The 43,081-nt window shown below is 69.2% G+C and carries 44 protein-coding genes, 1 pseudogene and 2 riboswitches (1 of these 47 cut by a window edge); of the genes and pseudogenes, 20 read left to right on the top strand and 25 right to left on the bottom strand.

Going from position 1 to position 43,081, the window contains the following annotated elements:
• Nucleotides 1-132: 132 nt before the first annotated feature.
• Nucleotides 133-1,068, bottom strand: a complete 936-nt coding sequence (locus H5T77_RS05000; RefSeq protein WP_292645846.1) for a TerC family protein — start codon at nucleotides 1,066-1,068, stop codon at nucleotides 133-135.
• A gap of 188 nt (nucleotides 1,069-1,256) precedes the next feature.
• Here H5T77_RS05000 and H5T77_RS04995 point away from each other — a divergent pair, with 188 nt between their 5' ends.
• Both H5T77_RS04995 and H5T77_RS04990 read left to right on the top strand, forming a co-directional pair.
• Nucleotides 1,257-2,639, top strand: a complete 1,383-nt coding sequence (locus tag H5T77_RS04995; RefSeq protein WP_292645844.1) for an FAD-binding oxidoreductase — start codon at nucleotides 1,257-1,259, stop codon at nucleotides 2,637-2,639.
• Between the two features lie 52 nt (nucleotides 2,640-2,691).
• A complete protein-coding gene (locus H5T77_RS04990) occupies nucleotides 2,692-3,546 on the top strand; it encodes a hypothetical protein (RefSeq protein ID WP_292645841.1) in 855 nt (284 codons plus the stop codon).
• A gap of 1 nt (nucleotide 3,547) precedes the next feature.
• On the opposite strand, the gene H5T77_RS04985 is transcribed toward H5T77_RS04990, so the two are convergent.
• From H5T77_RS04985 to H5T77_RS04965, 5 genes are all read right to left on the bottom strand, one after another.
• Nucleotides 3,548-5,260 (bottom strand): copper resistance CopC/CopD family protein, encoded by a 1,713-nt coding sequence (locus tag H5T77_RS04985; protein WP_292645840.1) that lies wholly within the window; start codon nucleotides 5,258-5,260, stop codon nucleotides 3,548-3,550.
• Nucleotides 5,257-5,961 (bottom strand): YcnI family copper-binding membrane protein, encoded by a 705-nt coding sequence (locus H5T77_RS04980; RefSeq protein WP_292645837.1) that lies wholly within the window; start codon nucleotides 5,959-5,961, stop codon nucleotides 5,257-5,259. The genes H5T77_RS04985 and H5T77_RS04980 overlap by 4 nt, the downstream gene beginning before the upstream one ends.
• A gap of 63 nt (nucleotides 5,962-6,024) precedes the next feature.
• Nucleotides 6,025-6,546, bottom strand: a complete 522-nt coding sequence (locus H5T77_RS04975) for a cell division protein FtsQ (protein WP_292645835.1) — start codon at nucleotides 6,544-6,546, stop codon at nucleotides 6,025-6,027.
• An 82-nt stretch (nucleotides 6,547-6,628) separates the two neighbouring features.
• Nucleotides 6,629-7,258: a 3-oxoacid CoA-transferase subunit B gene (locus tag H5T77_RS04970; protein WP_292645832.1), complete on the bottom strand. Its 630-nt coding sequence runs from the start codon at nucleotides 7,256-7,258 to the stop codon at nucleotides 6,629-6,631.
• A 1-nt stretch (nucleotide 7,259) separates the two neighbouring features.
• A complete protein-coding gene (locus H5T77_RS04965; protein WP_292645830.1) occupies nucleotides 7,260-8,024 on the bottom strand; it encodes a CoA transferase subunit A in 765 nt (254 codons plus the stop codon).
• A gap of 127 nt (nucleotides 8,025-8,151) precedes the next feature.
• Here H5T77_RS04965 and H5T77_RS04960 point away from each other — a divergent pair, with 127 nt between their 5' ends.
• Complete coding sequence (locus H5T77_RS04960; RefSeq protein WP_292645828.1) at nucleotides 8,152-8,925, top strand: IclR family transcriptional regulator; 774 nt, start codon at nucleotides 8,152-8,154, stop codon at nucleotides 8,923-8,925.
• On the opposite strand, the gene H5T77_RS04955 is transcribed toward H5T77_RS04960, so the two are convergent.
• The 9 genes from H5T77_RS04955 to H5T77_RS04915 form a co-directional block, all read right to left on the bottom strand.
• Entirely contained in the window at nucleotides 8,915-10,417 is a 1,503-nt protein-coding gene (locus tag H5T77_RS04955) for an FGGY-family carbohydrate kinase (RefSeq protein ID WP_292645826.1), read from the bottom strand. The genes H5T77_RS04960 and H5T77_RS04955 overlap by 11 nt on opposite strands.
• An 80-nt stretch (nucleotides 10,418-10,497) precedes the next feature.
• Nucleotides 10,498-11,013, bottom strand: coding sequence for a ribose-5-phosphate isomerase (locus H5T77_RS04950; RefSeq protein WP_292645823.1), 516 nt, complete (start codon nucleotides 11,011-11,013; stop codon nucleotides 10,498-10,500).
• Nucleotides 11,010-12,761 (bottom strand): dihydroxyacetone kinase family protein, encoded by a 1,752-nt coding sequence (locus tag H5T77_RS04945; RefSeq protein ID WP_292645821.1) that lies wholly within the window; start codon nucleotides 12,759-12,761, stop codon nucleotides 11,010-11,012. The genes H5T77_RS04950 and H5T77_RS04945 overlap by 4 nt, the downstream gene beginning before the upstream one ends.
• A 4-nt stretch (nucleotides 12,762-12,765) precedes the next feature.
• Nucleotides 12,766-13,731, bottom strand: a complete 966-nt coding sequence (locus H5T77_RS04940; RefSeq protein ID WP_292645819.1) for a D-ribose ABC transporter substrate-binding protein — start codon at nucleotides 13,729-13,731, stop codon at nucleotides 12,766-12,768.
• 61 nt (nucleotides 13,732-13,792) lie between these two features.
• Complete coding sequence (locus H5T77_RS04935; protein ID WP_292645816.1) at nucleotides 13,793-14,929, bottom strand: ABC transporter permease; 1,137 nt, start codon at nucleotides 14,927-14,929, stop codon at nucleotides 13,793-13,795.
• Complete coding sequence (locus H5T77_RS04930; protein ID WP_292645814.1) at nucleotides 14,926-16,527, bottom strand: sugar ABC transporter ATP-binding protein; 1,602 nt, start codon at nucleotides 16,525-16,527, stop codon at nucleotides 14,926-14,928. The genes H5T77_RS04935 and H5T77_RS04930 overlap by 4 nt, the downstream gene beginning before the upstream one ends.
• Nucleotides 16,524-17,183, bottom strand: coding sequence for a DUF2291 family protein (locus H5T77_RS04925; protein WP_292645812.1), 660 nt, complete (start codon nucleotides 17,181-17,183; stop codon nucleotides 16,524-16,526). The genes H5T77_RS04930 and H5T77_RS04925 overlap by 4 nt, the downstream gene beginning before the upstream one ends.
• On the bottom strand, nucleotides 17,180-18,022 hold the full coding sequence (gene tpiA / locus H5T77_RS04920) for a triose-phosphate isomerase (RefSeq protein ID WP_292645809.1): 843 nt from the start codon (nucleotides 18,020-18,022) through the stop codon (nucleotides 17,180-17,182). Before tpiA ends, H5T77_RS04925 begins: the two co-directional genes overlap by 4 nt.
• Entirely contained in the window at nucleotides 18,019-19,080 is a 1,062-nt protein-coding gene (locus H5T77_RS04915; RefSeq protein ID WP_292645852.1) for an alcohol dehydrogenase catalytic domain-containing protein, read from the bottom strand. Before H5T77_RS04915 ends, tpiA begins: the two co-directional genes overlap by 4 nt.
• Nucleotides 19,081-19,243: 163 nt before the next feature.
• Between H5T77_RS04915 and H5T77_RS04910 the strand changes: the two genes are divergently transcribed.
• Nucleotides 19,244-20,233 carry a sugar-binding transcriptional regulator gene (locus tag H5T77_RS04910; RefSeq protein WP_292645806.1) on the top strand — a complete coding sequence of 330 codons (990 nt, stop codon included), beginning with the start codon at nucleotides 19,244-19,246 and terminating at the stop codon, nucleotides 20,231-20,233.
• Nucleotides 20,234-20,237: 4 nt separating this feature from the next.
• Here the strand turns inward: H5T77_RS04910 and H5T77_RS04905 are convergent, their stop codons facing one another.
• Nucleotides 20,238-21,218 carry an LLM class flavin-dependent oxidoreductase gene (locus tag H5T77_RS04905; protein WP_292645803.1) on the bottom strand — a complete coding sequence of 327 codons (981 nt, stop codon included), beginning with the start codon at nucleotides 21,216-21,218 and terminating at the stop codon, nucleotides 20,238-20,240.
• 162 nt (nucleotides 21,219-21,380) lie between these two features.
• On the opposite strand from H5T77_RS04905, the gene H5T77_RS04900 reads away from it, so the two are divergent.
• Entirely contained in the window at nucleotides 21,381-22,061 is a 681-nt protein-coding gene (locus tag H5T77_RS04900) for a Crp/Fnr family transcriptional regulator (protein ID WP_292645800.1), read from the top strand.
• A gap of 23 nt (nucleotides 22,062-22,084) precedes the next feature.
• On the opposite strand, the gene H5T77_RS04895 is transcribed toward H5T77_RS04900, so the two are convergent.
• Nucleotides 22,085-23,134, bottom strand: a complete 1,050-nt coding sequence (locus H5T77_RS04895; RefSeq protein WP_292645798.1) for a CobW family GTP-binding protein — start codon at nucleotides 23,132-23,134, stop codon at nucleotides 22,085-22,087.
• A gap of 106 nt (nucleotides 23,135-23,240) precedes the next feature.
• A riboswitch (glycine riboswitch) is annotated at nucleotides 23,241-23,337 on the top strand.
• Nucleotide 23,338: 1 nt separating this feature from the next.
• Nucleotides 23,339-23,439: riboswitch (glycine riboswitch) on the top strand.
• Nucleotides 23,440-23,496: 57 nt separating this feature from the next.
• On the opposite strand from H5T77_RS04895, the gene gcvT reads away from it, so the two are divergent.
• The 9 genes from gcvT (at nucleotide 23,497) to H5T77_RS04850 (ending at nucleotide 31,480) form a co-directional block, all read left to right on the top strand.
• Complete coding sequence (gcvT, locus tag H5T77_RS04890) at nucleotides 23,497-24,600, top strand: glycine cleavage system aminomethyltransferase GcvT (RefSeq protein ID WP_292645794.1); 1,104 nt, start codon at nucleotides 23,497-23,499, stop codon at nucleotides 24,598-24,600.
• A gap of 32 nt (nucleotides 24,601-24,632) precedes the next feature.
• The gene (gcvH, locus tag H5T77_RS04885; RefSeq protein WP_292645791.1) at nucleotides 24,633-25,004 is read left to right on the top strand and encodes a glycine cleavage system protein GcvH; all 372 of its coding nucleotides are present in this window, start codon (nucleotides 24,633-24,635) and stop codon (nucleotides 25,002-25,004) included.
• A gap of 42 nt (nucleotides 25,005-25,046) precedes the next feature.
• A complete protein-coding gene (locus H5T77_RS04880) occupies nucleotides 25,047-26,459 on the top strand; it encodes an L-serine ammonia-lyase (RefSeq protein WP_292645850.1) in 1,413 nt (470 codons plus the stop codon).
• Nucleotides 26,460-26,523: 64 nt separating this feature from the next.
• A complete protein-coding gene (locus H5T77_RS04875; RefSeq protein WP_292645789.1) occupies nucleotides 26,524-27,051 on the top strand; it encodes a helix-turn-helix domain-containing protein in 528 nt (175 codons plus the stop codon).
• A 62-nt stretch (nucleotides 27,052-27,113) separates the two neighbouring features.
• Complete coding sequence (locus H5T77_RS04870; protein ID WP_366816609.1) at nucleotides 27,114-27,611, top strand: DUF6036 family nucleotidyltransferase; 498 nt, start codon at nucleotides 27,114-27,116, stop codon at nucleotides 27,609-27,611.
• A 182-nt stretch (nucleotides 27,612-27,793) separates the two neighbouring features.
• Nucleotides 27,794-28,762 carry an SDR family NAD(P)-dependent oxidoreductase gene (locus tag H5T77_RS04865; protein ID WP_292645848.1) on the top strand — a complete coding sequence of 323 codons (969 nt, stop codon included), beginning with the start codon at nucleotides 27,794-27,796 and terminating at the stop codon, nucleotides 28,760-28,762.
• 98 nt (nucleotides 28,763-28,860) lie between these two features.
• Nucleotides 28,861-29,193 (top strand): SRPBCC family protein, encoded by a 333-nt coding sequence (locus H5T77_RS04860; RefSeq protein ID WP_472850334.1) that lies wholly within the window; start codon nucleotides 28,861-28,863, stop codon nucleotides 29,191-29,193.
• Entirely contained in the window at nucleotides 29,190-30,794 is a 1,605-nt protein-coding gene (locus H5T77_RS04855) for a phytoene desaturase family protein (protein WP_292645780.1), read from the top strand. Before H5T77_RS04860 ends, H5T77_RS04855 begins: the two co-directional genes overlap by 4 nt.
• Nucleotides 30,791-31,480 (top strand): hypothetical protein, encoded by a 690-nt coding sequence (locus H5T77_RS04850; RefSeq protein WP_292645778.1) that lies wholly within the window; start codon nucleotides 30,791-30,793, stop codon nucleotides 31,478-31,480. Before H5T77_RS04855 ends, H5T77_RS04850 begins: the two co-directional genes overlap by 4 nt.
• Here the strand turns inward: H5T77_RS04850 and H5T77_RS04845 are convergent.
• Nucleotides 31,448-31,933 carry an FBP domain-containing protein gene (locus tag H5T77_RS04845; RefSeq protein WP_292645776.1) on the bottom strand — a complete coding sequence of 162 codons (486 nt, stop codon included), beginning with the start codon at nucleotides 31,931-31,933 and terminating at the stop codon, nucleotides 31,448-31,450. The genes H5T77_RS04850 and H5T77_RS04845 overlap by 33 nt on opposite strands.
• Nucleotides 31,934-31,992: 59 nt before the next feature.
• On the opposite strand from H5T77_RS04845, the gene H5T77_RS04840 reads away from it, so the two are divergent.
• Entirely contained in the window at nucleotides 31,993-32,604 is a 612-nt protein-coding gene (locus H5T77_RS04840) for a TetR/AcrR family transcriptional regulator (RefSeq protein ID WP_292645773.1), read from the top strand.
• 269 nt (nucleotides 32,605-32,873) lie between these two features.
• On the opposite strand, the gene H5T77_RS04835 is transcribed toward H5T77_RS04840, so the two are convergent.
• Nucleotides 32,874-33,083 (bottom strand): DUF397 domain-containing protein, encoded by a 210-nt coding sequence (locus H5T77_RS04835; RefSeq protein WP_292645770.1) that lies wholly within the window; start codon nucleotides 33,081-33,083, stop codon nucleotides 32,874-32,876.
• Nucleotides 33,084-33,534: 451 nt separating this feature from the next.
• Here H5T77_RS04835 and H5T77_RS04830 point away from each other — a divergent pair, with 451 nt between their 5' ends.
• Entirely contained in the window at nucleotides 33,535-34,770 is a 1,236-nt protein-coding gene (locus tag H5T77_RS04830; RefSeq protein WP_292645767.1) for a helix-turn-helix domain-containing protein, read from the top strand.
• A 107-nt stretch (nucleotides 34,771-34,877) separates the two neighbouring features.
• Here the strand turns inward: H5T77_RS04830 and H5T77_RS04825 are convergent, their stop codons facing one another.
• The 4 genes from H5T77_RS04825 to H5T77_RS04810 form a co-directional block, all read right to left on the bottom strand.
• Nucleotides 34,878-35,450, bottom strand: a complete 573-nt coding sequence (locus H5T77_RS04825) for an NUDIX hydrolase (protein WP_292645765.1) — start codon at nucleotides 35,448-35,450, stop codon at nucleotides 34,878-34,880.
• 10 nt (nucleotides 35,451-35,460) lie between these two features.
• Nucleotides 35,461-36,210: an HAD family hydrolase gene (locus tag H5T77_RS04820; RefSeq protein ID WP_292645763.1), complete on the bottom strand. Its 750-nt coding sequence runs from the start codon at nucleotides 36,208-36,210 to the stop codon at nucleotides 35,461-35,463.
• A 24-nt stretch (nucleotides 36,211-36,234) separates the two neighbouring features.
• Entirely contained in the window at nucleotides 36,235-36,789 is a 555-nt protein-coding gene (locus tag H5T77_RS04815; protein ID WP_292645761.1) for a GNAT family N-acetyltransferase, read from the bottom strand.
• Between the two features lie 90 nt (nucleotides 36,790-36,879).
• Nucleotides 36,880-37,773, bottom strand: coding sequence for a phosphotransferase enzyme family protein (locus H5T77_RS04810; protein ID WP_292645759.1), 894 nt, complete (start codon nucleotides 37,771-37,773; stop codon nucleotides 36,880-36,882).
• A gap of 44 nt (nucleotides 37,774-37,817) precedes the next feature.
• Between H5T77_RS04810 and H5T77_RS04805 the strand changes: the two genes are divergently transcribed.
• Together H5T77_RS04805 and H5T77_RS04800 are read left to right on the top strand one after the other, a co-directional pair.
• Nucleotides 37,818-38,300: a helix-turn-helix domain-containing protein gene (locus H5T77_RS04805; RefSeq protein WP_292645756.1), complete on the top strand. Its 483-nt coding sequence runs from the start codon at nucleotides 37,818-37,820 to the stop codon at nucleotides 38,298-38,300.
• A gap of 222 nt (nucleotides 38,301-38,522) precedes the next feature.
• Nucleotides 38,523-39,383 (top strand): alpha/beta fold hydrolase, encoded by an 861-nt coding sequence (locus tag H5T77_RS04800; RefSeq protein WP_292645753.1) that lies wholly within the window; start codon nucleotides 38,523-38,525, stop codon nucleotides 39,381-39,383.
• Between the two features lie 57 nt (nucleotides 39,384-39,440).
• Here H5T77_RS04800 and H5T77_RS04795 read toward each other — a convergent pair.
• Nucleotides 39,441-40,379 (bottom strand): annotated as a pseudogene (locus H5T77_RS04795) (NAD(P)-dependent oxidoreductase); the annotation flags it as partial.
• Between the two features lie 72 nt (nucleotides 40,380-40,451).
• Here H5T77_RS04795 and H5T77_RS04790 point away from each other — a divergent pair.
• Complete coding sequence (locus H5T77_RS04790; protein ID WP_292645751.1) at nucleotides 40,452-40,835, top strand: winged helix-turn-helix transcriptional regulator; 384 nt, start codon at nucleotides 40,452-40,454, stop codon at nucleotides 40,833-40,835.
• Nucleotides 40,836-40,883: 48 nt separating this feature from the next.
• Here H5T77_RS04790 and H5T77_RS04785 read toward each other — a convergent pair whose 3' ends face one another.
• On the bottom strand, nucleotides 40,884-42,476 hold the full coding sequence (locus tag H5T77_RS04785; RefSeq protein WP_292645749.1) for an MFS transporter: 1,593 nt from the start codon (nucleotides 42,474-42,476) through the stop codon (nucleotides 40,884-40,886).
• Nucleotides 42,477-42,629: 153 nt separating this feature from the next.
• On the opposite strand from H5T77_RS04785, the gene H5T77_RS04780 reads away from it, so the two are divergent.
• On the top strand, nucleotides 42,630-43,081 hold the 5' portion of the coding sequence (locus H5T77_RS04780) for a helix-turn-helix domain-containing protein (protein WP_292645746.1). Its footprint extends 145 nt past the window's final position; the window shows 452 of its 597 coding nt (coding positions 1-452); the start codon lies at nucleotides 42,630-42,632; its stop codon lies off the right edge, out of view.

Here is a 43,081-nt window from a genome sequence, read left to right as displayed (position 1 = left end):
ATGTGTTGGTCTCGACACGGACTCGTTCGTTCCTACGAGTCCGGCTCGACCGACGGGGGTCACCCGTCGGTCGAGCGCCGGTCGAGCCGCCGGAGCCGCTAGGCGGAGGCATGTCGAGACCAACACGGTCGCCTAGGCGTTCGTCTCCTCCAAGGCTTCGCTCTCCTCCCGAGTCTGCGTACGCGCGGAGGCGATCAGGCTGGTGGTGACGGTGACGGCGAGGATGCCGACGATGATGACGAGGGACAGCCAGGTCGGCACGACCGGGACACTGTCCCAGTGGCCGTGGGCCCAGTGCAGGCCGAGCTTGACGCCGATGAAGGCGAGGATGGCGGCCAGACCGTAGGAGAGGTGGACCAGCTTGGACAGTGCACCCTCGAGCACGAAGTAGAGGGCTCGCAGACCGAGCAGCGCGAACGCGTTGGTGGCGAAGACGAGGTACGGGTCGCCGGTGATGCCGTAGACCGCGGGCACCGAGTCGACGGCGAAGATGATGTCGGTGGCGAAGATGGCGAGCACCACGATGGCCATCGGCTTGAGCCCGATCTTGCGGCCGAGGCGTACGGCCAGCATCTCCTCGGGGTCGATCTTCTGGTCGTGGCCTTGGAGCGCCTCGACGAAGAGCTTCGCGGCGGTGGCCAGGAGGATCGCACCGAAGATCAGGAAGACGATGTCCCACTGGGAGAGCGCCGCGGCGCCCAGGGCGATGAAGATGCCGCGCAGCACCAGCGCGCCGACGATGCCGAAGAGCAGCACCTTCTGCTGCAGGTGGCGTGGCACCGCGAAGGCCGCGAGCAGCAGCATGAAGACGAACAGGTTGTCGACGCTGAGCGACTTCTCGACGATGTAGCCGGTGTAGTACTCGAAGCCGGTCTGGCTGCCGTGGGCGTTCCAGACCCAGACGCCGAAGGCGAGCGGAAGCGCGACGTAGAAGGCCGACCAGCCGATGGCCTCCTTCATGGAGACCTCGTGTGGACGCCGGGTCAGGATGAAGTCGAGGGCGATCAGCACCACGACGGCGGCGATGGTCACGGTCCACAGAGTGGGCGTGGCAATAGTATCGAGCATGCGGGTTCCTCAGGCGTGTCGATGAACGTCTGAGGTCTCCCTCACCCCGGATCGGGGCGCCATCCCGGGACGGTGTCGGCACCGACGTACTGACCGGAATGAGCTTGGTGAGGTACTCCCCTCGAGGTGAAGCCTAACTGTTGGGCAGAAGAGGTTCGCAATCGCCTGTCTCACGACACAATGGATGGATGACGACGGCGGCACAGCTCTCTTTGGTCAACGACCTCGCCTCCCAGGTCTCGGAGGTGGCGACCGACGACATCTCGCTGCTGGCGGCCTCGACCGACCGGTCCGGGTCGGTCGCCGCCGGCCTTCCGCTGGCAGTGGTACGGGCCCACAGCAACGCGGACGTCCAGGCGGCGATGCGGGTCGCCTCTGCCCACCGGGTGCCGGTCGTCCCGCGGGGCACGGGCACCGGTCTCGCCGGGGGAGCGGTGGCCGGCACCGGACACCTCGTCGTCGACCTCTCCGCGATGGACCGGATCCTCGAGCTGGACCCGATCGACGAGATCGCGGTGGTGGAGCCGGGCGTGCTCAACGCGCGCCTGGACGCCGCGGCCGCCGAGGTGGGGCTGCGCTACGCGCCCGACCCGGCCTCGGCGGCGATCTGCTCGATCGGCGGCAACGTCGCCACCAACGCCGGCGGGTTGCGGTGCGTGAAGTACGGCGTGACCCGGGAGGCGGTCCTGGGTCTCGACGTCGTCCTCGCCGACGGCACCCTGATCCACACCGGCCGCCGCACCATGAAGGGCGTCGCGGGACTCGACCTCACCGCGCTCTTCGTCGGCTCCGAGGGCACCCTGGGCATCGTCGTCGGCGCGACCCTGCGCCTCAAGCCCCGCCCGGTCGCCACGCTGACGGCCTCGGCTGCGTACGCCTCGGTGGCGGCAGCCGCCCGAGCCTGCGCCGAGATCGCCGCCGCCCGTCGGCTGCCGTCGATGCTGGAGTTCATCGACCGGCGCTGCCTCGAGGCGGTCGACCGGTTCGCGGGCACGACGTACGCCGAGCGCGGTGACGCGCTGGTGATCGCCCAGGCCGACGGTCCGGCGGCCGCGACGGAGATCGAGGCGATCGCGGCGATCCTCGGCAAGGAGGCGACCTGGATCGAGCAGGGCGTCGACGAGGAGTCCTCCGACCGGCTGGTCGAGGCGCGTCGCCAGATCCTGCCCGCGATCGAGGCGGACGGCTCCTGGTTCATCGAGGACATCTGTGTGCCCCGGTCCCGGCTCGCCGATGCGGTCGACCGGATCTCCGAGATCTCCGATCGGCACGGCGTACGCACCTACACGCTCGCCCACGCCGGCGACGGCAACCTGCATCCGGTCATCGGCTGGGACCCGTCGCCGGACGACGTCCCGGGGGTGATGCCGCCGGCCGAGACCGCCGCGGGCGACGAGATCTTCGCCCTCGCGATCGAGCTGGGGGGCACCACGACCGGCGAGCACGGTGTCGGCCGGCTCAAGCAGAAGTGGCTCGAGCCCGAGATCGGCGCCGACTCGATCAACCTGCAGCGCCGGATCAAGGCGGCACTGGACCCGCTCGGGATTCTCAATCCGGGTGTCGGGTTCTGATCCCGTCGGTGGTCGAGCTTGTCGAGACCACCCCATGTGACACCCTTTGTCCGTGCGTGCCGGAATAGCTGCTGTCGTCCTGACCCTCGGCCTCGCGGTCACCCTGATCGCCTGCGGCGGTGAGCCCGAGGTCGCCGACTCGTCCTCGGCCCCCGGCGCGGCGCCCAGCGTCGCGACGGTCGTGACCGAGATCAAGGGCGCCGACGGCACCTCCGCGACCGCCGGTGGCTACACGCTCGGTGACGTCAGCCTGCCCCCCGAGGCGGGCACCCCGGGCAAGGTGAGCTTCACGATCACCAAGGATGCCGGCGATCAAGGGCACAGTCCGGTCACCGACTACATCGAGGAGCAGACCAAGGACCTCCACCTCTATGTCGTCCGTGACGACCTCGAGGTCTTCCGCCATCTGCACCCGACCCAGGACGAGTCCGGTACGTGGTCCGGCGACCTGACGCTGCCCGCGGGCGGCACCTACCGGGTGGTCGTCGAGTTCGCCGCCCGGACCCCGGACGACAAGGGGGAGCAGGCGATGCTCGGTGCGACCGCGAAGGTCTCCGGACCGACCGAGGTGGAGGTGCCCGGCTCCGACGACGGCGTCGTGATCGCCGCGCTCGAGGAGACCCCGAAGCCCGGGGTCGACCAGGAGATCGGCCTCCTGGTGTCCGACCCGGCCGGCAACCCGGTCAACCTGGGGACCTACCTCGGGGTCTACGCGCACGTGACCGCCTTCAGCCGCGAGACCGGCGAGGTGATCCACCTGCACCCGCTCGGCGGCCCCGAGAACCAGGACGACGGCACCCGCCTCGGCATCCATGTGAAGCCGCCGAAGGCGGGTGACTACGTCTTCTTCGCGCAGGTGCGCGTGGACGGGATGATCCACACGCTCCGGCTCCCGGTCACTGTCTGAGTCACTGTCTGACGGGGAACTCCAGCAGCGCCAGCGGGCTCTCGAACTCACCGAGCCGCAGCCCGACGGTCGCCTCCCAGGTCCCACCCTTGGGCAGTACGACGTCGGCCTCCCAGGTGCCGGCGCCGACCGTCGTCAGGGCCAGGCTGCCCAGGTCGACACTGTTCTGGTCGCGGTTGGCAGAGCTGAGCTTCGCGCTCGGGACCGCCGAGGCCTCGACGGGCTCGCCGGCCGCGTCCTGGATCTGCAGCCGGAGCACGTTCGGGCCAGGACCTGAGGGCGTCAACGTGGCGTACACCCGATGGTCGTCCCCGAGCTTCGCGGCCTGGGTGCTGGTCTGCGCGACCGTGGCCGAGCCGGTCCCGGCCGAGCCGGTGTCCGCCTGCGGCGGCTGGTCGACCAGGAAGCCGGTGACACCGAGGACCACCACGAGCACGCCCGCCTCCATCAGCACCGCACGGCGCAGCATCGAGCCGGCCTCGACGGTGTCGTCGTGACCGACCGCCCGCCGGACGCGGGGGAGGACCAGCAGCCGGTTGCCGGCCGCCATCACCGCGACCGCGACGACCAGAGCGACCTTGGTCATCAGCAGGGTGCCGTACGTGCTGTTGAGCAGGTTCTCCCACGAGCCGAGGATCCGCCATCCCATGAGCACGCCGGAGACCGCGAGAACGGCCAGGGAGGCGGCTGCGAGGGTGGAGAAACGGGTCACGATCTCGGCCGCGACCGTCCCGCGCCGGGTGATCAGCGGCAGGGTCAGCGCCAGACCGACCAGGCCGCCGAGCCAGAGCGCCCCGGCGATGAGGTGGATGATGTCGGTCGCGGTGACCAGCCAGGCGGGTACGACCGCGCGGGAGTGGCCGACCAGCGCCGGTGACATGATCGCGATCAGCCCCGCGGCCGCGGCCAGGCGGGGACGAGGCCGCAGGGCGAGCATGGCCGCGATGCCCAGGATCCCGACCAGCGCGCTGAGCCACTCCTTGCCGACCGACGCCGGTGACCAGGCGTCGAAGGTGAGGATGGCCCCCGGTCCGCTCTCGCTCTGCAGCGCACCGCTCGCCGGAGCCAGGAAGACCAGCGCGAGGACAGCGACCATGCCGGCGACGATCTGCAGACGCTGGACCCGGGCCGTGGCGCGGTCGGGGACACGGTGGTCACCGATGATCACTGCACGGAACCAGACCAGGCCCACGATCAGCAGCAGCGCGGCGTACTGGATGAACTGGAGGACCCCGTGGATCACCGCCGTCGCCCTCGACGGCTCCGACGAAGGCGGTGGGGCGACGCTGAGGCTCGGTGCTCCGACCGCGAAGGTCAGCGAGCCGGAGATCGGATGACCGTCGGCCGACACCGCACGCCAGGCGACGACGTAGGTGCCGTCGCCGAGGCTGCTCGGGTTCGCGAGCGCGACCTCCATCGAGGTGCCGCTCGCGGTCGCCTCGGAGGTCACCTCCTCGCCCTTCGCGTCGTAGACGGTCACGCCGCCCGGCGGCAGGCTCACCGCCTCGTCGAAGTCGAAGGTGATCGTCTCCGGCGCCACCTCCAGCACCGCACCCTCCTCGGGGTCGGTGCCGATCAGCGTCGCGTGCGCCTGGGCGGGGGAGATGCTGAGCAGGACGGCGTACGCCGCGGCAGCAAGCGCCACGAGCAGCCGCCCCAGGGCGCGCCGGCCCCGACGGTCGAGCCCCGGCCGGCGCGTCAGGGGAGCACTCACGCCTTACGACGCCCCAGCGCGAGGGCGGTGACGCCGGCGACCAGTCCGAGGATCCCGGCGCCGGCACCGACGCCGGCCCACAGGTTGCTGTCGCCGCCCTCTTCGACGTCCGCGGCGACCGGCTCGGCCTCGGTGGCCTCGTCGGAGCTGTGGCCGTGACCGTCCTCGGTCGCCTCGGTGACCTCGAAGGCCGGTGCCGGGTTCTCGGGCTCCTCGGTGGCGCCCTCGGGGGTCTCCTCGATCCAGGCGGTCTCGCCCTTCACGCAGGTCTGGATGACCGGGAAGGCGAGCGTGCCCTCCTCCTCGGGGAGCTGGAGGGAGACCTCGAAGGCGTCGCGCTGGCCGTCGGGCAGCGGGGTCTTCGCGGTGTAGACGATGGTCGCGTCGCGCTCGGTCAGCTCGTTGCCGTGGGCGTCCTTGATCGGCTCGGCGAGCTTCTCGGAGGTGACCTTGACGTCGTAGAACGGCTGACGGGTCGGGGTGACCGTGTTGATCCCCTCCGGCACCTGGATGGTGATCTGCTTGGTCGGGGAGCCTTCGCAGCCGTGACCGTTGCTGAAGGTCAGCACGGTGTAGGCGCCGGCCGCGGTCTCGGTCGGGGTGACCGTGACGTGCGGGGAGGCCGGAGCGGCAACGAGGAGGGTGACAGCCGCGGCAGCGGCGGCGGGCGCGCCGAGGCGCGCGAGGGTACGTCGAGACATGGGTGTTGCTTTCTGTGGAGTGTTCTGCGGTCGGGCGTGTGCCCAGTGGTCGGGGTCGAGTCCTCAGGCGAGGACCGGTGGACCCCGGCCGGCAGCGACGTACGTCCACAGTCCGGTGCGCGGCACGATCGGCTGCGCCTGGACCGGCAGGCGAAACGGAACCAGAACCTGGGGCGTCGCCAGCGCGCGTGAGATGACCCGCCAGGCCCGGCGGTGCAGCAGCCACACGACCACGGTCAGCGCCGCGGCCGCGGTGTGCGCGAGCAGCATCGAGGTCTCGCCCGCGGCGCCGGTGTGCGCGTGCGCTGCAGGCGCGGCGTACGCCTCGAAGGCCTCGTGCATCCCCAGCTGCGCGGCCCCGGCCAGCACAGCTCCCAGAGCGATCCCGACCCGGCGCTGCAGCACCACGACGCCGACGCCGAAGGCGGCGAACCCGGTCGCCACCAGCCACAACGCATCCGGCAGCTCTCCGCCGCCGGCCAGGTGGGCCAGGCTGGACCCGGTGGTGATCTCGACTGCGGCGAGCAGCGCCAGCAACACGCTCCCGCGCGTCGGCCGCACCACCCTCAATTCCACGCCGGTCATTCTCGCAGACGAACCGAGGCGTCACCCACGTCGGCCGAGAAGTCACACGACGGCCTCGGCATCATTTTCGACCTCTCGGCGGTCAGCGGAGGATGCTCGGCTCGGTCTTCTCTGCCACCTCTTCGTACGTCACATCCGGGGCGAGCTCGACCAGGCGGACGCCGTCGGGGGTGATGTCGAGGACACACAGGTCGGTGATGATGCGCTGCACGACGCCGAGGCCGGTGTAGGGGAGCGAGCACTCCTCGACGATCTTGTAGGAGCCGTCGCGGGCGACGTGCTCCATCAGCACGACGACCTTCTTCGCGCCGTGGACGAGGTCCATCGCGCCGCCCATGCCCTTGACCATCTTGCCGGGGATCATCCAGTTCGCCAGGTCGCCCGAAGACGAGACCTGCATGGCGCCGAGGATGGCGGCGTCGATCTTGCCGGATCGGATCATCCCGAAGCTGGTGGCGGAGTCGAAGAAGCTCGCCCCCTTGCGTACGGTGACGGTCTCCTTGCCCGCGTTGATCAGGTCCGGGTCGACGGCGTCCTCGGTCGGGTAGGCGCCGGTGCCGAGGATGCCGTTCTCGCTCTGCAGGACGAGCTCGACGTCGTCGGGGACGTAGTTGGGCACCAGGGTCGGCAGCCCGATGCCGAGGTTGACGTAGTCGCCGTCGGAGAGCTCCGCGGCGGCGCGGGCGGCCATCTCTTCACGTGTCCATGACATGTCAGCGGACCGTCCTCTTCTCGATGCGCTTGTCGGCGGCCTGCTCAGGGGTCAGGGGCACGACGCGGTGGACATAGACGCCGGGGAGGTGGACGTCGTTGGGCGGGATCTCGCCGGGCTCGACGAGCTCCTCGACCTCGGCGATCGTGATCTGCCCGGCCATCGCGGCAAGCGGGTTGAAGTTGCGCGCGGAGTCCTTGAAGAGCAGGTTGCCGTGGCGGTCGCCCTTCCACGCGCGGACGATGCCGAAGTCGGCGACGATGGCCTCCTCGAGGACGAACTCCCGCTCGCCCTCAGGCGTCTCGAAGGTCATCACCGGCTTCTCGGGCGAGGTCTTGATGACGTTGCCGGCGTCGTCGTACTTCCACGGCAGCCCGCCCTGCGCCACCTGAGTGCCGACGCCGGTGCGGGTGTAGAACGCGGCGATGCCGGAGCCGCCCGCGCGCATCCGCTCGGCCAGCGTGCCCTGCGGGGTCAGCTCGACCTCGAGGTCGCCGGAGAGGTATTGCCGCGCGAACTCCTTGTTCTCCCCGACGTACGACGCGACGACCCGCCGCAGCCGCCCGGCACCGAGCAGCAGGCCCAGGCCCCAGTCGTCGACGCCGGCGTTGTTGGAGACCACCTCGAGGTCGGACACGCCGGCCTCGAGGAGCGCATTGATGAGCACCGAGGGGATGCCGCACAGCCCGAAACCGCCGACCGTGAGGGTCGCTCCGTTCGGGATGTCCGCGACCGCCTCGGCGGCTGAGGAGATGACCTTGTCCATGATGATCAGTCAAGGCCGGGCGGGCCGATCGGTCAATAGACGAGCGCGAGTTCCCGCTCAGTCTTTCGATGAGCGGCCCCGCTGACGCAGCGGCGTTCACTGAATGGACACGCCTATCGTACGTCTCATGGAACCCGGTCCGAGCGCACCTCAGCCCAGCGTGATCCGCCGAAGCGCGCACCTGCTGCGGCTGCTCGCCGCGCGCGAGCCCGAGGGCGCGACGACCACCCAGCTCGCGACGGCCGCCACGATCCCGCGCCCGACCGCCCACCGGCTGCTCAGCGCGCTCCAGGACGAGGGCCTGGTCGAGCGAGACAACGCCACCGGCGCCTGGCACCTCGGCCCGGAGTGCTTCCTGCTCGGCGCCGCCGCGACCACCCGCCACGACATCACCCCGGCGGCCCGGGCGGCGGTGCTGCGCATCGCCCGGGAGACGGGGGAGAGCGCGTTCTTCTCGATCCGGCGCGGCGACGAGACGGTCTGCGTCCTGCGCGAGGACGGCAGCTTCCCGATCCGCTCGCACGTGCTCCACGAGGGGATCCGGTTCCCGCTCGGTGTCGCCTCGGCGGGCCTGGCGATCCTCGCCTTCCTGCCGGAGCCGCGGCGCGAGGCCTACCTCGCCCGGACCGACCTCGTCGCGGCCTACGGCGAGCAACACTCGGCGTCCGCTCTCCGGAAGCGCGTCGCCGCGACCCGTGAGCGCGGCTTCGCGGTCAACCCGGGCCTGCTCGTGGTCGGCAGCTGGGGTCTGGGTGCCGCGGTCTTCGACGCCCACGGGCAGCCCTACGGAGCGTTGAGCATCACCGGCATCGAGGCCCGCCTCGCGCCACCGCGTCAGGCCGAGCTGGGCCGCCTCCTCCTGGAGGCCGCCCACACCCTGACCACGAAGGCTAGGTCCTGACCTGAGTCAGGGCTTCCTGCATGAGGGCGAGGCGGTGCACCTGCTCACGGGTGGCGGGGTACAGCTCGGTGAAGCCGCTGTAGAGCTCGTCGTAGACGGCCCGGTTCTCGGGGTTGGGCACGACGTCTCCGACGATCCGGGTCCAGTCGGTGTCCGGTGGCACGAGCCCGGAGCCGATGGCCGCCAGGAGGGCATCCCCGTAGGACGCTCCGATGGTCTGCTCAGGCACGAGCTGCCGGATCCCGGCGACGTCGCTGACGATCTGGGTCCACGGTCCGCTCCGGGTGCCGCCCCCGACCGCGACCACGCGGGAGGCCGGTCCGCCGGCCTCCTCGAGGAGCTCGAGGATCTGGCGCACGCCGTAGGCGATTCCCTCGTAGACGGCCCGGTACAGGTGTCCGCGGCCGTGGCGCAGGGACAGCCCGGCGATGACGCCGCGGGCGTGCGGGTCGAAGAGCGGGGTGCGCTCGCCGGCGAAGTAGGGCAGCACGATGAGCCCTTCCGCGCCGGCCGGAACGAGGTCGGCCTCTTGGGCGAGCGTGGCGATGTCGCGGTTCCCGGTGAGGTCCTGAACCCAAGACAGCAGGCTCCCGGAGGTGGCCATGCCGCCCGCGAGCGTCATCACCTCCGGTTGCACGCTCATCGCGGTCCACAGCGGAGGACAGGCAGTGAGACCGTGGCCGATCTGGATGAAGAACATCGTGGAGCCGTACATCAGCATCAGGTCGCCCGGCTGCCGCACCCCGCAGCTGAAGGCCTCGGCCCACGCATCCACCGTCCCCGCCATGACCGGGGTGCCGACGGGCAGTCCCGTCGCCGCGGCGGCGTCGGCGTGCAACGTGCCGACCACCTCACTTGACCAGGCGAGACGGGGCATCGGAAGGTCGCCGAGGATCTCCTCGGCCCAGTCGGACGCCCACTCCTCGGCCGCGATGTCGTAGAGCGGGGCGGACTGGCTGGCGGTGTGGTGGTCCATGACGTACTCGCCGGTCAGCCGGGCCACGACATAGGAGCTCGAACCGAACCAGCGGCGGGTCCGCGCCCACACGTCGGGCTCGTGACGGCGGAGCCAGAGCAGCTTGGGGCCGACCGCCTGGGAGCTGAGCGCGCTGCCGGCCCGCTCGAGGATGGCGTCCGCGCCGAACCGCTCGGTGAGCTCCTCGATCTCGGCCGAGGCCCGGCTGTCGATGCCGTAGAGGATGCCCGGCTGGAGCGGGGTCAGGTCGTCGTCGGTGACCAGTACGCACGGGCCGATGCCGCTGACGCAGAGCCCAGCGATCGTGTGACCCCGAGCGTGCAGCGCGAGTTCCCGGCAGATCGAGGCGACCTCGCCCCACCAGATGGTCTCGGCGTCCATCTCCGCGTGTCCGGCCCGTGGCAGCGACATCTGGTGGTGCCGCATCGTCTTGGCGATCACTTCACCTTCGGCGGTGGCCAGCACGCCCTTGCTGCTTCCGGTGCCGACATCGACCCCCACGACCAAGGCAGCCATATACCCTCCCAGTCGCGCCGGACCGCCGGGCCCGACGGACTCGACGGCATGATCGGTCGATCCTAGTCACCGTCGGGCACTCAGCAGCTGGAGGGCTGTTCCTGGTCTGTGGCGCCTTGCTCGTACTCGCCGATCGCTGCGACCTTGGCTGCCGAGGCCGACTCGGGGTCGAACTCGTAGCCCAGCCATTCCTTGGCGAGGCGTCGGGCGAGCTCGATCCCGACGACGCGCTGACCCATGCACAGGACCTGGGCGTTGTTGCTGAGCACGGCTCGTTCGACGGAGAAGCTGTCGTGCGCCGTCACCGCGCGTACGCCGGGCACCTTGTTGGCGCTGATGGCGACGCCCAGCCCGGTGCCGCACACGAGCAACGCCCGGTCGACGCTGCCGTTGGCCACCAGCTGTGCCGCGGAGGCGGCGACGTGGGGATAGGCGGTGTGCTCGTCGGTCGTGACCCCCACGTCGACCACCTCGGCGACCCGCGGGTCGGCCTCGAGGTCGGCTTTCAGGATGTCGCGGTAGGAGACGCCGGCGTCGTCGCAGCCGACGGCGATCCGCAGTCCGGGTGTCGGCTCGGTCCGTGCTGGCTCGGTCATGAGGACTCCTCGAGATGGGTCTGGCAGGTCTGGTCGAGCTGCTCCCCGATCGCGGTGACGATCAGGGCCAGCGAGACGGCACCGGGGTCGGGGGTGCCGACGCTGCGATCGGCGAGGGGACGGGCTCGACCGACCTTCGGCGCCATCGGCGCGGTCGCCTCGGCGGCCTTGGTGCAGGTATCCGCGGCGATGCGCCAGGCGTGGGCGAGGGGGAGCGCGGCGTCGGCGCCCTGTTCGAGTGCGTCGGCGAAGGGACAGAACGCATCGAGCATGGTCTTGTCGCCGAGCTCGGCGTGGCCGAATGTCTGCACCCGGGTCGCCCCCGCCCGTACGGCCCTGGCGAGTCCGTCGAGGGTGACCGGCTCCTGGTTGCCGAGGCCTTCGCCGACGGTCTCCAGGAGCAGGCCCCACAGGATGCCGCTCGTGCCGCCGGCACGGTCGCCGAACGCGGCCCCGGCCGCGGCGAGCACCGAGCGGACGCCGCCGCCGGCGGAGACGGCCGCCTCGGCCGCCTCGACGGCGGCCCGGGATCCGCGGCTCATGCCGATGCCGTGGTCGCCGTCGCCGGCGACCGCGTCGATCTCACCGAGCCGTTCCTTGTGCTCCTCGACCGTCGCCGCGAGCGTGGCGATGATGCTCTGCGCGATCGTCGCGTGCTTGCGGGACGCTGGGCTCGCGGTCTCCTGCGTGCCCTCCACCGCGGCATCGGCGGATACCGCACGCTCGGTGAACCGTCCGTCGGCGACGGCCTGGCCCCGGCGGTAGGCAGGGGTGTCGGCCGGGGCTCGCCACAGCGGCTCGAGCTCGTCGTCGAGCCAGGTCACGGTGAGTGAGCAGCCCGCCATGTCGAGGCTGGTGACCAGCTCGCCGACCTCGGGGTCGATCAGGTCGACTCCCGCGGCTCGTAGCCTGGGCTCGACCTCGCTCCAGAGCACATAGAGCTCCTCGTACTTGGTCGCGCCGAGGCCGTTGAGCAGCACGGCCGCCCGCCCGTCGGCCGCGGCCGGCCGCTCCGCGAGCACTCGGTCGACCAGCTGGTCGGCCAGCCGCGAGGCCGGGATCCAGTCGGTGGTGCTGATGCCGGGTTCGCCATGGATCCCCAGCCCGAAGTCCACCTGGCCGGCCTTCACATGGAAGAGAGCGTCGCTCGCCCCCGGCAGCGTGCAGCCGTCGAACGCCACCCCGAAGGAGTACGTCGCCGCGTTGGCCCGCCGCATGAGCCGCTCGACCTCGTCGAGCTCGCTGCCCGCCTCGGCCGCGGCGCCGGCCATCTTGTAGACCGTGAAGGTCCCGGCGATGCCGCGCCGATCCTCCTCCGCCCCAACACGTGCGGAGGCCACGTCGTCGGTCACCCACACGACACGAACGTCCACGCCCTCCGCGCGCAGACGGTCGGCCGCGACGCCGAAGTTGAGCCGGTCACCGGCGTAGTTGCCGAAGGCGAGCACCACCCCCGCCCCGCCGTGGGCGGCGCGGGCGATGCGGTAGACCTGCTCGGCGGACGGAGAGGCGAAGATGTCGCCGAGCACGGCGCCGTCGGCGAAGCCCGGGCCGACGACCCCGTTGTAGGAGGGATAGTGGCCCGACCCGCCGCCGATGACGAGCGAGACCTTGCCGGCAAGGGGCCCGCCGGCCCGGATGAATCCGGAGGCATCGCGAACCCGTTCGACGTAGCGGGGATGGGCGGCGGCGAAGCCGGTGAGGACGTCGCTCTTGAAGGTGTCGGGATCGTTGTAGATGTGGGTCATCGGATCACTCGCTGATGACGAAGTTCTCGACGGTGTCGACGTTGTCCTTGGTGACCAGGACGCAGTCGAGAGCCTGCTTCTCGTCCGAGACGCCCGTCTCTCCGGTCCGGATCACGCTGTCGAGCTGCTCGATCGCGCGGTTGGTGCCTTCGACGATCGGCTGGACCACCGTGGCCACCAGCTCGCCGGACCGCACCGCTTCGACGGCGTCCTGGCTGCCGTCGAAGCCGAGCACCGTCACCTGGTCGAGCTTGCCCTTGGCCTTGAGCGCGTTCACCGCGCCGAGCGCCATCTCGTCGTTGCCGGAGATGACCCCGTTGATGTCGGGGTTCTTGGCGAGCAGGGCCTCCATCTTCTCCTGGCCCTCCTGACGGTCCCAGTTGGCGATCTCCTCACCGACCTTCTTCAGGTCCGGGTACTGGCTGAGGACCTGCTCATACCCGTCGGAGCGGACCTGGGCGTTGTTGTCGCTGGGGTTGCCGAACAGCTCGACGTACGTCCCCTTGTAGTTCATCGATGCGGCCCAGGCCTCGGCGCCGACGGTGGCACCCTGGGCGTTGTTGGAGACGATCTGGGACGACGCGAGTCCGGTCTCGGAGATCTCGGCGTTGATCAGCACGACCGGGATGTCGGCGTCGACGACCTTCTGCACGGCGGCGATCGACTCGTCGGCGCCGGCGGGGTCGAGCAGGATCCCGTCGACCTCGTCATTGACGGCGGTCTCGATCAGGGTGTTCTGCTCGTCCGGGTCGTTTCCGTGTGCCGCGGTGTAGGACTTGTAGCCCAGGTCGGTGGCGGCCTTCTTGGCCGTGTCGACCTCGGCCTTCCAGTAGGGGTTGGAGGGGTCGACGGTGATGATGGCGATGGTGCCGCCGCCCTTGCTGTCCGCGTCGTCGGTGGCCTCCGAGCCGCAGGCGGCCAGGCTCAGGGCGAGCCCGGTGGCGGCGAAGCCGGCGAGAATTCGCTTCATGGTGTCTTTCCTCTCGATGTGTCGCGGACGAGCCGCGGCAGGTGGTGGGGACGGTGGGTGCTCATGCGCTCGTGCTAGCGGCGGTACGAACCTCCGCGGCCGCGCGTCGCGCGGCCCCGCGGTTCTGGGCGATCTGCTGGATCCGGTCGACGGCGACCGCGAGGATGATCACCGCGCCGGTGATGACCTGCTGCCAGAACGGGGAGACGCCGACGATGACCAGCCCGTTGGCGAGGAACCCGATCACGAAGGCGCCGATGATGGTGCCCCGGACCGTGCCGCGACCACCCGAGAGAGCGGCGCCGCCGATGACGACCGCGGCGATCGCGTTGAGCTCGTAGAACTGGCCGAGGTCGGCGGTCGCGGAGCTGATGTTGGCGATCTGGAGCAGACCGACGATGCCGGCGCAGGTGCCGGCGATCACGTAGATCCGCGTCTTGACCCGGGTGACGGGCACGCCGGAGAGCTCGGCGGCCCGCTCGTTGCTGCCGCTGGCGTAGAGCCACCGGCCGAACGGCGAGCGAACCAGCAGGATCGAGGCCAGGACGGCGAGCGCGATCATCACCCATGCGGAGATCGGCAGCCCGAGGGGGCGGCTGGCGAAGACCTCGAAGAAGCCGGTGTTGCCCAGGCCCTCCTGGCCGCGGAGCTCGTTGGTGATGTTCTGCCCGTTGAGCAGCACCTCGGTCAGGCCGCGCCCGACGTAGAGCATGCCCAGGGTGACGATGAACGGGGCGAGGCGTAGTCGCGAGATCAGCAGGCCGTTGGCATAGCCGACCAGAGCGCCGACCCCGACCGAGATGACCACGATCACCCAGACCTGCGGGAACATGATCGCCTGGGTCAGCGGGAGGTCGAGGCCTCGGAAGAGGTTGCCGGCCACGGCGCCGGTCAGCCCCACGGTGGAGCCGACCGAGAGGTCGATCCCGCCGTTGAGGATGACCATCAGCATGCCGAGCGCCAAGATCGCGTTGAAGGCGACCTGTTTGGTGATGGTGACCAGGTTTCCGGGGTCGAGGTAGTTGTCGCTGAGCAGCGCGAACACCGTGATGATGAGGATCAGGGCGAGCAGGGCCCGGCCCTCCACAAGAGCGCTGCTGAGCGTGATCGAGCGGAGCCGGGAGGTGACGCCCCCGGTCGGGCTCTGGGGGCTCTGCGGGCGGGGTGTCGCCTCGGCCGATGTGTTGGTTGCGGTCATGGCGTGCCTCCGATGGCTTCGTCGGTGGTCGTGGTGCTGGTCGTCGGGTTGGCTGACTCGCCGGATGCGGCCATGACCTCGGCCCGGGTGCTCGTACGCGGGTCGAACTCGCGCACGACGCGGCCCTTGTTCATCACGACGATGCGATGCGAGGCCGTCATCGCCTCACCGATCTCCGATGTGACGTACAGGACCCCGAGGCCCTTCTGTGCCTCCTGGAAGAGCAGGGCGAAGATCTCGCCCTTGGCCCCGACGTCGATGCCACGGGTGGGCTCGTCGAGGAGCAGCACGCTCGGATCGGTCATCAGCAGCTTGCCGATCACGACCTTCTGCTGGTTGCCGCCGGACAGGGAGGTGATCGGGGTGCCCGGGCCGGCGGCCTTGACGGTGACCTCGGCCATGCCACGCCTGATCCGATCGGACTCCGCGCCTCGCGAGATCAGGCCGCGGCGTACCACCGAACGCAGCCCGGCGAGGGAGAGGTTGCTGCCGACGCTGAGCAGCTGGACGACGCCGTCGCGCTGCCGGTCCTCGGGCACGAGCCCGAGGCCACGCGAGATGCGGTCGCTGACGCTGAGGTCGGCGACGTTCTCGCCGTTCAGGAGCACCTCGCCGGCGGTCATGGGATCGCGGCCGGCGAGGGTCTCCATCAGCTCGGTACGCCCGGCGCCCATCAGGCCGTAGAGGCAGACGATCTCGCCGGTGCGTACGTCGAGGGAGACGTCGTCGACCACGACTCGTCCGGTGCCGAGGTCAGCGACGGTGAGGTTCCGGACGGAGAGCGCGACCTCGCCGAAGTCCCGGGGCTCCTCGCGGAAGTCGTACTCCGCCTGCCGGCCGGTCATCCGGTGCACCACCCAGGGCAGGTCGATCTCGCTCGCCGGCTCGTGCGCCACCAGCTCGCCGTCGCGGAGCACGACCGCGTGGTCGGCGATGCTGATCGCCTCCTCGAGGTGGTGGGAGATGTAGACGATCGCGACGCCGTTGGCGGTCAGCTCCCCGATGACCCGGAACAGCACCTCGACCTCGCTTGCGCTGAGGGCCGAGGTGGGCTCGTCCATGATCAGGATCCGGGTCTCGGCGGCCAGCGCCCGCGCGATCTCGACGATCTGCTGCTGGCCCATCCGGAGGTCCGCGACCGGGGTCTGCGGCGCGATCTCCTCCTCGAGCTGGCGCATCAGCCGTGAGGTGATGTCGGCCTCGCGGGCGTAGTCGATCCCGCCCATCCGGGTGTGCAGCTCGCGGCCGAGGAAGATGTTGTCCCGCACGTTGAGGTTGGGGCAGAGGTTCGTCTCCTGGTGGATGATCGAGATCCCTCGCTCCACCGCATCGACGGTGTTCTCCAGGGTGATCGGCTCCTCATGCAGGACCAGCTGTCCGCCGGTGGGCTGCTCGACGCCGGAGAGGATCTTCATGAGTGTCGACTTCCCGGCGCCGTTCTCCCCGAAGAGCACGGTGACCTGGCCGGCGCGGACCTCGAAGTCGACGCCCTTGAGCGCCTTGGTGACGCCGTACGTCTTGGAGATCCCGACCGCGCGGAGCACCACCTCACCGATCTCGGTGTCGGTGGGGGCGGTCGCGGTGGCTGGTGCACTCATGGTGCGACCTCCAGCGTCAGCGGCTGGATCTGCACGGGCTTGGCCGCGGGCTGCGGCATCCCCGTGTCGGTGACGCTCACGATTCCGGTAAAGGCGAGCTTCGAGCCCGGAGCGACCTTTCCGCCCGTGCCCTGGTCGATCTGCTCGCGGACGAGGGCCTTCAGCTCGTCGCCGACCTGCTGGTAGGTGGTCTGGTTGGAGGCATCTCCGAACTTGAAGCCGACGGCGTCACGCAGGACCGTGCCGTTGGTGGCCGGTCCGGAGGCGAAGGTGAGCGGGGTGGTCTCGGGGACACCCTCGACGGTGATCTCGACAGCCTGATCCTGGGTGGCGACGACGGTCGCGGTGCCGCGTACGGGGAACAGGTAGGTGGTGTCGTTCGGCCTGGAGGCCTCGAGGTCGTCGGCGGTCTTGGCGACATCCTTCTGGAGTCCGGTGAGGAGCTCGGGAAGTGGCGTCGCCGCATCGGGGATGGTCTCGTTCGCCTGGGCGAAGAGGTCCTCGGCGGTCTGCGCCGGGTCGAACTTCTCCGGGCCGATCGAGGCGAGCTCGTCGGGGGTGACGAAGCGGGTGCTGAGCGTCATCGCGACGAGGAGCGCAGCGAGGGCCACCGCTCCGCCGATGCGGAAGGGGGTGAGGCGGCGGTGTCGTGTCATCTTGGGTCCTTTCGAACGATCGCGGACACGAGGTCGGGGGTTGGTTGGCGGCGCCTTCGTTGACGAAGCGCGTCGGCGCAACGGTGAGCGAGGTCGAGGAGGCCCGGCGCGGTCCATGCGGCGCGCCCGACGAAGAGGCCGTCCACGTCGAGGCCGGTCATCAGGTCGGCGGCGTTGCCCGCGTGGACGCTGCCTCCGTAGAGGACGGAGGTCGGCGTGCCTGCCAGGTCCTCGTCCAGGGCCCGGCGTACGACGGCGAGTCCTTCGGCGACGTCCGCCGGCCTGGCGGGACGGCCCTCGGAGCCGATCGCCCAGTGGGGCTCGTAGGCCACCAGCAGCTCGCTGGGTCGCGATCCCCCGAGACGGCTGAGCGCAGCGCGTACCTGGCTGGCCAGGACATCGGAGGTCTCGCCATGGGTGCGCTCGGCGGCGGTCTCGCCGACACACACTAGGGGCGTCAGCCCGGTCGAGACCGCGGCGGCGACCTTGTCGGCCACCATGTCGTCGGTCTCGCCGAGCAGGGTGCGGCGCTCCGCGTGCCCGATCTCGACGAGGCTCGCGCCGGCGTCGCGCACCATGCTCATGGACACCTCGCCGGTGACGGCGCCGTCCGGCCCCGGGTGGGCGTTCTGCGCCCCGAGAGCCACCCCGGTGCCGTCCAGCCGGTCGCGGACGGTGGCCAGGGAGGTCGCGGCGGGCAGGACGAAGAGCCGCAGCTCGGGCGGCACGCTCCCCGCCTCGACCGCCGCACGCAGGTCGTCTGCGTACGCCTCGGCCTCGCCCAGGGTCTTCGTCATCTTCCAGCTCGTGCCGAGCCAGAAGGAGGCTGGCGCGGTCACGGGATCAGCGAGACCTTGATCGACTCGGTGCCGCGAGCCACCATGTCGAGGCCGTCCTGGAACCGGGCCAGGGGCAGCTGGTGGGTGCAGATCTCGTCGAGCGGGAGCACGCCGGACTCCAGCATCCGGATCGCGGCCGGCCAACAGTGCGGGCCGAGATGGGCGCCGCGTACGTCGAGCTCCTTGTCGTCGCTGATGATGCTCCAGTCGACGGTCACCTCGGAGCCGAAGACGCCGTACTCCACATAGGTGCCGAGCTTGCGCAGCACGTTGAGACCCTGCAGCACCGCGGAGGGGTGCCCGGTTCCTTCGAGGTAGACGTCGGCGCCGTAGCCGTCGGTGATCGAGCGGACGAACTCGACGGGGTCCTGCTCGGCGATGTTGACGATGTCGGTGGCACCGCACTTCGTGGCCAGGTCGAGCTTCTCGGGTGCCATGTCGAGGGCGACGACCCGGGCCGGCGACTTGGCCGCGGCCCCGGCGATCATGCCGAGGCCGATCGGCCCACAGCCGGCGACCACCACGACGTCGTCGAAGGTGATCTGGGCCCGCTCCACGGCGTGCAGGGAGCAGGACAACGGCTCGGCGAACGCGGCGTGCGCCGGCGGGAGGTCCTTGCTGATCCGGTGCACCAGGGAGGCGGGGGAGAAGACCATGTACTCGGCCATCGCGCCCGGGGTGCTGCGCTTGAAGCCGAACATGTCGTGGGGTCCGCACATCCAGTACTCCCCGCGCCGGCAGTAGCGACACTCTCCGCACGGCACGATCTGCTCGGCGACGACCCGGTCGCCGACCTCGACCCCCCACCGCGTACTTGCCTCCTCATCGAGGGCGACCACCTCGCCGGTGAATTCGTGGCCGGGGATGACCTCGGTCTCGGCCCAGGCCGGCCGGTTCTCATCACCCCAGAACTTCGCGGCTCCGTGGTAGCACTTCAGGTCGCTCGCGCATATCCCGACGGCCTCGACCCGGATCAGCGCCTCGCCGGCGCCCGGGACGGGGATCGGGACCTCCTCGAAGCGGTAGTCCTCGGGCCCGTGGCAGACGACCGCCTGCATGGTGCGCCGGTCGAGCTCTGATGTTGCCTGCGTCATGGGGACCTCCTGCTAGTGATCTGGATCACTCGAACTCGTCCACCGTCGCATAGGTCGCGAACAAATGTCCAGAACAGATTTTCAGGTTTGGACGGATCGGTGGGCGCAGCTGTGGAAGAGTGGTGCCGTGGAGAACACAGGCGAAGCGCACGGCCAGCAGCCGATCCTGGAGGCCGTGGGGACGGCGGCCAGCACCCGCTTTACCCCTGAGGTCATGCATGCTGCGGCGACGCTCTACTACCTCAAGGAAGCGACTCAGGCGCAGGTCGCGCAGCAGCTCGGCATCAGCCGCGCGACGGTCAGCAGGGTGCTCTCCGAGGCGCGTCGTACGGGCATCGTCCGGATCGAGGTGATCGACCCGGCGACCCGGCGTGCCTCCGAGATGGAGGAACGGCTCTGCGAAGCCCTCGGCCTCGCCCGGGTGTTCCTCGCCGGCGGGTTCCACCGCTCGCTCACCGGAGCGGCGCTCGCCGCCCGGCTCGGCGAGGCGTTGACCGAGATCGGGCTGAAGGCCGGCGACGTGCTGCTGGTCTCCTCGGGCCGCACCGTCTGGGAGGTGAGCCAGGAGGTGCTGCCGTCCTTCCCCGGCGTCGTGGTGACGCCGACCGTCGGTGGGCAGGACGAGCCCGAGGCCTGGTACCAGACCAACGAGATCACCAGGATGTTCGCCGAGCAGCTCGACGGCCGTCCGGTCTTCCTCTACGCACCGGCCCAGCCGGGAGCGGATCTGCACCGGCTGCTGCTCCAGGACCCGAGCACCCGTCGAGTGCTCGACCTGTGGAGCCAGGCGCGAGTGGCCGTGCTCGGCATCGGCGCGCCCCCGCTGACCCGCGAGTCGTTGCCCGGCTACGTGCCGCGCGACGCGCCCTGGCTCCGTGAGGCCGTCGGCGACATCTGCACCAGGTTCTTCGACGAGGAGGGACGGGCGTTGCCCTATCCCGAGGAGTCCCTCATCGCCACGACCTACGAGGAGCTCCGCGCGATCCCGCACACGATCGCGATGGCGGTGGGCCCGACGAAGGTGCCCAGCATCATCGCGGGCGCTCGGGCCGGCTGGTTCGACACCCTGATCACCGACGAGGACACCGCGGTCCGGATGCTCGAGAAGCTGGGGTGAGCTCCTACACCCGGGCGGTCATGATCTCGGCGAGCGCGGCATCCGAGGCGAGCTGGGCGTCGCGGTCGTAGGTTGAGGTGAAGGCGAGGAGCTCGTCGGCGCCGGTGGATTCGGCGAGCCGGTCGAGGCGGCGACGCACGGTATCGGGCGAGCCCGCGGTCGTGCGCGCGAGATGCGCCTCGACCCGCTCGCGCAGCTGGTTCGTCCACGTCTGCTCCCGGATCGCCGAGACCGGCTCGAGTGCTCCGAACTGCCCGGTCTGCCGCGACCTGGCCATCGCCCACGCCTCCGGCAGCGCGAGCTCGGCGGCCTCGGCGTCGGTGTCGGCGACGAGCACGTCGGCGGAGACCGTCACCGACGGCACCGAAGCCTGAGCGGAGGGCCGGAAGTCGTTCCGGTACGCCCCGAGCAGCTCGCCCACCCGCGGGCTGTACAGCGCCGGACCGCCCACGACGACCGGCAGCCCGAGCTTCGCCGCGAGGGCCAGACCGCGTCCGGTCGCGAGCACGAAGATCGGGATCTGGTGCGCAGCGGCCGGGCGGGCGGTGACCGCCGCGGTGCGGTCGAGATAGCCACGGAGCTCCTCGATGTCCTCGGCGAACGTGTCCGGGTCGTCGAGATCCTGGCGCAGCGCGCGGCGTACGGGGGCGGTGAACCCCAGAGTGCGCCCCACTCCCAGGTCGAGACGGCCCGGGTAGAGCGCCTCGAGCATCAGGAACTGCTCGGCCACGACCAGCGGCTGGTGGTGCGGCAGCATCACCCCGCCCGACCCGAGCCGGATCGTCGAGGTGTGCGCACCGAGAGCACCGAGCAGCACCGGCGGCGATCCCGACGCGACCCCCGGCACAGCATGGTGCTCGGCGACCCAGAACCGGTGGTAGCCGAGCCGCTCGGCCGCCACCGCCCGCTCGATCGTGTGGGTCAGCGCAGCGCCCTCGGCGTACCCCGTCCGGGTGCGGGACCTGTCCAGCATGGAGAGCTTCACAACAACACCAACCCCGTCCTCGTCTCGAGGCTTCCCATCATCTCCGGTGTGGCGAAGAACGCACTCGACAGGCGTGCGATGAGGGACACACCTCCGCTGTCGGCGGCCCCGACCTCGGTACCCTGATGGCTTGAGCCAAACGACGACAGGAGCGGCTTAGCAATGGATCGAGACGTGCTTCGGCACGCGCCGCTTTTCGGCGAGCTGGACGACGAGTCGATGACGGCGATGCTCGCGATGATGGGGGAGGCCCGCCTCAGACGTGGCCAGGTGCTGTTCCACGAGGGCGATGCCGCGGAGCGGCTCTACGCCGTCGTGTCCGGGAAGGTGAAACTGAGCCGTGCCTCGGCCAGCGGGCAGGACAGCGTGCTGGCGATCCTGGGGCCGGGACAGGTCTTCGGTGAGCTGTCGCTCTTCGACCCCGGTCTGCGTTCCTCGACGGTCACGGCCGTCACCGACCAGGTCGAGCTCGCCTCGCTGTCGCACGACGACCTGCTGAGGCTGCTCGACGGGCGGCCGAGCGTGACGCGCGGACTGCTCGCGCTGCTGTCGGGTCGCCTGCGCCGGGCCAACGACGTGATCGGTGACCTGGTCTTCGCCGACGCGCCCCGCCGGGTGGCGAAGGCCCTGCTGGATCTCGCCGAGCGGTTCGGTGAGACCACCGACGAGGGTGTGCACGTCCGTCACGACCTCACCCAGGAGGAGCTCGCCCAGCTCGTGGGCGCGGCCCGGGAGACGGTCAACAAGGCGCTCGCTGACTTCGCGGCCAAGGGCTGGGTCAGGCTGGAGTCGCGCTCGGTGGTCATCACCGACATGGAACGGATCGTACGCCGCGCGGGCTGAGCCCGCGGGTCAGAGCCCGTCGGTCAGAGACTGACGCGCACCAGCTGGCGGAGCCGGCGGAGGCCGTCGGTGCTCGGTCGCTCGGCCGGAGCGAGGGCATCGGTGAGCCTCTGCCGGACCGCGTCGGGGTCGAGCTCCAGGCCGATGGCCACGAGCTCGCTCCGGGGCTCCGTGGTCCGGCTGGGCGCTCGCCTCTCCGCGGCCACATGGGCGCTGCGTCCGACCAGGTTCACCTGGTAGCTGCGCGGCCCCTGCCCGGTCGCGACGGCGACGGTCCCCTTGACCCGGTACGCCGCTGCCGGCGGGTCCTCGAGCAGGTCGAGCAGCCGCGCGGGCTCGATGGTGCCAGGGTGCGTGACCGTGACCGACCGGGCGTGCTGATGGGCCGCGTGGTCGGCGGCCGCCTCGCGCAGCAGCGCGGCGATGGGCAGCTCGTCGGGCGGGTCCTCGGGCACGGCGGCGTCGTAGACGAGCCGGGGGTCGATGCGGCCGCCCACTGCGTACGCGATCTGGACGTCGGGGTTGTGCTCCCGCACGCGCTGCTCGATCCGCGCCAGGACCTCGTCCCGGTCGGCGACCGGCACCAGGTCGGTCTTGTTGATGACGACCAGCGTGGCCGCGGCGAACCGGACCGGCGCCGGGCCCCGGCCGTCGTCGAGGGTGTCGAAGTACGCCGAGGCGTCGACGACCTCGATGAGCCCACCGCGGCGTACCCGCTCGACACCGCTGAAGCGGACCAGCCGAGCCAGCGTGCCGGGCTCGGCGAGCCCACTGGCCTCCACGATGACGACGTCGAGCGCGAGCCGCGGGTGGGTCAGCTTCTCCAGCGCGTCGTCGAGGCCACCGGCGTCGTCCAGACAGCACAGGCAGCCACCGGCGATCGAGGCCGGCTCGTCGACCTGGCCGGTGACGAGTCCGGCATCGACGTTGATGTCGCCGAAGTCGTTGACGACCACGCCGACCCGCGCGCCGGGTTGGCGCAGCAGATGGTTGAGCAACGTGGTCTTGCCCGACCCGAGATGGCCGGTGAGGATGACCACGGGAACGCGGGTGATGGCGCTGGTCGGTGGCACCGGGCCATCGTAGGGCCCGATGAGAACAGTTCCCGTTAACGGGGTCACGTCTTGACGGCCGAGGTGGCCAGACCTAGGTTTGCCGCACAACTTCACATCCGCCGTTCGAACTGCAGCGGGAGAGTCCTCGTCCATCCCGGGTGAGGCGCCGAAGGAGCAAACCTCCCCAGAATCTCTCAGGCCAACATGACCGCTGTGGTGAGGCGAACTCTGGAAAGACAGGATCCGCTGGATCCTGCACCCACGGTGCAAATCGCCCCAACGGGGCGGTGAAGCTCTCAGGTAGCGATGACAGAGCGGGGAGGTCACCCGTCCACGGGTGCCGCGTCAGACGGCAGCCATCATCAGGGAGCCTCCCGCACATGACATCACCTGTCCCTACCCCTCTGCATGCGATCCACCAGTCGCTCGGTGCCTCGTTCACCGACTTCGCCGGCTGGAGTATGCCGGTCCGCTACGGCTCGGAGACCGCCGAGCACCACGCGGTACGCACCACCGCGGGCCTCTTCGACCTGAGCCACATGGGCGAGATCGAGGTGACCGGGCCCGAGGCGGGACGGGCGCTCGACCGCGCCCTGGTCGGCAGGCCGTCGAAGATCGGCCTCGGCCGCGCCCGCTACTCGATGATCTGCGCCGAGGACGGCGGCATCATCGACGACCTGGTCGTCTACCGGCTCGAGGAGGAGCGCTACCTGGTCGTCGCCAACGCCAGCAACGTCGTTGTGGTCGCTCCGGCTCTGGTCGAGCGGGCCGACGGGTACGACGCCGTGGTCCACGACGCCTCCGCGCAGTGGGCGCTGATCGCGGTCCAGGGACCTGTCTCGGCTCAGATCGTCGCGGCCGTGACCGACCTGGACGTACCGACCCTTCGCTACTACGCCATCGACGCTGGCAAGGTCGCCGGGATCGACGTGCTGCTTGCGCGGACCGGCTACACCGGGGAGGACGGCTTCGAGGTCTACTGCGCGCCCGCGTCGGCCGCCGATGCCTGGGACGCGATCACCGAGGCCGGGGAGCCGCACGGGCTGATCCCCGCCGGCCTCGCCTGCCGCGACACCCTCCGGCTCGAAGCGGGCATGCCGCTCTACGGTCACGAGCTGAGCCGCGAGACGACGCCCTTCGAGGCCGGCCTCGGCCGGGTGGTCTCCTTCGACAAGCCCGACGGCTTCGTCGGCGACGCCGCCCTGGCCGCCCGACGTGAGGAGGGCCTGCGCAGCACGCTCGTCGGCCTCGTGGCCACCGGTCGCCGGTCTCCGAGGGCCGGCTACGCCGTCGTCGACCCGGCCACCGGCGACGAGATCGGCATCGTGACCAGCGGCTCCCCGTCGCCGACGCTGGGCCGCCCCATCGCCATGGCCTACGTCCGGCCCGAGCTCGCCGTCTCCGGCACCAAGGTCCAGGTCGTCGTACGCGGCAGCCACGAGGACGCCGAGATCGTCGACCTTCCCTTCTACTCCAAGAAATGAGCCGAGAAATGAGCCAAGAAATGAGCACAGCCATGAGCAACCCGACCCACCTGTCCTACACCGCCGAGCACGAGTGGATCGAGACCCGCGACGACGTCGCGCGCGTCGGTGTCACCGCCTTCGCCACCGAGGCGCTGGGCGACATCGTCTTCGTCGAGCTGCCCGAGGTGGGCACCAAGATCACCGGGGGAGAGGGCTGCGGCGAGCTGGAGTCGACGAAGTCGGTCAGCGACCTCTTCGCGCCCGCCGACGGCGAGGTGCTCGCGATCAACTCTGCGGTCGTCGATGACCCGGCGCTGATCAACAGCGACCCGTTCGGCGCCGGCTGGCTCTTCGAGATGCGCATCTCGAACGCTCCCGACCTGCTCGACGCCGCGGCCTACGACGCTTTGATCGAGGAGTGAACCGTCGTGACCGCTGACCTCAGCGGTGCACCGGCCCCGGTCGTGGCGATCACCTTGAGCACGTTCGACCTCTACTCGATCGGGATCGGCCCGTCCTCCTCCCACACCGTGGGACCGATGCGCGCCGCGAAGATCTTCGTCGACGGCCTCGTCGAGGACGGGCAGCTGGACGCGGTGACGCGGGTGAAGGCCGAGCTGTTCGGGTCGCTCGGCGCGACCGGGCACGGGCACGGTTCGGCCGGGGCGGTGCTGCTCGGGCTCGAGGGCGAGGAACCGGCGACCGTCGACACGCGATCGTCCTCGGCACGGGTGGTGGCGATCCGTGAGCGTGGCGAACTGTCGCTGGGCGGCCACCGCCCGATCCGCTTCGCCGGTGACGCCGACCTGGTGATGCATCGGCGCAAGAGCCTGCCGGGCCACCCCAACGGCATGGTGTTCACCGCCTACGATGCCTCGGGCCAGGTACGCCGCGAGCGGACCTACTACTCCGTCGGCGGTGGCTTCGTGGTCGACGAGCACGCCTCGGGCGCGGCGCGGGTCGTCCCCGAGACCTCGCGAGTCCGGTTCCCGTTCACCACCGGTGCCGAGCTGCTCAGCACCTGCGAGCGCGAGGGGTTCCGGGTCTCCGACCTCATGCTCGCGAACGAGCTGACCTGGCGTACAGAGGACGAGGTCCGTGCCGACCTGCTGGAGATCTGGCAGGTGATGGCGGACTGCGTGCAGGCCGGCTGCGACCGCGATCCGGTCACCGACGGCGTACTTCCTGGTGGTCTGCGGGTCCCGCGCCGGGCGCCGCAGCTCTACCGCGACCTGGCCTCCGGAGCCGGCGCCCAGGACCCCTTCCGGGTCATGGACTGGGTCAACCTGTTCGCCCTGGCGGTGAACGAGGAGAACGCCTCGGGCGGCCGGGTCGTCACCGCTCCCACCAACGGCGCGGCCGGCATCGTGCCCGCTGTCCTGCACTACTGGGTGCGTTTCGTGGCCCCTGAGGCCGGCCTGGACGAGGCCGCGATCGAGGACGGCATCGTCCGGTTCCTGCTCACCGCGGCCGCCATCGGGATCCTGTGCAAGACGAACGCCTCGATCTCCGGCGCCGAGGTCGGCTGTCAGGGCGAGGTCGGCTCGGCCTGCGCGATGGCCGCCGGTGCTCTCTGCGAGGTCCTGGGCGGCAGCCCCGAGCAGGTGGAGAACGCCGCCGAGGTCGGCATCGAGCACAACCTCGGCCTCACCTGCGACCCGGTCGGTGGGCTGGTGCAGATCCCGTGCATCGAGCGCAACGCCATCGGCAGCGTGAAGGCGATCAACGCCGCCCGCCTCGCCCTCAACGGCAACGGCTCCCACAAGGTCAGCCTCGACAAGGCGCTGAAGACGATGCGGGAGACCGGGGCCGACATGAAGGTCAAGTACAAGGAGACCTCCCGCGGCGGCCTCGCGGTCAACGTCATCGAGTGCTGAGCCCTCCTGGTGGTTGAGCTCATCGAGACCTCGCTGAGATAGTAGCCCTTGCTATACTAGGGTCATGTCGTCACGTGGAGAGATACTGCGCGAGGTGATGCTCGAGACGGGCACCACCCAGTCGACGCTGTCTCGAACCAGCGGCGTTCATCAGCCGAGCATCAGCCAGTTCCTCTCCGGAAAGGTCGATCTGAGCGACGATCAGCTCGACCGTCTGCTGTCTTGCATGGGTTGGCGTCTCGAGGTCGTACGCCGCCCCGTCACGCCCGACCTGACGCGCTCGGAACGCCGCTCGTGGATGCTTCACCGTCGCCTGTCGGGCGACCTGACTCCGACAACGCTGCGTGAGTGGAAGCCGAGGATCGAACGCCGTCTCCACCACCTCCGCCACAACATCAGCGGACAACCTCACGAACGGAACCTCGAGCGCTGGACCTCGCTCGTGGACAACGAGGACGTACGCGGCCTGCAGCGTGTCATGACCGGCCTCGACCGCGACTCCATCGAGATGCGCGAGGTCTCGCCCATGGGCGGCCTGCTCAGCGAGCGTGATCGCGTCCAGGTTCTCGAGCAACTGGCCGAGGCCAGTTGATGCGTCGCGATCAACTCGAGCATGCCATCCGTACGGCCTGCTAGATCATCGGCCACCCTGAGGTGATCGTCGTCGGCTCACAGTCGATCCTCGGATCGTTCGACGAGACTCAGCTGCCTGCTGACGCCACGATGTCGATCGAGGTCGACATCCTGCCGATCGCTGACGACAACGACGAGACTGCACGCCTTGCCGACGTCATCGAGGGCATCGCTGGAGAGTTTTCGCCGTTCGAGGAACTGCACGGGTTCAGCATCGACGGTGTCGACATGAGCACATCTGTGCTGCCGGACGGCTGGCGTGACCGACTCGTAAAGGTGCGGAACGCGAACACTGCTGCACCTGGCGGGGCTCCCGTCTTCACGGGCTGGTGTCTCGACAAAGAGGACCTCTGTGTTGCCAAGCTCTGTGCCTTCCGTGAGAAGGACCAGAACTTCGTGGCAGCACTCATTCGTGCGGGCCTGGTCGATCGGGAGATCATCGCTGAGCGACTGGGCACAGTCCCGGTCAAGGATCGGGCAGCAACGAAACGTGCCGCAGCATGGCTCGAGGTGCTCTGACCAGCGGCAAGACCCGGTGAGGCACTGTTAAGCCGCAGGTCGCTCTCGCATGACGTCGTCGCTCACGGGTACCGCTCCGAGCGTCGATATTCATCCTGCGTGTCACTCGAGGTGACGATGTTCAACCAGCCAAGCGCACTCACCCAGGAAGACCCGACGACGATCGCATCGGCCAGGTGAGCATGTCGATCACCCTCGTCACCGGAGCATCCAGCGGGATCGGGCTGGCTGTAGCGCGCCTCGCCGCCACTCGCGGAGACCACGTCGTCCTGGTCGCCCGGGGTCGTGAGTCGTTGGACGCCGCTGCTCGTGGGTGTGAGCGGCTGGGCGCTGCATCGACCATGGTGCTGCCGCTCGATGTGAGAGACGACGAGGCGGTGCGCGACCTCGTCGCGGCGGTGCTCGACCGACATGGGCGGCTCGACACCGTCATCCACTGCGCTGGAGTGACTGCGTTCGGTCGCACGGAGTCCCTGCCGTCCGAGATCTTCGACGGTGTGCTGCGTACCAACCTCCTCGGCTCGGCCAACGTGGCACGTCACGTGGTGCCTGTGCTGCGCAGTCAGGGCAGCGGAACGCTGGTCCTGGTCGGCTCAGCGCTCGGCCACATCACGGCGCCTTCGATGAGTCCCTACGTCATCAGCAAGTGGGGTGTTCGCGCGCTGGCTCATCAGCTGCGCCTGGAGAACCGCGATCGACCTGACGTCGCGATCGTGTACGTCGCGCCGGGCGGAGTGGACACCCCCATCTACCACCATGCCGCGAGTGTCATCGGGTACGAGGGTCGGCCCCCGCCTCCGGTCTCCAGCCCCCAACGAGCAGCCCGCCAGATCTTGCGCCGGGTCGACCGCGGCCGCGGCCGGCCACAGCTGAGCCTGGCCAACGAGGTGATCCGGCTCGTGCGCGCGGTGCCCCACGTCCACGACCGGCTGGTCGCGCCGATCCTCGGCTTCCTGATCACCGACCTCACCCGTCCCGTGGCCCCACATCCGGGCAACGTCCTGACCACGATGCCAGGAGAGAACGCCATGCGCGGCCGCCACGGGAACTCCGCCCTGGGGATCGTGCGCAACCTGGCTGTCCGCATAAGGCGCCGCGGGCGGGGTACCGCTACGGCCAGTGACCCCAAGTCGCCGAGGACATCTTCATGAGTACAAACCGCAGATTGGTCCACGCATCACCCCAGCACGTGTGGGATGTCCTCTCAGACGGCTGGCTGTACCCGGTCTGGGTGGTCGGCGCGTCTCGAATGCGCGATGCAGACAAGGACTGGCCGAACGTCGGCGCGCAGCTGCATCACTCCGTCGGCGCCTGGCCGCTGCTGATCGACGACAGCACCGAGGTGCTCGAGTGCTCGCCCGGGAGCAGGCTGTTGCTCCGTGCGCGTGCCTGGCCGGCAGGTGTCGCGCATGTCGAGATCACGGTGGAGGCAGCAGGCGAGGACACCGAGGTCGCGATCCGAGAACAGGCCGTCGATGGCCCGGGCGCTCTGGTCCCACGGCTGGTCCAGGATCCGCTTCTCGGCTGGCGAAACGTGGAGACTCTCCGGCGCTTGGCCTACATCGTCGAACACCGTCCATGAGTGACGCCTCCTACGACGCTTCCTACGACGCGGTCGTCGTCGGTTCTGGACCCAACGGCCTGGTCGCGGCCAATCTGCTGGTCGACAAGGGCTGGTCGGTGCTGGTGCTCGAGACCCAACCCACCACAGGTGGAGCGGTACGCAGCTCCGGAGACGTCCATCCGGGCTTCATCCACGACACCTTCAGCGCGTTCTATCCGCTCGCGGCCGCATCCCCGACCATCCGCGGGCTCGGCCTGGACGAGTACGGGCTGCGGTGGACGCATGCTCCCGCAGTGCTGGGCCACCCCATGCCGGAAGGCAGCTGGGCGCTGCTGCACCGCGACCGACACGTCACCGCAGAGCTGCTCGATGCCCAGCACGCCGGCGACGGCCAGGCATGGCTGGAGCTGTGCGGTCTCTGGGACCAGATCGGTGAACCCCTCGTACAGTCCCTCCTGACCCCGTTCCCGCCCGTGCGACCCGGGGTCCACTTGCTCAACGCCCTACGTCGTGCCGGGGGACTGGCGGCCGTGCGTACCCTGCTCACACCGGCCGGAGACCTCGCCCGCAACCGCTTCGGGGGCGAAGGTGCGCGTCTGCTCCTGGCCGGCAACGCCGGACATGCCGACATCCCGTTGGACTCTCCGGGCTCCGGCACGATGGGGCTTCTGCTCGCCATGCTGGGCCAGACCGTCGGCTTCCCCGTCCCAGAGGGAGGTGCTGGCATGCTCGCCGCCGCGCTGGAGCGCCGCTTCCGCGAGCATGGTGGTGATGTCCGCTGCGGTGCCGAGGTCACCCGCCTCGGTGTCGAGGACGGTCGCGTCGCCGAGGTTCACACCCGTGAGGGCCACCGGATCAAGGTGAGCCGGGCCGTGATCGCCGCGGTCGCGGCGCCCCATCTGTACGGACGGCTGCTCGACCCCGCAGACGTACCGCGACGCGTCGCAGCCGGCATGGCGAACTTCCAGCTGGACCCGGGCACGGTCAAGGTCGACTGGGCCCTGACCAGACCCATTCCATGGCTCTCCGAGCCTGCGTACGCTCCCGGCACCTTCCACGTCGCCGACTCGGTCGAGCAGATGACCCAGTCGTTGTCTCAGGTGACTGCCGGCGTCATCCCCGATGCTCCGTTCCTCCTGGCAGGCCAGATGACCACCACCGACCCGACCCGCTCGCCGCCGGGGACGGAGTCGGTGTGGGCCTACACGCACGTGCCGCAGACGGTGATGCGCGATGCGGGGCCCGACGGGCTGTGCGGGCGATGGGACGAGGAGGAGTGTGAGCGTTTCGCCGACCGCATGCAGGCGCGCATCGAGCGCCTTGCGCCCGGCTTCGGCGACGCCATCGCCTCACGACGCGTTCTCGGGCCCCATGAGTTCGAGGCTCTCGACGCCAACCTCATCGGCGGGGCGATCGGCGGCGGCACCTCTCAGCTCCACCAACAGTTGGTCTTTCGACCGGTGCCGGGCATGGGGCGGGCAGAGACCGGCATCACCGGGCTGTTCCTCGGGTCCGCCTCCGCCCACCCCGGCGGAGGCGTGCACGGCGCAACCGGCAGCAACGCAGCCCGTGCCGCCATCCTGCACGATCGCTTTCGATGGGGAAGGCAAACCGCGTGATCACCACCGTCACAGACTCGATGGCGCGTGCGGGCGGCCGTGTGCTGCAGGCCGGGGTCGGCGTGCTCGCCCACCTGCGACCCGCCGCCAAGCCCCTGCACCCGCACGGCGAGGTGCACCTGGCCCTGCTGCGGCGGCACCGGGGAGCCACCACGGGCGCAGCATTCCTCGATGAAGGCGGGACCGACGAGGTGGTGGTACGACTCTCCCGCGCGGTCGGCCTGCCTGAGAAGGCGCCCGACATCAACGGACTTGCCGTGCGCATTCCCATCGCCCTTGGTGAACACGCCGACCTCCTGCTCGCCACCACCGGTCACGGTCGATTGACCCGGTTCCTGCTGGCTCCCAAGATCCGTCTGTTCGACGGGTTCTTCAGCACGCTGCTCCCGTACCGCACGCCCACCGGACCGGTCTGGCTCGGAGCGAAGTTCGCCGGCGCTGCCACGTGGCAGCTGGTGTGGGCGCGGCCCGGGACAGACTGGACGCCGTTCGCGACGCTCGAGCTGACCGTCGAGTCGGACCGCGACCTGCTGCTCTCCTTCGACCCGACCCGCTCAACCCCACCCGGGCTCGAGATCTACGAATGGCACCGCCACCTACGAGCTCCCGCCTATGCGACGGCGCGACGGTCGCGGACCGCCGTCGCCAAGCCGCTACGCGGGCTTGAGCACCCGCGCTACGAATGAGTCGAGGTTGCCGAGCAGACGGTCGACCTTCTGCTCGACGCTGAGGGTCTCGTGGATGACCGGGCTGTCGAGCTTGCGCTTGTTGCGCGCCTTGAGCGAGCAGTCGAGGTCGGCGCAGATGTAGGTGCCGACGGAGTTGCCGTCCTGCCCGGAGCGACCGGCACGAGAGGCGACCAGCAGCGCGACGTCACTGACCGAGGCGCACAGCGCGCACATCGTCTTCCGCGGCCCGCGCGTCTCGCGTGACGCGCGGAGAGCGACACCGCAGAGCCGCCCGTCGTGCTCGGTGACGAGATAGTGGTTCTGCGGCGCCTTCGGGTCCTGCCAGCCGAGGTAGTCCAGGTCGTCCCACGGCCGTACGGCCAGGTCAGCGGGCATGTTGAGGCGCTTGGTCGCACCCTTGGTGAGGTTGACGAACGAGGAGCGTACGTCGGTCTCGGTCAGCGGCTTCATACCGACCATGCTAGGTTTCCTACAACTGTTAGGCAATTCGTTTGTTTGGGAGGTTGCTGATGGGCCGTCCAGGGCTGAACCGGAGCGCCGTGATCGCGGCCGCCGCCGACCTGGCCGACGAGATGGGCTTCGACGCCGTCACGATCTCGGTCCTCGCGCGCCATCTCGGAGTCAGGTCGCCGACCCTCTACTCCCACATCTCCGGAGCCACCGACCTCCGCACCGCCGTCACCGCGTACGTCCTCGACGAGCTCGCCGACACCACGAGCCATGCGATGGCAGGGGAGGGCCGCGACCTCCTCGTCGCGTACGCCGACGCCATCCGCGACTTCGCCCGCCGCTCACCCGGCCGCTACGACGCCACCACCCGCCAGCGCATCCCACCCACCTCCGACCCGGCCGCGGAGATCCCCGCCTCGGTCGCCGCCGCCATCACCGCCGGCCGCCGCAACGCCGACCTCGCCCTCACCGTCGTCCGCAGCTACGGCATAGCCGAGACCAACGAGACGTACGCCGTCCGGCTGATGTCCAGCCTCATCCACGGCTACATCACCCTCGAGATCGCCGGCACCTTCGCCCACAGCGAACCCCCGAGCGAGGCCACCTGGCCCGAAGTCCTCGATGACCTAGACCGCACCCTCACGCGGATAGCGGCGGCGCAGCGTCATTGATCGAGGGCCCTCTACCCCTACCAACGCCAACGGACACCCCCGTGAGGGTGTCCGTTGAGTGGATCAATTCACTCAATTGCGGCGTAGGTCTCTGGCATCTGCCAGGCTGCGCAGGGCCGCGTTCAGGATGGGCCGGTGGCCGAGGCAGGGACGTTCCTTGGGTGAGAACCAGGACCGCCAGCAGGACATACAACGCAGCACTCCAGAGTGCTCTGGGTCTACCTCAACGCTGCCGCTGCACTGCGGGCACTGGTCCATAGCGGAACTCCCTACGGCTTGACGTCGAATTCTCCCACTTTGGCACCGGTCAGGAAGTCTGTCCACTCAGCCGTCGTGAACTCGACAGCCTTGCCGGTCGTGGAGTTGCGGACCGCCACGGTGCCGGGACGGTTGGTCGCGACTTCCACGCACCGAGGGTCGTTGTTGTCGTAGGAGCACGCGGTGGACGTGCGGAAGTTGAACTCGGGGAGTGCGGTCATGCGCGTACCTTTCGTAGGTTCTGCTCCGGGGAGACGGTCCCCGCACCGCTTGTGCGACTGTCTACGGCCCCATTGACGGGTCTGTATGAACCCAATGCCTCAAGCCTTCTGCGCTCCTCAGGAGACAACTTCAGGCACGGAGGGTGCTTCTCCTCTCTTGGCCAGCGCAGTCCGCATGTGCCGCATGTCGTCGGGTCCTGGTCCATCCCCTGAGTCCTGTCTCGTAGACAAAGTGCTGGCACCCGGAACGCCACTGGACCGCATGGCTTAGGACAACCCTTGCCAGCAGCGCCCCGGGGTGAAACAAGCCTGTTGGGTGCGTTGGGCATGGGCAGGTGGGGGCAACCCACCGCTTGAGGTGGGGGGATTCCCCCTGGTCACATTGGTGGTGAGACGCCACCGCCGCGCCCTATCCTGGAAGTGGTCCCAATCTCGTGATGAAGGCAAGGCCATGCCGAATCCGCAGAACCCCGACGAACTCGCCGCCCGCGTCATTGGTGAGCGCATCCAGAACATCCGCACCCGCACCGGGCGTACCCGGGCGGTCATCGCTGGTCTCGTCGGTCGGTCTGAGGACTGGCTCCGCGATGTGGAGAAGGGCCGGCTTCAGCATCCACCTGGACTCGAGATGTTGCTGAAGATCGGGCAGGCGCTCGGCGTACGTGACCTGACCGAGATCACGGGCGAGCACCAGCTGCTGGTGGGCATCTCTCGCCGTGCGGGACATCCCGTCGTGCCTGCCATTCGTGAGGCCATTGAAGGCGTGGATCTTCGTCCTACGCCTTCGCCCGTTGACACCGATGAACTTGCCGAGCGGGTCGAGCGCGCATGGAGGCTTTGGCACACCTCACAGACTCCGCGCGCTGACGCGGGGGCAATGCTCCCCGAGTTGATCACTGATGGACGACGCGCATTGCGGACCCTGGAGGGACAGGAGCGCCGAGACGCTGCCGCCGCACTCTCTGGTGCCTACGCACTGTCTGAGCAAGTCCTGGCGTGGGTTGCCGATGCGCCATTGCTTTGGCTTGCCGCTGACCGCTGCATGGCTGCGGCTGAGATCGCTGATGACCCCGTGACGCTCGCGTCTGCGTCGTGGGTGCTCGGCAATGTCTGGCGCTCAACAGGCCGCGAGGAAGACGCCTACAGGCTGGCGTCGGATGCTGTGGCACTGCTTGAGCCGCACCTGGACGGCAACGAGGACGCCCAAGCAATGTGGGGTGCCTGCCAGTTGCACGGGGCAATCACCGCGGCCCGGATCGGTCGCGAGGGTGACGCGCTCCGCGGGATCGACCAGGCAATGACAATGGCGCGCACGATGCCCGAAGGGTCGGCGCACCCGTGGACCTTGTTCGGTGTGGCGAACACGGACATCAGCGCCGTGTCAGTGCAGGTCGACCTACGCAAGTCTGGGGGAGCGCTTGACGTAGCCAACGCGATCGACCCTGACGCCGTGCCATCGGTTGATAGGCGGGCGCGGCTGTGGCTCGAACTCTCCCGTGCCTACGCCCAACAGCGGGACTGGATCGGCAGTCTCGGCGCTCTCCGCACCGGCACCGGCATCAGCGAGGAGTCAATGCGTAGCCACCCGTTGGCGCGGTCGCTGGCGTCCGAGCTGGTCACACATGGCGGTCGGCTCAATGAGCGTGAGTCGCGAGCGCTCGCATCCAGGCTCGGAGTCACTGCCTAGTCAGGGCAGCTGGGACCGAGCCTCGAGCACTTGTTCCGGCGACTCAACCAGGGACCCCATGTCGGGCTGACGACGGTGCAGGAGGTCATGTCTCTCTTGTCGCCTGCTCAGACAGCCTGAGCCCGAAGTTTGCCCTCAGCACGAACCAGCAGCAGCTTGTACAACGGTGCGACCGAGCCCGCCCCGATGATCTTGCCCTCGGTGATCAGACCTTCGATCTCGTCCAGCGGGATCCAGCGGACCGTGTCGGTCTCGTTGAGGTCGGGGGCTGCACCGGTGTCCGTGGCCCCGCGAGCGAGGTAGATGATGCTCGGCTGGTCCACGGTCCCGACCAGCGGCTGGAACTCGAGGAACTTCTCGATCGTGCGTGGCCTCCAACCGGTCTCCTCCTCGGCCTCACGCAGAGCAGCGACCTGTAGCTCCTCGCCATCGTCGAGGTAGCCACCCGGCAGCTCCCACACCCATCGGTCCTGGATGAAGCGATGCCGCCACATCATCAGCACGCGCTCGGAGTCATCGACCATGAGCACCAGCACGGCCGCGGGAATCCTCATCACCCACTGATCGAACAACGTCCCATCAGGAAGCTCCACGCTCGCCCGACTGAGCACCATCTTCAGCTTGTCGTCGACGACTTCCTCGTCATGGATGATCCACTGGGTCGCGCTGCGCTCGGCCATGGTGGTCAACTTAGCGGCCTTCCGGGCCACTCTCGTTGAGGGCCGCGATCCACTTGGGAAGCTCGGCGAGTGAGGAGATTCGAAGCGTCGCGATCTCGTCTGCCGCCGGGTCATGTTCCTGGATCACGCCCCACGGCCCACGTCGGATCAGCGCCGTCGCCAGCCCGGACTCAGCGGCCGGCCGGATGTCATTGTCGAGCCGGTCGCCGACATAAAGGATCTCCTCCGCTGCGTACGGAACGGCCTCGATGACGTGCTCGAAGAACCTCAGATCCGGCTTACTCACACCCCAGTCGTCGGAGGTCGCGACCATGTCCACCGGAAAGTCCAGCTCACGCAGGATCCGCCCCGCGCTGACCGTCTGGTTCCCGGCCAACCCCAACCACAACCCGTCCTCGCGCAGCACTTTCAAAGCAGGACGTACGTCGGGATAGACGTCATCCTCCCCGAACCGCTCTGCCTGGCCGGCGTCTTCCCGCTTTCTCCGCTCATCGGCCAGATCGAACCCCGGCTGGAACACCTGGAACGCCTCGCGATAGTCCATCCCGCGAGCGATCACCGCCCCGAACACCGCCGAGAACGTATGCCGCGGAACCCCCAGCCAGTCTGCCCAGGTCCCGTACTCGCGGGTCTCGTCAACCAGGCACTCGCCGACATCGAACACCACCGCCCGAATCATGGATCGGGATCCTTCCACACCAGCTGTGTCACAGGCGGCGAAATGATGCTGGGTCGCATATGCCCGGGTGCACGACTGCAAGCGACGCCCGGGAACGGAAAGCAGTCACCTGGCAGATGTTCCCCCTTCCATCGGAAACCCCAGCCCCGAATGAGCAGAACTCGGCTGCACCGCGACAGCCAGAACGGAACGGGTCGCGAGCTCAAAATCACCAACTGCTCGCGAGATCACCTTGACATGTCCGAGGCCCTCCAACACAGCGTCGATGTCTCGAACGCCACTCTTCTTCTCGGTCACTGGGCCGACGGCCTTTTCAGGCCAGTCACGGACGTGTTTGGCCATGTCGATGAGGCTTCGGCCGAAGAACGGCATCGACCGCGGCCTGAGCATCACCTTGTGGCGGGTGATCGCTTGGGTCAACAGCTCGTCCTCGCCGGGGAGAAGCGCACTGTCGGGACAGCCGGTGAGGTAGCCGACGAGGTCGCCGTCGATCTCGGCGAGGAAGAGGGTGTCGGGGCAGTGCTCGATGTAGGGGGCGAGATAGACCATCTGCTCGGAGGGTAGGTGTCTCCACAGTTCGCCGCTGGGGGAGTCGACGCCCGCTCGGGCAAAGAGATCGATGAGCGCGTCGTGGTCAGCGGGCGCGTAGGTCCTGATCATGCAGCTCCTATGTGCGGGGCACGGACCGGATATCCGGAGTGCTCCAAGGCCGGTGCCAAGAGGCTAGCCGACCCGCTTGCACCTGTGCGGTCAGAAAGCGGTCCATCTCCAGGGTCGAGGAACCTCACCGCGCAAGCAGGCAAGGCGGTGGGAAACCTCGGCTGCCGCGCCGGCGTTGTGCGCTGCTTTGACCGCGACGTACGCAGTCCAACGCAGTTCTTGCAGGTCGGCGAGCGCTCGGAACCAGGGCGCTTCGCGTACGTCGTAGCCACCGTAGGCAGTGACGAAGGCGGCGTAGTCGTCGCTGTTGAGCCGGGCGAAGTCTTCGTGGTCGACGGCGAGGGGGATCAGGTCCCAGGCTGGGTGCCCGATCGAGACGTGGTCGAAGTCCAGAAGGATCGGTGAGCCGCCATCGGGTACGACCAGGTTGCCTTGCCAAGCGTCGCCATGCACGACGTTCCGGGCTTCGAGGACATCGGTGGTTGCCAGTTCCGTGCTCAGGCTGGCGAGTCGGTCCTGAAGCCAGCTGCGGTCGGCAGTGGAGATTCCGCTCGCAGACACGATGCGCTCGGCGACATGTCCCATCATGTCGAGGTTCGGTAAGTCGATGGCGGTCGGTGCCGGGAGGTCATGGAGCCTGCGGACGACAGCACCCAGTTCGGGAGGTGTCGCATGACGATGGGTCGCGATGGGCGTCCACCAGGTCACGGGCCGGCCATCGACAGTGACGAGGTCCAATCCATCGATCGGCCGGGTCGCCTCTATCCCGCTATCGGATAGCCAGGAAGCGATCTGGAGCTGGCGCGCGGCGTTCTCGGCTGTGCCGGCCCCGCCGACGCGGGCTACAACCCCAGCGTGTGGCAGAAGATAGATCGCGTTCGAGCCGTTCCTCAACAAGTTGGTGTCTGCTACGTCCAACCCTGCATGCGATGCTGCCCGCCGCAATACTCCAAGTTCGTAGCTGGTCGTATTGGTCGCCGTCATCGGTGCACTCCTTCGCGTTATCTTGCCGGGCGGGCCAAGTTGGCATGGCGCGCGACAGTCCCGGCTGCCTCGAGCCCGCACTCGACCTGGTCGAGGCCCAACAGACGTGGCACATGGAGGCTGCAGATCGCTACGGCGCGTTTAATGGTCATTACGTTGACCACGATGCGCTGCACGATGGTCAACGTAATGACCATTACGAGGTCAAGGTGACTGTCCATGCGAAGCGCCCATTGTCTGCGAAGTCGCGGCGTACAGCCCGCACGCTAGGAGACTACGTCTCTACGTTCCGCCGTCTGCAAGGCCTGACGGCAGAACAGGTAGCCGACCGTGCCGGCATCAGTCGAAACACGCTCCGAAAGCTCGAGCAGGGAGACGCCAGCGTCGGCCTCGACGTGTTCCTAGAAGACTGCCGTGTCCTTGGGGTGCTCGACTTTGTCACTGAAGGAATGAACCGCTACGAGACGGCACCGGGCCAGTCGCTGGCTGAACAGAACCTTGCCCTGCCCAAGCGGGTGCGCCGATGAGTCGAAGCGTCGACGTGTGTATAGGCCTGCCAATCAGGGCAGGGCAGCGTTGCCGCTGTTCGAAGGAGCGCGCGCGATCACGGATGGGACCCCGTACTGCTTCACCGAGCCCGACGACGAGACCACCGGGGCACCTCGAGGACCAGCCCGTGTAGGTGCCCGATCACCTGCCGGGATCGCCGCAGGAATGGCAGCATGGGCACCCCGTCACCAGGAGGCCCCATGCCCACCACAGCCACATTCGTCTCGCCGACCGACGGCACCGCGCTCGCGATCCGGACATGGGGAGAGGAGCTGTCCGCGCCGCGGGGCGTTGTCCAGATCGCCCACGGCATCGCCGAGCACGGGCAGCGATACGACCGGCTCGCCCGGGCTCTCGTCGAGGCTGGGTACGTCGTGCGGGCGGTCGACCACCGCGGTCACGGCGGGTCCGTCGCGTCGGCCGACCAGCTCGGTCACTTCGACTTCGAGGCGCTGGTGGCCGACGTCGCGGCCATGGGTGCCTCGCTGCGCGATGACTTCCCCGGGGTCCCGGTGTTCCTGGTTGCGCACTCGATGGGGTCCTTTGCGGCGCAGACGGTGCTCTTGGACCGGTCCGACCTGTACGACGGTGTGGTGCTGTCGGGCTCGACCGCCCTCGACGTACTCGCTGGTGCGCTCTCGAGCGCCGAGGGGCCGGTCGGGCTGGAGGCGTTCAACGCCGGGTTCGAGCACCGGACCGGGTATGAGTGGCTCTCACGCGACGAGGCCGAGGTCGATGCGTACGTCGCAGACCCGCTGTCCGGGTTCGATCTGCCCGACACCGCCGTGCCTCAGTTGTTCGCCGGCGCCGAGCGTCTGGCCGACCCGGCAGCCATCGGTGGGATCCGCTCCGATCTGCCGATTCTCGTCGTCTCCGGCGACGCCGACCCCCTCGCTGGAGGTGGCGCCCTGATCGAGCTGCTGGGGGAGCGTTATCGCGAGGCCGGACTGAAGGATGTGACGGTGACGCTCTACCCCGAGGCGCGCCACGAGATCTTCAACGAGACCAACCGCGATGAGATCACCGCGGACGTGATCGACTGGCTCAGGGCTCGTTCCTGACTGCTGCTCGGTCGGGACGGAGGCGGCCTCCTTGCGGGAGGCCCCCCTCACGGCAGGTCACCCTCGGGCGTACGGGCGGATGGCGTCGATGATCCGGGACCAGTTCTCCCCGCCGTAGCCACGGGAGCGGGCCCAGGAGTAGTGGGCCTGGACGGCGCGGGGGAGGTCGGTGTCGATACCGGCCGCCTCGCTGGCCTCGACGAGGTGGTCGGCGGTGGCGCCCATCATCGTGACGGTGCTCAGGTGGCCGGGGTGCTCGCCGGCTTCGAGCTGGGCGCCGAAGTCCTCGCCGACAGCCAGCATCGGCGGGATGCCGGCGAGGGTCTGCATCAGCTCCGGGATGGCCGCGGACGGCTTGATGCCGCCCGTCTCGAGCAGCGCGACGGCGTGGAGCAGCGACGAGAGGGAGGTCAGGAAGACGTCCAGGTGCGCCTGGTACATCAGCTGAGCCAGCCCGGGGTCCTCGCCCAGGTAGCGGACCTCCCCGATGCGAGCCAGCACATCCTCGTGCGGCGAGAGCGCGTCGGCCGAGCCGCTGACGTAGACGAACGCATCGGGTGTGCCGACCATCGGTGCCGGGATCATCACGCCCCCGGTCAGGAACTGCGCGCCGTGCGAGGCCGCCCACTCCGCCCCCCGACGCGTCCCCTCAGGCGACTCGGAGCTGAGGTTGACGACGGTGCGCCCCTTCAGCTCGTCGGTGGCGGAGCCGAGCACGTCGTACATCGCCTGGTAGTCGGTCAGGCTGAGGATGACCAGGTCGCTCGCCGCGACCGCCTTGGCGGGCGAGTCGGCCAGCTGCGCGCCGGCGGCGACGACCTCGTCGGCACGCGAGGTCGTCCGGTTCCAAACGGTCACCTGATGCCCGGCCGCGAGGAGGCTGTGGACCATGGCCTGTCCCATCGGGCCGAGGCCGATGAGGGTGACGGCGGAGCGGGATTGATTCATGGTGGACTTCTCTCGTCTCGTTCTCGATCGGTACGCACCATCCTCGGCCTTTGCGTAGAGTTGCGGGAGTACCCACTAATAACTGGGGTACTTACCAAAAGGTTCGTGAGGAGCAACCCCGTGACGAAGCAGGCCCGAAACGGTCCCTACATCTGCGGCATCGACGCAGCGCTCGACGTGGTCAGCGGCAAGTGGAAGGGGCTGATCCTGTGGGAGCTCGACGAGCACGACGTACGCCGCTTCGCCGAGCTGCGGCGTGGCCTGCCCGGCGTCAGCGAGAAGATGCTGACCCAGCACCTGCGCGAGATGGAGCAGGACGGGCTCGTGCACCGGGAGGTGTACGCCGAGGTGCCCCCGCGGGTGGAGTACTCGCTGACCGAGCACGGCCGCAGTCTCAATGCCGCGCTCGAGCCGCTCGGTCAATGGGGGATCGGCCGCATCGCCCGCGAGCAGCCCGAGCTGGTCGAGCATCGCGACGCCGACCTGTTGCCCCGACCGTCGTAGCCGCCGTCAGGCGGATCGAGACTGCGACTCGACGGGCCGGGGCATGGGTCATCGATGAGCCTCGGTGACAGCGTCTGCCGGCTTGCGGGCATCCTGCGGGCCACGAGCAAGGATGTAGACGAACAGGACGGCCATCACCGCGGCGCCTGCCCACATGGCGTTTTGCCAGCCGTCGACGAACGACTCCTGTGCGACCCGGACCAGCGCTCCGGCCTGGGGGCCGGCGCCGTCTGCTGCGGCGACGGCGTTCGCGATGCCCTCGCGTGCTGTGTCCGCGACGTCGTTCGGGACGCCATCAAGACGATCGTCGATCGCGCTCTTGTAGCCAGCGGACAGGATGGCTCCGAGGAGGGCGATTCCCAGGGCGGTGCCGAACTCGCGGGTGACGTCGTTGAGTGCGGACGCGACCCCTTGGCGCTCGCGGGGCAGTGAGCTGGTGATCGCCTCCGTGGAGGGCGTCATGGACAGGCCCATGCCAATACCCATGGAGAGCATGCCCGGCAGGACCGCGAGGTAGCCGCCCTCGACGGAGACCAGGCCGGCCATGAGGGCGAGTCCGGCGCCGGCGAGAAAGATGCCGGTAGCCGTTGTGGCTCGTGCTCCGACGCGGGCGGCGACCTTCGGGGCGAGCCCGGAGGCGAGCATCATCAGCAACGCCATCGGCATCATCGCCAACGTGGCCCGCAGCGCGGACCACCCCAGCACGGCTTGAAGGAACGGGAAGAGCACGACGAAGATCCCAGCCTGCACCCCGAAGACCACCAGCAGTGTGAGCGATCCGCCGGCCAGGCCTCGCTCACCGAAGAGCCGGACGTCGAGCAGAGGCGCCGTCTGGCGCAGCTCCCAGACGACGAAGGCGACCGCGGCGAGGATGCCACCGACCAGCCCGATCATGGTCGCGGGCTGGGTCCAGCCGTGTACCGGACCCTCGTGGAGCGCGAAGATCAGCCCGAGGACGGCGAGGACGGAGGTGGCCGAGCCGATCGTGTCGAACCGGTGCGCGGTGTGCTCGCGTGAGTTGGGCACCGAGCGCAGAGTCATTGCGACCGCAACCAGGACGAGCGCGATCGGCAGCATGAAGAGCCACCGCCAGGTGGCGACGTCGACGAGCAGGGCGGACAGGTACATGCCGAGGATGCCGCCACCGCCGGCGACGCCGGTCCACACGCCGATGCCTTTGGCGCGTTCCTCATCGGGGAAGGTCGAGGTGATCACCGCCAGGGTGACCGGCATGATCATGGCTGCGCCGACACCGGAGGCGAAGCGGGAGGCGAGCAACATCTCCGAGGAGTTGGCCAGCCCTGCCGCCACGTTCGCGGCACCGAAGACAGTCAGTCCCGCGAGCAGCACGGGTTTGCGGCCGATCCGGTCGCCGAGCGCGCCCAACGGCAGCAGGAGCGCGGCGAGGCTGATCGTGTAGAGGTTGATGAACCACAGGACAGTGCTCTGCGAGGCGTCGAACTCGACGGCGAGCTCGGGCTGGGCGACGTTGAGGCCGGTGACCGAGGCGATCACGGCCATCAACGCGATGCAGACCGCGATCAAGATCGCGCGGCGCTGCCGGGCGTCGTGGATGGCCGAGCCTCCCGCGTCGACTGGGTCGTCGCGGCTGACACCGGAAACAGGTGGGTTCGTGCTCAATGGAGTTCCTTTCACAGCCTGCACAGCGGCAGGACGAAGTGGCGCCGCGACCCGGAGAAGGACCGCGGCCGTCGTTCGACGGCCACGTGAGTCGATGGTGCTCACGAGATGGCGGATTCGCAAACGTTGTTGCTGAATGGCAAACTGGCCGACATGGATCACTCGCCCGATCGCACCCTCGACGCAGTGGGACCACGACTCAAGCGCCTCCGCCAACGTCGCGGGATCACCCTCAGTGACCTGTCCGAGGAGACCGGGATCTCGACCAGCACGCTGTCCCGGCTCGAGGCAGGTCTGCGCCGCCCCACCTTGGAGCAGCTACTTCCTCTGGCGCGTGCCCACGGCGTCACTCTCGACGAGCTCGTAGACGCGCCGCCCACCGGGAACCCGCGCATCAACCTGCGAGCCATCCCGTGTGCGGACGGCTCCACGATCCTGCCCCTGACCCGCAGGCCGGGCGGTATTCAGGCGTACAAGTTCGTCCTTCCCGCCGGCCGCGACGATGCCGAGCCGGACCTGCGCACTCACGAGGGGTACGACTGGGTGTACGTCCTCAACGGCAGGCTGCGGCTCGTGCTCGGCGAGCACGACCTCATCCTCGAGCC

Origin of the sequence: Nocardioides sp. (assembly GCF_014360585.1) — a bacterium.
In the GTDB taxonomy this organism is placed as follows: Bacteria; Actinomycetota; Actinomycetes; order Propionibacteriales; family Nocardioidaceae; genus Nocardioides.
Note: the sequence above shows the minus strand (reverse complement) of the source record. Positions and strands in the feature narration are given on the sequence as shown.

Excerpts from the sequence above, each read along its gene's own strand:
- H5T77_RS05000 (WP_292645846.1), bottom strand. The coding sequence starts at position 1,068 with ATGCTCGATACTATTGCCACGCCCACTCTGTGGACCGTGACCATCGCC.
- H5T77_RS04995 (WP_292645844.1), top strand. The coding sequence starts at position 1,257 with ATGACGACGGCGGCACAGCTCTCTTTGGTCAACGACCTCGCCTCCCAG.
- H5T77_RS04980 (WP_292645837.1), bottom strand. The coding sequence starts at position 5,961 with ATGTCTCGACGTACCCTCGCGCGCCTCGGCGCGCCCGCCGCCGCTGCC.
- H5T77_RS04975 (WP_292645835.1), bottom strand. The coding sequence starts at position 6,546 with ATGACCGGCGTGGAATTGAGGGTGGTGCGGCCGACGCGCGGGAGCGTG.
- H5T77_RS04970 (WP_292645832.1), bottom strand. The coding sequence starts at position 7,258 with ATGTCATGGACACGTGAAGAGATGGCCGCCCGCGCCGCCGCGGAGCTC.
- H5T77_RS04965 (WP_292645830.1), bottom strand. The coding sequence starts at position 8,024 with ATGGACAAGGTCATCTCCTCAGCCGCCGAGGCGGTCGCGGACATCCCG.
- H5T77_RS04960 (WP_292645828.1), top strand. The coding sequence starts at position 8,152 with ATGGAACCCGGTCCGAGCGCACCTCAGCCCAGCGTGATCCGCCGAAGC.
- H5T77_RS04955 (WP_292645826.1), bottom strand. The coding sequence starts at position 10,417 with ATGGCTGCCTTGGTCGTGGGGGTCGATGTCGGCACCGGAAGCAGCAAG.
- H5T77_RS04950 (WP_292645823.1), bottom strand. The coding sequence starts at position 11,013 with ATGACCGAGCCAGCACGGACCGAGCCGACACCCGGACTGCGGATCGCC.
- H5T77_RS04945 (WP_292645821.1), bottom strand. The coding sequence starts at position 12,761 with ATGACCCACATCTACAACGATCCCGACACCTTCAAGAGCGACGTCCTC.
- H5T77_RS04940 (WP_292645819.1), bottom strand. The coding sequence starts at position 13,731 with ATGAAGCGAATTCTCGCCGGCTTCGCCGCCACCGGGCTCGCCCTGAGC.
- H5T77_RS04935 (WP_292645816.1), bottom strand. The coding sequence starts at position 14,929 with ATGACCGCAACCAACACATCGGCCGAGGCGACACCCCGCCCGCAGAGC.
- H5T77_RS04930 (WP_292645814.1), bottom strand. The coding sequence starts at position 16,527 with ATGAGTGCACCAGCCACCGCGACCGCCCCCACCGACACCGAGATCGGT.
- H5T77_RS04925 (WP_292645812.1), bottom strand. The coding sequence starts at position 17,183 with ATGACACGACACCGCCGCCTCACCCCCTTCCGCATCGGCGGAGCGGTG.
- H5T77_RS04915 (WP_292645852.1), bottom strand. The coding sequence starts at position 19,080 with ATGCAGGCGGTCGTCTGCCACGGGCCCGAGGACTACCGCTTCGAGGAG.
- H5T77_RS04900 (WP_292645800.1), top strand. The coding sequence starts at position 21,381 with ATGGATCGAGACGTGCTTCGGCACGCGCCGCTTTTCGGCGAGCTGGAC.
- gcvT (WP_292645794.1), top strand. The coding sequence starts at position 23,497 with ATGACATCACCTGTCCCTACCCCTCTGCATGCGATCCACCAGTCGCTC.
- gcvH (WP_292645791.1), top strand. The coding sequence starts at position 24,633 with ATGAGCAACCCGACCCACCTGTCCTACACCGCCGAGCACGAGTGGATC.
- H5T77_RS04875 (WP_292645789.1), top strand. The coding sequence starts at position 26,524 with ATGTCGTCACGTGGAGAGATACTGCGCGAGGTGATGCTCGAGACGGGC.
- H5T77_RS04865 (WP_292645848.1), top strand. The coding sequence starts at position 27,794 with ATGTCGATCACCCTCGTCACCGGAGCATCCAGCGGGATCGGGCTGGCT.
- H5T77_RS04860 (WP_472850334.1), top strand. The coding sequence starts at position 28,861 with ATGCGCGATGCAGACAAGGACTGGCCGAACGTCGGCGCGCAGCTGCAT.
- H5T77_RS04855 (WP_292645780.1), top strand. The coding sequence starts at position 29,190 with ATGAGTGACGCCTCCTACGACGCTTCCTACGACGCGGTCGTCGTCGGT.
- H5T77_RS04845 (WP_292645776.1), bottom strand. The coding sequence starts at position 31,933 with ATGAAGCCGCTGACCGAGACCGACGTACGCTCCTCGTTCGTCAACCTC.
- H5T77_RS04840 (WP_292645773.1), top strand. The coding sequence starts at position 31,993 with ATGGGCCGTCCAGGGCTGAACCGGAGCGCCGTGATCGCGGCCGCCGCC.
- H5T77_RS04835 (WP_292645770.1), bottom strand. The coding sequence starts at position 33,083 with ATGACCGCACTCCCCGAGTTCAACTTCCGCACGTCCACCGCGTGCTCC.
- H5T77_RS04830 (WP_292645767.1), top strand. The coding sequence starts at position 33,535 with ATGCCGAATCCGCAGAACCCCGACGAACTCGCCGCCCGCGTCATTGGT.
- H5T77_RS04825 (WP_292645765.1), bottom strand. The coding sequence starts at position 35,450 with ATGGCCGAGCGCAGCGCGACCCAGTGGATCATCCATGACGAGGAAGTC.
- H5T77_RS04815 (WP_292645761.1), bottom strand. The coding sequence starts at position 36,789 with ATGATCAGGACCTACGCGCCCGCTGACCACGACGCGCTCATCGATCTC.
- H5T77_RS04810 (WP_292645759.1), bottom strand. The coding sequence starts at position 37,773 with ATGACGGCGACCAATACGACCAGCTACGAACTTGGAGTATTGCGGCGG.
- H5T77_RS04805 (WP_292645756.1), top strand. The coding sequence starts at position 37,818 with ATGGCGCGCGACAGTCCCGGCTGCCTCGAGCCCGCACTCGACCTGGTC.
- H5T77_RS04800 (WP_292645753.1), top strand. The coding sequence starts at position 38,523 with ATGCCCACCACAGCCACATTCGTCTCGCCGACCGACGGCACCGCGCTC.